Source organism: Vibrio splendidus 12E03 (genome assembly GCF_000272105.2).
Lineage (GTDB): Bacteria > Pseudomonadota > Gammaproteobacteria > Enterobacterales > Vibrionaceae > Vibrio > Vibrio splendidus_I.
In genome coordinates this window covers 1-57671 of the sequence record NZ_AJZD02000343.1, presented here as the reverse complement: position 1 = coordinate 57671, position 57671 = coordinate 1, and the positions used below count along the sequence as shown (strand labels likewise).

The 57671-nt window shown below is 45.4% G+C and carries 47 protein-coding genes and 1 pseudogene (1 of these 48 running past the window's edge); 29 read left to right on the top strand and 19 right to left on the bottom strand.

Annotated elements, in window-relative coordinates; all coding sequences use genetic code 11:
- Both A142_RS22400 and A142_RS22395 read right to left on the bottom strand, forming a co-directional pair.
- Nucleotides 1-134, bottom strand: the start of a protein-coding gene (locus tag A142_RS22400) for an START domain-containing protein (protein ID WP_019820192.1). 502 nt of this gene lie to the left of the window's left edge; only the first 134 of its 636 coding nucleotides appear in the window; it begins with the start codon at nucleotides 132-134; the stop codon falls past the left edge of the window.
- A 190-nt stretch (nucleotides 135-324) separates the two neighbouring features.
- Entirely contained in the window at nucleotides 325-801 is a 477-nt protein-coding gene (locus A142_RS22395; protein WP_019820189.1) for a YHS domain-containing (seleno)protein, read from the bottom strand.
- Between the two features lie 110 nt (nucleotides 802-911).
- On the opposite strand from A142_RS22395, the gene A142_RS22390 reads away from it, so the two are divergent.
- Together A142_RS22390 and A142_RS22385 are read left to right on the top strand one after the other, a co-directional pair.
- The gene (locus A142_RS22390; RefSeq protein WP_019820187.1) at nucleotides 912-1736 is read left to right on the top strand and encodes an AraC family transcriptional regulator; all 825 of its coding nucleotides are present in this window, start codon (nucleotides 912-914) and stop codon (nucleotides 1734-1736) included.
- Nucleotides 1737-1966: 230 nt separating this feature from the next.
- A complete protein-coding gene (locus A142_RS22385) occupies nucleotides 1967-2845 on the top strand; it encodes a 6-pyruvoyl trahydropterin synthase family protein (RefSeq protein WP_019820186.1) in 879 nt (292 codons plus the stop codon).
- A gap of 124 nt (nucleotides 2846-2969) precedes the next feature.
- Here the strand turns inward: A142_RS22385 and A142_RS22380 are convergent, their stop codons facing one another.
- Both A142_RS22380 and A142_RS22375 read right to left on the bottom strand, forming a co-directional pair.
- Nucleotides 2970-4010: an acyltransferase gene (locus A142_RS22380; RefSeq protein WP_019820184.1), complete on the bottom strand. Its 1041-nt coding sequence runs from the start codon at nucleotides 4008-4010 to the stop codon at nucleotides 2970-2972.
- Between the two features lie 122 nt (nucleotides 4011-4132).
- On the bottom strand, nucleotides 4133-5089 hold the full coding sequence (locus A142_RS22375; RefSeq protein ID WP_019820182.1) for an AEC family transporter: 957 nt from the start codon (nucleotides 5087-5089) through the stop codon (nucleotides 4133-4135).
- 161 nt (nucleotides 5090-5250) lie between these two features.
- Here A142_RS22375 and A142_RS22370 point away from each other — a divergent pair, with 161 nt between their 5' ends.
- Nucleotides 5251-5844: a TetR/AcrR family transcriptional regulator gene (locus A142_RS22370; protein ID WP_004732750.1), complete on the top strand. Its 594-nt coding sequence runs from the start codon at nucleotides 5251-5253 to the stop codon at nucleotides 5842-5844.
- 193 nt (nucleotides 5845-6037) lie between these two features.
- The gene (locus A142_RS22365) at nucleotides 6038-6886 is read left to right on the top strand and encodes an alpha/beta fold hydrolase (protein ID WP_029405278.1); all 849 of its coding nucleotides are present in this window, start codon (nucleotides 6038-6040) and stop codon (nucleotides 6884-6886) included.
- A gap of 136 nt (nucleotides 6887-7022) precedes the next feature.
- Here A142_RS22365 and A142_RS22360 read toward each other — a convergent pair whose 3' ends face one another.
- Both A142_RS22360 and A142_RS22355 read right to left on the bottom strand, forming a co-directional pair.
- Nucleotides 7023-9557: a glycosyl hydrolase family 18 protein gene (locus A142_RS22360; protein ID WP_019820178.1), complete on the bottom strand. Its 2535-nt coding sequence runs from the start codon at nucleotides 9555-9557 to the stop codon at nucleotides 7023-7025.
- A gap of 400 nt (nucleotides 9558-9957) precedes the next feature.
- Nucleotides 9958-10422 (bottom strand): DUF2850 domain-containing protein, encoded by a 465-nt coding sequence (locus A142_RS22355; RefSeq protein ID WP_019820176.1) that lies wholly within the window; start codon nucleotides 10420-10422, stop codon nucleotides 9958-9960.
- 307 nt (nucleotides 10423-10729) lie between these two features.
- On the opposite strand from A142_RS22355, the gene A142_RS22350 reads away from it, so the two are divergent.
- Nucleotides 10730-11011, top strand: coding sequence for a pyrimidine/purine nucleoside phosphorylase (locus A142_RS22350; RefSeq protein WP_019820174.1), 282 nt, complete (start codon nucleotides 10730-10732; stop codon nucleotides 11009-11011).
- Nucleotides 11012-11242: 231 nt separating this feature from the next.
- Here A142_RS22350 and A142_RS22345 read toward each other — a convergent pair whose 3' ends face one another.
- Nucleotides 11243-12115 (bottom strand): pirin family protein, encoded by an 873-nt coding sequence (locus tag A142_RS22345; protein WP_019820172.1) that lies wholly within the window; start codon nucleotides 12113-12115, stop codon nucleotides 11243-11245.
- Between the two features lie 157 nt (nucleotides 12116-12272).
- Between A142_RS22345 and A142_RS22340 the strand changes: the two genes are divergently transcribed.
- On the top strand, nucleotides 12273-12557 hold the full coding sequence (locus A142_RS22340) for a hypothetical protein (protein WP_019820171.1): 285 nt from the start codon (nucleotides 12273-12275) through the stop codon (nucleotides 12555-12557).
- A 25-nt stretch (nucleotides 12558-12582) separates the two neighbouring features.
- On the opposite strand, the gene A142_RS22335 is transcribed toward A142_RS22340, so the two are convergent.
- Nucleotides 12583-13773 carry a GGDEF domain-containing protein gene (locus tag A142_RS22335; RefSeq protein ID WP_050546510.1) on the bottom strand — a complete coding sequence of 397 codons (1191 nt, stop codon included), beginning with the start codon at nucleotides 13771-13773 and terminating at the stop codon, nucleotides 12583-12585.
- Nucleotides 13774-14075: 302 nt separating this feature from the next.
- On the opposite strand from A142_RS22335, the gene A142_RS22330 reads away from it, so the two are divergent.
- The 6 genes and pseudogenes from A142_RS22330 to manA all read left to right on the top strand — a co-directional run bounded on the left by A142_RS22330 (nucleotide 14076) and on the right by manA (nucleotide 21282).
- Nucleotides 14076-14414 carry a DUF1840 domain-containing protein gene (locus tag A142_RS22330; protein ID WP_019820169.1) on the top strand — a complete coding sequence of 113 codons (339 nt, stop codon included), beginning with the start codon at nucleotides 14076-14078 and terminating at the stop codon, nucleotides 14412-14414.
- 400 nt (nucleotides 14415-14814) lie between these two features.
- Complete coding sequence (uhpT, locus tag A142_RS22325; protein ID WP_017061544.1) at nucleotides 14815-16209, top strand: hexose-6-phosphate:phosphate antiporter; 1395 nt, start codon at nucleotides 14815-14817, stop codon at nucleotides 16207-16209.
- Nucleotides 16210-16356: 147 nt separating this feature from the next.
- Complete coding sequence (uhpA, locus tag A142_RS22320) at nucleotides 16357-16965, top strand: transcriptional regulator UhpA (RefSeq protein ID WP_017061545.1); 609 nt, start codon at nucleotides 16357-16359, stop codon at nucleotides 16963-16965.
- Entirely contained in the window at nucleotides 16965-18461 is a 1497-nt protein-coding gene (gene uhpB, locus A142_RS22315) for a signal transduction histidine-protein kinase/phosphatase UhpB (protein ID WP_032545281.1), read from the top strand. Before uhpA ends, uhpB begins: the two co-directional genes overlap by 1 nt.
- 8 nt (nucleotides 18462-18469) lie before the next feature.
- Nucleotides 18470-19809: pseudogene (locus tag A142_RS22310) on the top strand (MFS transporter).
- Between the two features lie 267 nt (nucleotides 19810-20076).
- Nucleotides 20077-21282, top strand: a complete 1206-nt coding sequence (gene manA / locus A142_RS22305; protein WP_019820167.1) for a mannose-6-phosphate isomerase, class I — start codon at nucleotides 20077-20079, stop codon at nucleotides 21280-21282.
- Nucleotides 21283-21397: 115 nt separating this feature from the next.
- On the opposite strand, the gene A142_RS22300 is transcribed toward manA, so the two are convergent.
- The 3 genes from A142_RS22300 to A142_RS22290 form a co-directional block, all read right to left on the bottom strand.
- Nucleotides 21398-24085, bottom strand: a complete 2688-nt coding sequence (locus tag A142_RS22300) for a hypothetical protein (RefSeq protein WP_019820165.1) — start codon at nucleotides 24083-24085, stop codon at nucleotides 21398-21400.
- Nucleotides 24086-24332: 247 nt separating this feature from the next.
- Nucleotides 24333-24812, bottom strand: a complete 480-nt coding sequence (locus tag A142_RS22295) for a GNAT family N-acetyltransferase (protein ID WP_019820162.1) — start codon at nucleotides 24810-24812, stop codon at nucleotides 24333-24335.
- 150 nt (nucleotides 24813-24962) lie between these two features.
- Complete coding sequence (locus A142_RS22290) at nucleotides 24963-26135, bottom strand: DUF5666 domain-containing protein (RefSeq protein ID WP_019820160.1); 1173 nt, start codon at nucleotides 26133-26135, stop codon at nucleotides 24963-24965.
- Between the two features lie 84 nt (nucleotides 26136-26219).
- On the opposite strand from A142_RS22290, the gene A142_RS22285 reads away from it, so the two are divergent.
- Together A142_RS22285 and A142_RS22280 are read left to right on the top strand one after the other, a co-directional pair.
- Complete coding sequence (locus A142_RS22285) at nucleotides 26220-26888, top strand: response regulator transcription factor (RefSeq protein ID WP_019820159.1); 669 nt, start codon at nucleotides 26220-26222, stop codon at nucleotides 26886-26888.
- Nucleotides 26860-28137: a sensor histidine kinase gene (locus A142_RS22280; protein ID WP_019820156.1), complete on the top strand. Its 1278-nt coding sequence runs from the start codon at nucleotides 26860-26862 to the stop codon at nucleotides 28135-28137. Before A142_RS22285 ends, A142_RS22280 begins: the two co-directional genes overlap by 29 nt.
- A gap of 70 nt (nucleotides 28138-28207) precedes the next feature.
- Here A142_RS22280 and A142_RS22275 read toward each other — a convergent pair whose 3' ends face one another.
- The 5 genes from A142_RS22275 to A142_RS22250 form a co-directional block, all read right to left on the bottom strand.
- Nucleotides 28208-28465: a YdcH family protein gene (locus A142_RS22275; RefSeq protein ID WP_009846137.1), complete on the bottom strand. Its 258-nt coding sequence runs from the start codon at nucleotides 28463-28465 to the stop codon at nucleotides 28208-28210.
- Between the two features lie 156 nt (nucleotides 28466-28621).
- On the bottom strand, nucleotides 28622-29611 hold the full coding sequence (locus A142_RS22270; protein WP_019820152.1) for a rhodanese-related sulfurtransferase: 990 nt from the start codon (nucleotides 29609-29611) through the stop codon (nucleotides 28622-28624).
- Nucleotides 29612-29876: 265 nt separating this feature from the next.
- The gene (locus tag A142_RS22260; RefSeq protein ID WP_019820149.1) at nucleotides 29877-30308 is read right to left on the bottom strand and encodes a GNAT family N-acetyltransferase; all 432 of its coding nucleotides are present in this window, start codon (nucleotides 30306-30308) and stop codon (nucleotides 29877-29879) included.
- Nucleotides 30309-30383: 75 nt separating this feature from the next.
- Entirely contained in the window at nucleotides 30384-30719 is a 336-nt protein-coding gene (locus A142_RS22255) for a 5-carboxymethyl-2-hydroxymuconate Delta-isomerase (protein ID WP_019820148.1), read from the bottom strand.
- A gap of 154 nt (nucleotides 30720-30873) precedes the next feature.
- Complete coding sequence (locus A142_RS22250) at nucleotides 30874-32022, bottom strand: PLP-dependent aminotransferase family protein (protein ID WP_019820147.1); 1149 nt, start codon at nucleotides 32020-32022, stop codon at nucleotides 30874-30876.
- A gap of 115 nt (nucleotides 32023-32137) precedes the next feature.
- On the opposite strand from A142_RS22250, the gene A142_RS22245 reads away from it, so the two are divergent.
- The 7 genes from A142_RS22245 to A142_RS22215 all read left to right on the top strand — a co-directional run bounded on the left by A142_RS22245 (nucleotide 32138) and on the right by A142_RS22215 (nucleotide 40083).
- Entirely contained in the window at nucleotides 32138-33007 is an 870-nt protein-coding gene (locus A142_RS22245) for an AraC family transcriptional regulator (protein WP_019820145.1), read from the top strand.
- 208 nt (nucleotides 33008-33215) lie between these two features.
- Nucleotides 33216-34550: an MATE family efflux transporter gene (locus A142_RS22240; RefSeq protein WP_019820144.1), complete on the top strand. Its 1335-nt coding sequence runs from the start codon at nucleotides 33216-33218 to the stop codon at nucleotides 34548-34550.
- Nucleotides 34551-34763: 213 nt separating this feature from the next.
- Entirely contained in the window at nucleotides 34764-35522 is a 759-nt protein-coding gene (locus tag A142_RS22235; RefSeq protein WP_019820142.1) for an ATP-binding cassette domain-containing protein, read from the top strand.
- A complete protein-coding gene (locus A142_RS22230) occupies nucleotides 35519-36370 on the top strand; it encodes an ABC transporter ATP-binding protein (protein ID WP_019820140.1) in 852 nt (283 codons plus the stop codon). Before A142_RS22235 ends, A142_RS22230 begins: the two co-directional genes overlap by 4 nt.
- Nucleotides 36371-36434: 64 nt before the next feature.
- Nucleotides 36435-37946, top strand: a complete 1512-nt coding sequence (locus A142_RS22225; RefSeq protein ID WP_019820139.1) for an ABC transporter substrate-binding protein — start codon at nucleotides 36435-36437, stop codon at nucleotides 37944-37946.
- A 4-nt stretch (nucleotides 37947-37950) separates the two neighbouring features.
- On the top strand, nucleotides 37951-39687 hold the full coding sequence (locus tag A142_RS22220; RefSeq protein ID WP_019820138.1) for an ABC transporter permease subunit: 1737 nt from the start codon (nucleotides 37951-37953) through the stop codon (nucleotides 39685-39687).
- 153 nt (nucleotides 39688-39840) lie between these two features.
- A complete protein-coding gene (locus A142_RS22215) occupies nucleotides 39841-40083 on the top strand; it encodes a hypothetical protein (RefSeq protein WP_019820137.1) in 243 nt (80 codons plus the stop codon).
- A gap of 130 nt (nucleotides 40084-40213) precedes the next feature.
- On the opposite strand, the gene A142_RS22210 is transcribed toward A142_RS22215, so the two are convergent.
- The 3 genes from A142_RS22210 to A142_RS22200 all read right to left on the bottom strand — a co-directional run bounded on the left by A142_RS22210 (nucleotide 40214) and on the right by A142_RS22200 (nucleotide 46267).
- Nucleotides 40214-43069, bottom strand: coding sequence for an FAD-binding and (Fe-S)-binding domain-containing protein (locus A142_RS22210; RefSeq protein ID WP_019820133.1), 2856 nt, complete (start codon nucleotides 43067-43069; stop codon nucleotides 40214-40216).
- Nucleotides 43070-43230: 161 nt separating this feature from the next.
- On the bottom strand, nucleotides 43231-44370 hold the full coding sequence (lldD, locus tag A142_RS22205) for an FMN-dependent L-lactate dehydrogenase LldD (protein WP_017083007.1): 1140 nt from the start codon (nucleotides 44368-44370) through the stop codon (nucleotides 43231-43233).
- A 202-nt stretch (nucleotides 44371-44572) separates the two neighbouring features.
- Complete coding sequence (locus tag A142_RS22200; protein WP_019820131.1) at nucleotides 44573-46267, bottom strand: L-lactate permease; 1695 nt, start codon at nucleotides 46265-46267, stop codon at nucleotides 44573-44575.
- Between the two features lie 247 nt (nucleotides 46268-46514).
- Here A142_RS22200 and A142_RS22195 point away from each other — a divergent pair, with 247 nt between their 5' ends.
- The 8 genes from A142_RS22195 to A142_RS22150 form a co-directional block, all read left to right on the top strand.
- Nucleotides 46515-47432: a LysR family transcriptional regulator gene (locus tag A142_RS22195; protein WP_019820129.1), complete on the top strand. Its 918-nt coding sequence runs from the start codon at nucleotides 46515-46517 to the stop codon at nucleotides 47430-47432.
- Between the two features lie 11 nt (nucleotides 47433-47443).
- Nucleotides 47444-49504 carry a prolyl oligopeptidase family serine peptidase gene (locus A142_RS22190; protein ID WP_019820126.1) on the top strand — a complete coding sequence of 687 codons (2061 nt, stop codon included), beginning with the start codon at nucleotides 47444-47446 and terminating at the stop codon, nucleotides 49502-49504.
- A 373-nt stretch (nucleotides 49505-49877) separates the two neighbouring features.
- Nucleotides 49878-51167 (top strand): carbohydrate porin, encoded by a 1290-nt coding sequence (locus A142_RS22180; RefSeq protein ID WP_019820123.1) that lies wholly within the window; start codon nucleotides 49878-49880, stop codon nucleotides 51165-51167.
- 200 nt (nucleotides 51168-51367) lie between these two features.
- Complete coding sequence (locus A142_RS22175; RefSeq protein WP_019820121.1) at nucleotides 51368-53386, top strand: methyl-accepting chemotaxis protein; 2019 nt, start codon at nucleotides 51368-51370, stop codon at nucleotides 53384-53386.
- Between the two features lie 446 nt (nucleotides 53387-53832).
- Nucleotides 53833-54840 (top strand): LacI family DNA-binding transcriptional regulator, encoded by a 1008-nt coding sequence (locus tag A142_RS22165; RefSeq protein WP_019820117.1) that lies wholly within the window; start codon nucleotides 53833-53835, stop codon nucleotides 54838-54840.
- An 18-nt stretch (nucleotides 54841-54858) separates the two neighbouring features.
- The gene (locus tag A142_RS22160; protein ID WP_019820115.1) at nucleotides 54859-56106 is read left to right on the top strand and encodes an ABC transporter substrate-binding protein; all 1248 of its coding nucleotides are present in this window, start codon (nucleotides 54859-54861) and stop codon (nucleotides 56104-56106) included.
- Nucleotides 56107-56173: 67 nt separating this feature from the next.
- Entirely contained in the window at nucleotides 56174-57160 is a 987-nt protein-coding gene (locus A142_RS22155) for a carbohydrate ABC transporter permease (RefSeq protein WP_017068577.1), read from the top strand.
- 46 nt (nucleotides 57161-57206) lie between these two features.
- On the top strand, nucleotides 57207-57671 hold a 465-nt coding region (locus A142_RS22150), incomplete at its 3' end, for a sugar ABC transporter permease (RefSeq protein WP_019820114.1).

Genomic DNA, 57671 nt, shown 5'->3' with positions numbered 1-57671 from the left:
TCGACCAAGCCTTCGCTGTGTGGCCTTTTATCAATCATGATGCCATCTTCACTTTTGACGAACTGCCATGGGTTGGCATAAGTCAGTGTCGGTAGGGCGCAGAGGCCAAGTACCAAAATCCTAGGTAATGTCATTATTCTTCCATAAAAAGAAAAGCTTATCTGCTAAGAGTATAGAATAGAAATGGACTTAGTAGGTGTTGCCAATCGCTTTGGGTTGACCTCTTTGGGGAAAATCCCAATGAAAACGGAAGCGTTCGGTCGCTTCCGTTTTTATTAATGGGCAATGGATAAAAGTTAAAGTTACTAGGCTAAAATTTGTAGACTAAAGCTTATAGGCTTCTACGGTTTTGATCGTCGTCCAGTTACTGTTGGCGTCTTGGATGAACTCTTGCGTATCTTCCAACCAACGTTTTTGAACCGATTTGTCTAAGTTCAGATACAGCTTTCCATCTTCGACTTTCCATGCGTTAGGGTCGGTCTCAAATTTCTTACCCATAGCCACACCAAAGGCACAATAGCCACCGTATTGAGGCGCATAAGCTTCAGGATTGGCGCGGAACTGATCTCGGTTGTCACTGTTTGCGAACTGATAAATAGCGTTCTTATAAGTAGCCGTGAATTCTGATGAACCTTGAACGGCACCAGCATCAGTAAAGTAAGCGACAGGGTCATAGCCTTTGATCGCGAGGTCATTGCTGTCGACACTCATATCAAGGTCGGCTGCCATGATGGAAAAGCTCGCACCGAGTAACGCGGCCATTAGAGTGATTTTTTGACTGGTGGATTTCAAATGTGACATATCAAGTTCCTTGTCAGTATTAGTTAACTTGTATGAAATAAATTAGCCGACTGCTCCGGTCTATAGAGGGACAAAAGAACTAAAAAGTAAGCGAATCGTTCGGAGGATGCATGGATCTGCTGTCACAACTAATGGAACATTTCTCGATACGTACTGGTGTTTTCTATTCTGGGAACTTGTGTGGGGTATCGTCATTTAATGCGCAACAAGGCAAAGAAGGGCATCTTCATGTATTGAGTGCCGGTGAGTTGACTCTGTCGAGTTCTAATACGGGGCACAGGAAGCTATCCCAACCTTGTATCGTCTACTTACCTAATAGCACACCACATGCGATTGAAGGGGTTGGAGACGGTGCAGAAGTTGTGTGTGCGAGCGTGGAATATCGCTCAGGGCAAATGAATCCGTTGTTGTCTGCACTTCCTGACGTGATTGTGATTCCGTTTGAAGACGCACCTAACCTAATGCCGGTGATTGAGGTGCTGTTTCGAGAATCGAACCAAGAGTCATCAGGTCAGCAGTACTTAATGGATAAGTTGAGTGACGCGCTAATGGCTTTGATTTTCCGCCATCTCATTGAACAACAGCAAATCGATAAAGGTGTATTTTCTGCGCTTGCTCATCCGCGGCTTGCTCCGGTCGTTACTGCGATTCATCTAATGCCTGCTCGCCACTTTTCGATTGAGCAAATGGCTTCATTGGCAGCGATGTCTCGAACTCAGTTTATAGAAGCGTTCAAGCGTGAAGTCGGTGAAACCCCAGGTGATTATGTACAAAAGTGGCGGGTGTCTGTTGCTCAGTCGTTGCTGCTACAAAATAAGCCGATCAATTGGGTGGCGGATGAAGTGGGGTACAACAGCTATTCTGGCTTCTCTCGCGCTTTTCAGCATGTTACGGGAATGTCGCCGCGTTTGTGGCTAAAGCAAAATGTGTCGTGAATCGCTGGGCAACCCTAGCTGAAATGTGGCTATTAGCATCAGGCTGGTCTATGTTTTAGCGGAAATTGAGCGTAGTTTGTTCAATTCTCAACTGACGGTGTAAAAAGGTGGACTTTATAAGCGCGTTGTAACATCCTGCCCGTCCTATTTTATCAGACATCAATGAGACGAAGTGCCTGCTGAACATTATTCAGCCTCCCGTATCTCATTAAAGCATTAAGGAGTTCCACTTGAACCTATTTGTAAGAGACCTTACCGTTATCGATTCTTCATACATCTGTGAACACAGAGGGGTCGTAGGAGATAGTTGGATTTTAGATGTCACCATGTCTGGTGAACTGAATGAAATGAGCATGGTGCTGGATTTTAGCAAGGTCAAAAAGCAGATCAAACAGCTTGTCGATCAGCACGTTGACCACCGCCTACTGCTGCCAATGCAAAACGCTGCAATTGTGCATCAAGCAAGCAAAGCCGGTTACTCTAAGGTTGATGTATTGCGTGGTGACAAGAGCCTACACCTGCACTGCCCTGATGAAGCATATTGCTTGATTGATGCAGAAGCGATCACCATCGAGAGTGTGACCGCACACGTTTATCATATTCTTCGCGATAACCTCCCAAGTAACGTCACAGGGTTAGAGATCACTCTTCGTCATGAGAACATTAATGGCGCGTTCTACCACTACACCCATGGTTTAAAAAAGCATGATGGCAACTGTCAACGCATCGCGCATGGTCACCGTTCTCCAGTAGAAATCGTGGTCGATGGTCAGCGTGACGAGCAACGCGAACAAGCATTTGCTCAGCGTTGGGAAGACATTTACTTAGGTTCTAAAGAAGACCAAGTTTCTGTTTCATCACTTAACCTGAGTGAACACGCGCAAAGTGTTAATGATGAAAGTCACTATGGTTTTTGCTACACCGCGCCACAAGGCGAATTTGAACTAGCGATTGCTAAGAGTGAGACGGAAATTTTGCCGACCGATACCACGGTGGAATTACTTGCGGGATATATTGCGGATCAAGTTGAACCGAGCCTAGCAGAGAACCAATCACTACAAATCGTCGCTTATGAAGGTGTTGGCAAGGGCGCAATGGCGTTCCGATAACACCTCACGAGTGAGATAATCTCAGCTCCAACATGATGAAATAAAGGCAAGATATTAAGTTATCTTGCCTTTATTTTTTGTTGCTTTTTAAAACTGATTTAGCGGATGGTTTTAGGTACAAACACTAACGCAGTAGCACGCGTCGTAATGGTGTTTTTTCGATCCCAACAACCAACCCGAAGCTCAATAATACGGTGCCAAAAAATACCGTAACGTCTTTTGCCAATTCCGTAATGCCCAAGACTCCGCAAACATTGAACAGCACGATAATGATCAGCAGATGGCAAACGTAGATACCTAGCATGCGATTCGAAATAGCACGAACCCACGCGTAATCACCGATGTTTGGATTAGCTAGAAGCCACATAAACACGCCCATTCCCCATAACGCTGTACCAAATAAGAAATCATTCATGTTGAATGCGATGTCAAAGGTGGTGAGCCATGCCGCCTCAGCAAAGTGAATCAACATGCCTAACGCTAATAGCCCCAACGCTTTAGTTGATGACACTTTCCATTGATTCTGACGAATAAGGAAACCTAAGGTCACCATTAACGTGCTAAAGAACGGGCCGTTACGAGTAAAGAAAGGCGCGCTCAGATCGGTCAAGCTCGCGTAGCTGCCCGCTAAAACACCATAAACGTAAAGTACAATCGCCGTTGGTAATAGCAGTTTGTCGAGTTTCATTTCGACCATTAGAGCGATGATCAAAACGGCACATACCAGAGCAGGAATAAACCATAAATGAACCAATCCACCCTCTAAGAAAGAGTTAAGCGGCGTGTTCATTAAGAAACCCCAATAGCCTTGGCGCTCACCTAGGTAGCCAAACTCTTCTACCTTCGCGAGGTCGAATGGCATCACTAAGCAAATGATGCTCCAAACCAACCAAACCTTGAGGAGTGGTTTAGAGTAGTTGACCACGGTTGCCCAAAGCGATGCCGTGAGCTTAGGTTGAATCAGATACCCTGAGATAAGGAAGAAAAGAGGTACGGCGAAGCGAGCGGTTTGGTTAAGCACATAACCAATCCAAGGCACTTCATCGATTTGCCAGTAAGTAAGTGCCATTTGGCCATGTAAGCCAATGATCGCCAAGATAGCAATCACTCGACCCAACTCAATACTGGCGATGCGTTGTGAAGGCGTATGTTGAACGGAAGACATATCAGATCTCTAAGAAAATTTTCGTAGAATCTAACAGACTTTTTATTGAACCAGTTAGCGCTAAATCAAGGGTTGCGAGCTTTGTTTTAAGGCTTGTATTGATTCTTTGAAGCCTGTCGCAGCTATATTAAATCCATTGCAGTAAGTACGAAAATGCCAAGCGTGCAAGTGATAAGTGAAACGACGGTGGTGAGTGCGATAATGTTGGCTGCCAATGTTGAATTCCCGCCCATTGCACGTGCCATAACATAGCTCGCAGCAGCTGTGGGCGCGGCGCTCATCAAGAAGATAAGACCAAGATCTAATCCTCCAAAACCGAAGAACAGAGCAGCTAGCGTGATCAGCAGCGGAGCCAAAACCAGTTTGTATCCGGTAGAGAACCAAGTCGGGCCCTTATCTTTTTTCAGAGAGCGTATATCAAGCGACCCTCCCGTGCACAAAAGGGCTAACGGTAAGGTCATGTTAGCGAAATATTGCCCTGCATCAGTCACCATTTTCGGTACAGGAATCGACAGTAAGTAGAACAATACACCTAAGCCGATCGAGATAATAAGAGGGTTTTTGGTGAGTGTTTTAACGATGACTTGAATGGCTTTGTCACCCGACTCTTGGCCCTTTGGAGTGAGCGCGATAACAGCCTGAATATTATAGAGAACCGTCAAGGAGGCGACATACAGAGCAGCGAGTGCGACACCATCGTTGCCGTATATATTGGCAACATAAGCAAGCCCGATAATAGCAGTGTTGGCACGAAAGCCACCTTGCACTATCACACCTTGGTCTTGAGGCTTTTTAAAAGCCATTTTAGTGCTGACAGTGGTGAACACGAAGAAGGCAAGGTTGGCTAATAAGCCAAAGATGACGAGCTTTCCACTGGCGGCAAAATCGTGGTTAGACTGAACAATGCTGAGAAATAGCATTGCGGGTAGAGTGACTTGAAACACCACCTTGGATGCGACATCAATGAAGTTGTCATTGATTAAGCCAATTCGCTTGAGCATCACACCAAGAAACAGCATTAAACAGATAGGGCCTGTTACTGACGCCGAAAACGCAAACTGTTCCCAAAGTGAGTTCATTCTTTTTCCTTTGTTAGTCGATTTCAATTTCCTTTGAATACTGTCGCATTTTTCCACAGTTCTTTGATAAGACAAAATGAATACCAAGGGTTAAGTAAAAAATCTTGAAAAAAAGAACGAACGTGCTAAAAATAACGTATCAGATTTATTATTGGTGAATAATGAGCAAGGGAAAGATAACCAAAGAGTATATTTTGAGCCATGCATTCGCACTTGCGAGTGAGAACGGGCTTGAGAGTTTGACCATTGGCGAGTTAGCCAAGCAGTGTGGCATGTCCAAAAGTGGCTTGTTTGCACACTTCAACTCTAAAGAGAACCTCCAGCTCTCTGTACTCGAATATTCCAACGCCATATTCACTGAAAGAGTCATCATTCCCGCAAGAGAACTGGGAGATGGTGATATTGAAGCGAAATTGAAACAGCTGCTCGACAATTGGCTGGGCTGGAACCATTCATTCCAAGGCAGTTGCATGTTTATTGATGCATGGAAAGATGCGGGCAGTGAAACGTCTGTGATTCAGAAAGCACTGCAGAAAACCATTTCAGTGTGGATTGATTACTTGACGATTCAGGTAGCAAAAGCGGTTGAAAGCAAACAATTCAGAGCCGATTTAGACCCGAAACAGGCAACCTTCGAGTTGTACGGTCTTTATTTAAGTGCGAACTTGTTCTACTCATTACGAGGCCAACAAGCCAGCCACACGCATTTTTGGAGTGGTGTCGAGCGCTTGGTAGCCAGTTGGAAAGCGGTTTAATACATACAGCAGGTTAACTCGCAAATCATGTGAGTCTTGTTGAAGTAAGGTTTACAACAAAATTTTAGAGAAGTGGTGTTAAGCGATGATAAATCGCAGTAGCGCCATTTTTTATATCAACAAATAGCACGGTCGTTCGATTTTTAGGGCCGAGCTCGATCCGCCAATGATGATGGCGATACAAGGAACGGTCATGAGTGACAAAATCTACTTTAATACATCGAACAAATTCAGCTTCAAGCGCAGCTTAATTGGCGCAACAACCAATCTGCATTATATCTTAGCGCCGAGCCATGCGAAGAAAACGGCACGTAAGCTGCTGCTCACTCCAATGCGTACCGAGCAAAAAAATGCTGATCCCCAAGGGCTGATCAAGAGTGAAATTGAAGGTCGTGATGGCGTTTTAAAAACCTATTCTTTAGGTACCGGGCCTGTTTGGGTGCTGACTCATGGTTGGTCTGGCACCGCGAGTCAGTTCTTCCCGTTGATGGAACACATCGCCACCAAAGGTTTTACAGCTCTGGCTTATGATCACCCTGCTCATGGTGGCAGTGATGGTGTACATGGTCATATTCCTGCGTTTGTGAACGGCCTTGAAGCGATTCTCGATTCGGTGGGTGAGGTAGCAGGTTTGGTCGGTCACAGTATGGGCACGGCTTCTGCGTTGGAATGTAAGCACGTTAAATTGGAAAGCAAGCCATTATTGCTGATTGCACCTGTACTGGATTATCTAGAAAACCTATTTGGCAGCGTCGCGCGTTCTGGTTACTCAATGAAACTGTTTGAGGCGGTAGTCGGAGAAGTCGAAGAGCAGTTTAACTACCCAATTCAGTCTGTTGATCCCTATGGAAAGCTAGCGCTTCGAGAGTCTCAGACGATCATCGTTCATGATGAGCAAGACAAGTTTACTAAGTTTGATGTGTCTCAGCGTGCTGCTAATGAAATGGGTCGCGTTACTTTAATTGCGACTCAAGGACAGGGCCACGGGCGAGTAATGAAGTGCCCACAAGTATTTGAGAGCTTTGATAACTTGATTGGTTAACTTTAACTAATCAAGCCAGTAGAACGCAGGTTAAGAAAACAAACACTAAAAAGGCCAACCAGACATTATCTGGTTGGCCTTTGTTTTAGGGATTTAGTTAATGCTTAGTTGGTGTTTAGCTCAACCCTATTTTTAGTTAACAGCTTGCAGGACCAATCTCTTTCCACACGCCCCATTGGCCTGTCGTTGTTGGATCTTCACCGGTTGTCCACCATTTCGCTTCCCAAATCTTACCGCCTTGAGTTACTTGGTCGCCGCCAGTGTAGACCGCACTTGAATCCCAAGCGTTAGTACATGTACCGCCGCCAGTGGTTTTCTTAAGAACGTTCACTGAAGTAGCCGCGACTGATGTATCTGTACCATCACTCACTGTCACAGAGAAGTTTAGTACCGTGTCTTGCGTGTATTCCGCCGCGACAAAGCTCACTGAAGAACCTTGAACCGTAGCATTAATACCAGCAGGCACATCCCACGTGAAGGTCAATGTATCTTGGTCAGCATCGCTCGAAGCCGAAGCATCAACCACGACTACGTCACCCGCATTGACTTCAGCTGGAGCTGAAACAATTGCAACTGGTGCTGTGTTGACTGGGCCTGTGTCTTTAGGGTTTACCGTTACAACAACCGTATCTGTTGACGTTGCACCTTCGTTGTCTGTTACGATTAGGCTGAATGTTAGAGTCTCTTGTTGTGCGACTTCAACCACATCGAAACTCGCAACAGCCGCATTCGCGTTGGCCAAAGTTACGGCTGTTCCGCTTACTTGTGACCAAGCGTAGCTAGCAATCGTGCCGTCGCTGTCTTTTGAAGCACTGCCATCCAGAGAAACAGAAGCTGGGCCTTCAACCGATTGGTCTGCACCTGCAGCTGCCGTAGGTTTGCGGTTGACAGGATCTGTCGTACCGCCCGCAAGACCTTCATGCATAGCATTCAGGATGTCGCCGTTGTCAGCATCAATTTCCCAAGAGAATAGACCCGCAAGGCCAAGACTACGAACGTACGCACCTTTTGCTTTCACTGAGCGGTCATCGTCAAATGTAATCAACTTTCCTGAAGTTCGGTTCCAAACGTAAGGTGCTTCTGCCATTTCGTCGTAACCATATTCAAAGCCGTTGATTCCTTGGTTGTTTGCACCAAGCATGTTCGCTTTAATGCCTTTGTAATCGATAACGCCATCTTCCCATACACCCTGAGCAGAGCTTCCGGTCAGTTTGCCATTACCCACGCCTGTCATTGGATCGCTTGGATCTGAAAGTGATGATGGTAATACGCCTTCCCAACCACGACCATACATCGCTGTACCAACCACAAGTTTGTTCGCTGGAACACCTTGCTCAAGCAGCAATTGGATGCCGTTGTCTGTGGTGTAAGCAGGGCCAGTGTACTGTTCGCCATTTTCATCAAGGCCTGTGCCATCACATTGACCAGGGCGCATGAAGTTACCGCAGTTTAGTGCTGTTTGGTGACCTAACACGTTGTTCCAACCGCCGTAGAAGTCGTAAGTCATTGCGAAGATGTAATCCATGTATTGGATAGCATCGCCGTAGTCCACGTCTTCAATCTTATCGTGACCAACACCGATCGCTGATGTTAGCTCGTAAGTACGGCCGTTCTCGGCTTCTAGCTCATCTAACATCACGCGCAGCTCTGCCATCAATGCAATGTAAGCTGGGCCATCATTTACAGGGTCGCCAAGGTCTGGCGCCGCACCGCCTCCACCAGGGAATTCCCAATCGATATCTACACCGTCGTAGAATTTCCATGTGTTGAGGAATTTCTTAACCGATGCAACGAAGGTGTCACGGTTGGCTTTGGTTGTGAAATCAAAGAACGGGTCAGACAGCGTCCAGCCACCAATCGATGGGATGATCTTTAAATCAGGATTACGCTGTTTGAGCGCCATCATCATTGCGTAGTTACCCTTGATCGGTGAGCTGTATTCGTGTCCTGCTTGAGGGAAACTCTTTTGGAATGCCGCCCACGGATCATGAATCACCACTTCGTAATCGTTAACACCCTGACAAGCTGTCATGAGTGCGTTGTAGCTGTTACCGCCTACTGATTTAACTGATTCGTTCGGACCACAAATTGGGATGAAGCCATAAAGGATATGGGTCAAGTTGTCAGCGGGTAGGTTATCAACGGTGTAATCACGACCGTAAATACCCCACTCAACAAAGTAAGTACCGACTACCGTGTTTGGATCTGTGTTGTATGACTTGTTGTTCGGATCCACATTCATCGCAAGTGGCGCTAAGTGTGAGCCATCGGTATCAGCGATCGTGATTTGAGCAGGTGCGCTCTTGCTACAACCTGTTTCATCACACGCTTCGATTTCCATCTCAAATAAGCCGCCTTGGCCGTATTCGAAAGAAGCTGTAGTTTGGCTGCCAGTGATTGGGCCGGTGGCCACTTTAACGCCATCAAAGTAGATGTTGTACGTGTTTCCTGACGTTCCGCTCCATTGGTTGAACTTAACGTCGACCTTTGCTTTATCGTGATATTTCACCATCTGGTTGTAGCCAGAGGTGGTTTCCATCGCGAGTTCAATTTTAGAAAATTGCAGGTTGTTGGAACCGTACATGTCGATGCTAGGTGCTGTTGGAGCAGCTAATGCTGTACCAGATAGCGCTAGAGCAATGCTTGCAGCACAGGTATTTATACGAATCATACTATTTCTCTCATTCCTTGAAGATTACGAGAACCAATTGGCCCCATAAACGGCTCCAATCAGTTTTGAAGGAGCTTCCCAGTCAGTATTCGAGAGAGTTTTAATTTCATAACTGAAAATAAATCCGTTTTCGATGGACAACTAAAAAATTGTATCTTGTTACAATTCTGTTGCTTAATGAATGAGAGGCTGAGTCCATGTTTTATAAAATAAAACATCCTTCAGTAGGAAAATCTCACAAGTGAAAATTCACGACATGAAGTTATGAAAAGGTGCGACAAACTATAAGAAAATACTGTGAATTGAAGCGAAATCACAAAGTGAAGTATGTTGAGCGGGCGTGTTCGATCGACGAGTAAACTTGAGGGCGAATGCTGTTCTGAGTATGGAGAAGCGAGGGTTATCTTTTGAATTGCTCAGCTAAGGAAGCGCGTCGTTGTTGCATGACACTATGGGTATCACCAGTCGCAGTATCTTCGTAGCCTTCTTTAATAAATTGCTGAGATGGTACGCTTGGCTCTAATCGCTTTAAGCGAGGCGAATCGTAAGTACCACTGATGGTGTAAACGGTGGTTCCAGAGCCAGTGTTGATCGTGACGATCTTCCCGTCAAAATCGAATGAGGTAGTGATAAGACGATGATTCATCATCACACCGTTTTCTGAAAGTGTCAGGATGTCGGTGTTGTAAGGTGGCGCCGCAATCTCTATCCATGTGCCATAGACGTTGCTTGGGCTGACAGATTGCTGGTGGGCTTGGTAAGCAAAATAGCCGGCGGTGAGGGCAACCATAAAGCCAGCTAATAGGAAGCCGTAGAGTAACGATTTGGCAAATAGATCTCTGCTTTTAGTCGGCTTTTTTGCCATTATCTCTTCATTTTTCGACTGATATTGTTTTAGATTCTATTAACTAAAATCTTAGTTTGCAAAAATTGTTCTAAGAGTTAGAAGCAGGATCGAATGTTCAAATAAATTTGGTTGCGTTAGTGGTTTTTAGCCTTGCTCCTCAGTATTTACGTTATCAATGAAAGCGAATTCCAGAAATGCTTAAGCTATGCGTATTTATTTCTTGTAGGAAAGTCTCGAATTGGTTAAAACAATTATCACCTAAATTTACGCATAGGCTTACTCAGTGAGCTCAATAATTGCAATTTGAAGATAACAAGGAAGTACAATGATTAAAGAAAACACATACTTTGAAGGTGGCGTTAAGTCGTTAGCGTTTAACCAGTCTGGTGCTGATGTGAGTGTTGGTGTAATGGCAACTGGTGAGTACACGTTTGGTACTGCGGCTCCAGAAAAGATGACCGTTGTTAAAGGTGCTTTGATTGTAAAGCGTGTTGGCGATGATGATTGGACGACATACCAATCTGGTGAGTCTTTTGACGTTGCGGGTGATTCATCATTCGACCTACAGGTAAAAGAAGCGACGGCTTACCTGTGTGAGTACTTGTAATCAGATCTAAATTTGTTCAACCAGGGCATCGTTTGTCTCTGATTGAATAGAAAAAACCACGCTCTAGGAGCGTGGTTAAATAAGTGATAGTAACCGGCAGTGGATAGTGTCACTTGTTTTTGTAGTCATCAAATGGATGACCAAATCGTTGTTCGTTACAAAATCTCTTCAATCTTCAATCTTCAAAGCTCAAAGCTCAAAGCTCAAAGCTCAAAGCTCAAAGCCAAGATATCAGTAAGTATCAAACACACCGTTGTTGTAGTCTTGAATTGTCTGTTCAATCTCTTCCATCGAGTTCATGACAAACGGACCATAGTGCACAACGGGTTCATTAATCGGTTCACCAGAAAAAATCAGTACCCCTGAATCTTCTAAGCTACCCAAAGACAGCAAGTCAGCTTTGGTGAGCAGGGCAAGTTGACCTTGGTTGATCACTTTGTCGCTGATCTTAATACTGCCTCGATACACGTAAGTCATGGCATTGTGATTAACATTAGTCCCTAACGTGATTTTTTGCCCATAATAAGAGCGCCAATCCGCAACGCTTAACGGCACACCTGTTTTCTGTAATGGGCCTTGCGCTCGTAAAGCTTCTGAATCCTTGTCAGTTTGGTTGTGCAGTTCAAACCCTCCGGCAATCACTCTTAACAAACCACTTTTTTCACTTTGATGCTCCGCGATGCTTTCACTTTGGAAATCGTGATACTGCGCTGGCTGCATTTTGTGTGTCGCAGGTTGGTTTATCCAAATCTGAAAACCATGCAGCGCACCTTCTTCTATCATTGGCATTTCACTGTGAATGACACCACGACCTGCGGCCATCCATTGAGCGCCACCGCTGCGCAGCTCTCCAACATTTCCCATGTGGTCTTTGTGTTGGAAGTGACCTTGGAGCATGTAAGTGAGAGTTTCTATCCCACGGTGAGGATGTGGAGGAAAGCCGCCAACATAGTCTTTGCTTTCATCCGATTTTAGTTCATCAATCATCAAAAATGGAGAGAAGCGCGCGTTATTAAAACCCGCGAGTCGTTGGATTTTGACGCCGTCACCATCTGAGGTGGCATGTGCTGCAATCACATGATCTACTGCTCTTACATTCGTCATTTTGAAAACCTCATAAACTTGAATGGCTGTAGTTTATGTAATTTGAATTAAAAAGAAGATGGCACAGCGTTGAGTGACTTATTCGAAAATCTTGAACAGGTAACAATATGAAATTATGTCTATACTCAATAGAGAGTATATTGCCAAGGAGGCCGCTATGGCAGTTCAGCAAAAACATGGCGAAAGGCATAGTCGGATGGGTTTTGATAACGACTTTACAACGGAGCAAAGTCAGCGCTTTACAGAGGTTGCAAACAGCGCAGTTAAACGCCGCGTGAAAAAACGTGAGATAGAAGCGCCGTTTATTAAGTCAGCTAAGCAAGCCGCTTTTAAAACCGTGGTGAGGCGACCTAAAGGGAATAACCCAAACCGAACACGTCAAGTCATATGGATTATTATGATCGGGTTAGTGAGCCTTTGGCTTATGTACTTTGCAGGTTAGCAGCGCCGCTCCGTTATAGGAATAGCTAGCGTTGACGCGCTTTTAATAGCGTAACATTGTTCCCTTCGCTCTTCGCTTCAAAGCAATCTTCAAGTTCAGATGAATCCGGTGCTGAGCTAACAAGGCTCGTTGGTAGTTCTTCTATCAAAGTCGATACTGGGTTGTCGTGGTAATAAGCGTAGCGGTTTTTTCCTGAATGCTTAGCAACATACATCGCTTTATCAGCACATCTCGTCAGCTCATGTAATTCTTGGGCATCTTGCGGGTATAAAGCAACCCCAACACTTAATGTCAATTCCTTGATTCTCTCGTTTGTTTGGCAGCCGCTTTCGAACAGCCCGCAAATCCTATCTAGAATGCCGTCTAGATCTTTACGTGTAGGGATATCGTAGAGCATCAGAACAAACTCGTCTCCAGCAAAGCGCGCGATGGAATAATCGTATTCATGGCTTTTTCTGTCTCTGGTTCGAATGTTGTTGCTCAAGCGATTGGCAAAATGCTGTAAGACACTGTCTCCCACATCGTGCCCGTAGCTGTCGTTAATGCCTTTAAAGTCATCTATATCCAAAAAGACCAGTGCCGTAAGTGACCGCTCACTATCCACTGTTGCTAGTTTTTCTGTCGCCCAACGTTCAAAGCTCCAACGGTTTGCCAAGCCAGTTAGCTGATCTCTGTAGGCGAGATCTTCAATGCCTTCTTTATACAGGCGTTGGATATAACTGACGGCTTTTGTGTAGTAATAAGCGGATGTGTGGCACACCAAGCTCATGGTAAATAAGCTAAGGACAAATCTGTGTGTGCTGTTAAATGGCAAAGAAAAGTTGCCAGGCATTGCTGTGATCAAGGTGCTGATGAACAGGCAAAACGAGGTGCTGAAGATAATGCCAATTCGGAAATCATTAATGAAAATGACCGCGGCCAGAATTGGGTAGAGCCAAAGTATGCGATCGGGGATGGCGTGACTGTACAAGAATAGGATGACGCCCTGCACTAGAAGAACACCACTCAGAATCAATTCGGAATACTCAGGATTGATGACTTTTCTTACATATAAAGCGTTAGAGATGGCAATGATCGCGAAGCACAATTCGAATATTGACAGCGTGTAATGTTGGCCTTGGAAGTAGGTCCAAGTATAGAAAATGAATAACGCAGCGGCAGTCAGTGAAAATGAGTGGACAATTTTTTGCTTGCGGGTGGATCGTATGTCCGCCATTTCTTCTAGGTGTCTGCCGACGAGCCTTTTCATGTGATTTGTGCCAAAGTTTTTGATAATGGTGTTAATAGTAGATTAAATAATAGTCATTGCGGAGTGTTAGTCGTCTTTTTAGTGTGACTACTATCAAGGTTTCATATTAAATCGATATGACTCATAACAATTGTTGATGAGTATCACTAAAGGCGCAGGGTTTTCTGATAACGAGCGAGGTTCTTGGAGCGATTTGAATATTATCTACTTGCTTTCCAGTAAGTTACTCCACATAGTTTGTAAACCACCAAAATTAAGAAAGGCTCACTATGTTAATTACCTTTAGTTGTAAAGCTCATGCTAGCGTCACGATGTTTGGTGAAGTTGGCCTTCAGTTCATCAAGATGCTTGGACATAGTGGCGCGATCCCAGGAGCGATTGATGCTTCAGAGGTTCCTCAAGCTCTGGATAATCTACGTGCTGCTATTGCAGCAGAGCAGAGCAAGCCCGTAGAGCAAGAAAATACTGATGACGACAATGAAGAAGAGGTGGTTGAAGCGCCTGTTAATATCGGTAGCCGAGCGTTCCCACTGGTTGAATTATTAAAGGCCGCCATCAAGGATGAATGCGAAGTGATGTGGGAAGACGGCAGCGGTAAACGACTGTAGTTCGATTCGCACGAAACGTAACAAGCCTATTGAATCTATTTTAATAAGAATGGATGTTGAACCAGTATCGGACACACCATGGAGTTTGATGGTGATGAACCGATACTGGTGTTTTTTTAGTGAAGTAATCCACTTGTTTCTGTTTGTTTGCAAGGTTCGTCCGCCTTGAAATGAGTGACTTTTGTTATCGTAATATCAATCCATAACAGACCGTAAACAAAGTGATGCTGTTCACGCTTTCTTGATTCCCAATTCTGAACTAAGAATTTTTCCTAGTTATTCTAAGACCCTCTCTCATGCGGTCGATTTTTAGACTCCTTATTATTTCCCTATCAAATAACAAACAATGCATGGTCGCAATTATGCCGTGCAGACCTCATAAATAATAAGAGAGTTCACAATGTTAAAGTTCCTAGATCAGGTTCGAAAACCGACGCTGGATCTTCCGGTCGAAACTAGAAGAAAAATGTGGTTTAAACCATTCCTACAATCTTACCTCGTCGTGTTCATTGGTTATCTAACCATGTATTTGATCCGTAAGAACTTCAATGTCGCGCAAAACGACATGATTTCTACTTATGGATTATCGATGACGGATCTAGGTCTTATCGGTCTGGGTTTCTCTATCACTTACGGTATCGGTAAAACTGTCGTTTCCTATTATGCCGATGGTAAAAACACCAAGCAGTTCCTGCCATTTATGCTTGTCCTTTCTGGTATCGCTATGTTGGGCTTCAGCTTCAGTATGGGCGGTGGCAGTGCTAGCTTATTCTTGATGGTTGCCTTCTATGCGTTGAGTGGTTTCTTCCAAAGTACGGGCGGTCCTTCAAGCTACTCGACCATCACTAAATGGACGCCTCGTAACAAGCGTGGTTCTTACTTAGGCCTTTGGAATATGTCGCATAACGTGGGTGGCGCAGGTGCGGCTGGTGTTGCTCTGTTCGGCGCTAACTACCTATTTGATGGCAACGTGATCGGTATGTTTGTGTTCCCATCAATCATTGCGATTGTGGTTGGCTTTATTGGTATGCGCTTTGGTAATGACTCTCCAGAAGCCTATGGTCTAGGTACGGTTGAAGAGTTGTTTGATGAAGAAGTCAGCGAAGAAGATACGGCTGCTGAAGAAAATCAAATGACTAAGAAAGAGATCTTTGTTGAATACATCCTGAAAAACAAAGTGATCTGGTTGCTCTGCTTCGCGAATATCTTCTTATACATTGTTCGTATCGGTATCGATCAATGGTCTACCGTTTATGCGTATCAAGAGCTAGGTCTATCAAAAGAAACCGCGATTTCAGGCTTCACTCTGTTTGAGGTTGGTGCACTGGTCGGTACGTTAATGTGGGGTTATCTGTCAGACCTTGCGAACGGACGTCGTGCTTTGGTTGCTTGTGTGTCACTTGGCCTGATCATCGTTTCTCTAGAGTTCTACCAGCATGCGACCAGTGAGTTCATGTACCTAGCATCACTGTTTGTACTTGGTTTCCTTGTGTTTGGTCCTCAGTTGCTGATTGGTGTTGCTGCAGTAGGTTTCGTACCTAAGAAAGCAATCAGCGTTGCGGATGGCGTTAAAGGTACATTTGCTTACTTAATTGGTGACAGCTTTGCCAAACTTGGCCTAGGTATGATTGCAGACGGCACACCTATTTTTGGCTTAACGGGTTGGAAAGGCACGTTCGCAGCGCTTGATACGTCAGCTGCTATTTGTATCGTACTGCTGCTATTCGTTGCGGTTGCGGAAGAGAAGAAGATTCGCCACGCTAAGAAAATACACTTAGCGTCTCAAAACGCGTAGCGAGTCTCACGTGCTTTATTGGTTTAAAGCACGTGAGATGATACCAATCGTTAGTTCGATTCAGTATCATCTCTATTAATAAACTTAATTTTAGATAGCTCCTTTTGGGGCTATTTTTCTTTCTTACTCTTAATTTTGGTTAATATCATGATTAATGTTGCGCTTGTTGATGACCACGTCATTGTTCGTTCGGGCTTTGCTCAATTACTCAGTCTTGAAGCTGATATTACGGTCGTGGGGGAATTCAACTCTGCGGCAGAAGCGCGCCTCGGATTGCCAAGTTGTCACCCTGATGTCGTGATCTTAGATATATCAATGCAAGACGAAAGTGGCCTGAGCTTATTGGAAGAGATTCCTTCTGGCATTGCCAGCATCATGTTGAGCGTTCATGACTCTCCGGCGATGGTTGAGAAGTCATTAGAGTTAGGAGCCAAAGGTTATCTCAGCAAGCGCTGTAGCCCTGATGAGTTAATCCAAGCCGTACACACGAGCGCAAATGGTGGCTGTTATCTCACGCCCGATATCGCTATAAAGCTTGCGACGCCCATGAAGAATAAAGCCTCTTTAAATCAACTCACCCGCAGAGAAAGCGAAGTGTGCCAGTTATTGGCAACAGGGCTCGATGTGAAATCTATCGCTGTTGAGCTCGGGGTTAGCCATAAAACGGTGCATGTACATCGAGCCAATGCGATGGACAAACTCAATGTTAAGAACAACGTCGAGTTAGCTAAATTGTTCACACAAGACCAGTACTAATGCGTTCCTATCTAGCCACCTCCCTGTGTGGGCTTTTTATGGCTGGCTGTGCATGGTTCTGTTTATGGGTTATCGCCTTCTATTTCATTAATGACCCTGAGTTAGCCATTCTGCTTTTCCCATTCTCACTTCGATTGGGAATGACGCTGCACACTCGCACCCACTATTGGCCCGCTATCTATATTGCAGAGTGGGGGCTTGCGATTGCTTTAGCTCTGCTACTTGATGAACCTCAATGGCTGACGATACTCATCGCCAGTGGGTTGAGTATTCCTGCCACTCTAATTGCCAAGCGTTATTATTCTGGTGACCAAAATCGTCACTTGTTAGTGATGGCGAGCTTAATCATGGTCACAGCATTTATTAATGTTGCCGTGGTGGGCTCTCATGTACCAGCCGTTTACATGGTGTGGTTAGCGAGTATCACGGGTGGATTGATGCTGGTGCCTATGTGTTATCTGGTCTGGAACTATCTATTCCAAAATAAGTGGGCGCCGCTGAGCTCTTACTTAATCCATAATGTTGTAGAGTTCAAAATCCGCCACATCGCTTTATACAGCGTCTTGTTGGTCGCCAGTATTTTGATACAAACCAGTTTGCCTGATGAACTAAGGCGCTTCGCCCCGTTCTGTATGGCCATCCCTATTATCTTGCTCGCCGTTCGTTACGGATGGCAAGGCGCTCTGCTTGCAACAATGCTAAATAGTGTCGCGTTGATTGCAGCCCACAGCGGAACATCCAAACTCGAAATTACCGATTTGCTTTTGTCTCTATCTGCTCAAACCATCACCGGTATACTGCTTGGTTTAGCGGTTCAAAAGCAGAAAGACCTCAACTCGAAATTGCGAAGTGAACTTTCCAGAAATCAAAACCTTTCACGACAGCTAGTAACAGCGGAAGAGTCGGTTCGTCGTGATATTGCGCGTGAGTTGCATGATGAAATCGGCCAAAACATCACGGCAATTCGTACTCAGGCAAGCCTTATTAAACGCGTCGATGCCGCTGAAATGAGCGTTCGCTGTGCGGGTACCATTGAGTCATTGTCTTTGAATGTTTATGACACCACCAAACGTCTACTTACAAAATTAAGACCTAAGATGCTGGACGATCTTGACCTAAAAGATTCCGTGGAACAGCTTATTCGAGAGATGGAGTTTTCGGATCACGGCGTTGATATCCAGTTAAATTGGCAAGGTGATTACTCGTGTTTGAGTGACACGCTTAAGGTCACTATCTTCAGGCTGTGCCAAGAATCTCTAAACAACGCCTCTAAATACGCCAAGGCGAGCGAGATTAAAATTGAACTGATTTTAGGTGACCAGGCTTACCTTCAGATATCAGATAATGGCGTTGGTTTTACAGCGCAAGATCTTCTCAAGGGAATGGGTGTTCGTGGTATGCAAGAGCGTGTTCAGGCGCTCGGCGGCAAGATGACAATCAACGCTAATGGCTCATCTTCGGGTACCAATATCAGCGTTACATTACCTAAAGTGTGAGAACGAATATGTTTGGATTTCTGCGCTCAACAACGTCAAAGAGTCATGCTCTAACAGATGATGAAGTCAATCAGAGTTATCGCTACTGGCGTCTTCACATCATGATAGGTATGTATGTCGGCTATGCTGGTTTTTACTTCACTCGTAAAACCTTTAATTACGCCGCGCCTGCCATGATCACCGACCTTGGTTTGGACAAAGGCGATATTGGCTTAATTGGCACGCTCTTTTATCTTTCTTATGGCTTGTCGAAATTTATCTCAGGCACGATATCGGATCGTTCAAACCCGCGCTACTTTATGGGTCTTGGCCTAATCGCGACTGGTCTGATAAACATCGCGTTTGGCTTTTCGAGTTCGTTAGCGGCTTTTATCTCGCTATGGGTACTGAATGCATGGTTCCAAGGTTGGGGCTGGCCATCGTGTTCCAAGTTATTGACGACTTGGTATTCTCGCTCCGAAAGAGGTTTTCGCTGGGCAATCTGGAATACAGCACACAACGTTGGCGGGGCGCTAATTCCTATTCTTGTGGGTTATCTGACGCTGCAGTTCAGTTGGCGAGCTGGGTTTATCTGGCCGGGTGTGATTGGCGTTTTTATTGGACTTATTGTCTGCTGGCGTTTACGTGACAAGCCGACCCCATGGGATTGCCGACGGTAGGGAAGTGGCGCAATGATCACCTGGAATTGGCGCAAGAGAGCCATGGGCAAGGGTTAAGCTATCGAGAAATATTGAAAACCTATGTGTTCAGCAATAAGTACATTTGGTTGCTCGCCTTTAGCTATGTGCTGGTTTACATCGTAAGAACGGCGGTCAACGACTGGGGTAACTTATACCTAACCGAAGAACACAATTACAGTTTGATAAACGCTAACGCTGCGTTGTCTCTGTTTGAGATTGGCGGTTTCGTTGGTTCACTTGTTGCTGGGTGGGGCTCGGATAGGCTGTTTGGTGGCAACCGCGGTCCAATGAACATCTTGTTTGCCATCGGCATATTTCTTTCAGTTTCTGCATTGTGGTTGATGCCTTTAACCAACTTTGTGTTTCAAGCGGCTGGGCTGTTTTGTGTCGGCTTTTTTGTTTTTGGTCCTCAAATGCTTATTGGCATGGCGGCGGCAGAATGCTCGCACAAAGGCTCTGCTGGGGCCGCGACAGGCTTTGTGGGCTTGTTTGCTTACATGGGTGCAGCACTCTCTGGTTACCCATTAGCGCTCGTTCTAGAAACTTATGGTTGGAGTGGGTTCTTCATTACCATCTCTACTTGTGCTGCGGTCATCGGGTTGCTGCTACTGCCTTTCCTACAAGCTCAATCACCTCAGAAAAGTGCAGAGGTTCGCTCTGGCTTTTAAGGAGCCTTCTCGATAACAAGATAGCTGTTAATGGTCCTCTGGTTATTGTGCAGCTATCCTATCTTCAGCATTTTTTATACGTAGCATTCAAATGTGACTCTTTTCACGCTTTTCATCGTTCTCACCCGTTTCTAAGAATTTTTCCTATTGCGTCTAAGACCTCATCTCATGTGGGTTCTAGCTGCTCTCTGTAGTCTTTCTAATTATTTACCTTATTAGAAATCAGCTCTCTGAATTGTGTTCAAAGGGCTCACTACGGAAAACGCCATGTCACTCAGCCACTTCTCAGAACACTCATTTTTCCCAATGGAAAACACCATCCAGAATTATGCATGGGGGAGCATCTCTTCGATACGTGAACTGTTTGGTTTTAAGAATGAGTCACAAGAGCCACAAGCGGAAGTTTGGATGGGAGCGCATCCGAAAGGTTGCTCAATGGTCAAACTGGACCAACATTTGGTGCCTCTCTCTGAGCTGATTAACAAGAATAAACCGGCCTATTTATCAAACGATATTGCGCAGGAGTTTGGTGAACTGCCGTTCTTGTTTAAGATCTTAGCGGCAGAAAAGGCACTATCGGTTCAGGTCCATCCAAATAAGCACCAAGCTGAGGTTGGCTTTGCGAGAGAAGAGCAAGCAAGAATCCCCCTAAACGCAGGGAACCGTAATTACAAGGATTCGAACCATAAGCCTGAATTGGTTTACGCGATCACTGAATATCAAGCGATGAATGGCTTTCGAGAGTTCGATGAAATATTAGGTTTGTTCAAAAAGTTAGATTCGAGCGAGCTGGCTGGTTTGGTCGATGAGTTTGGTAACAATCTTGATTCTCTAGGTTTAGAAACGTTTTTCCGTGACCTTTTAACTCTAGATTACCAACATAAACACCGAGCATTAGAGCAACTTCTGACTTATGCAGTCGCTCACCAAGATCAATCTGAGTTTGCTTTGGTTGTTGAGCTTAGCCATCAGTACCCGAACGACATCGGTCTGTTTTGTGTTCTGTTGCTGAACTTGATTACATTGAAGCCGGGTGAAGCGATGTATTTGAATGCGAACACTCCGCATGCTTACATTAAGGGAACCGGGCTCGAGATCATGGCAAATTCAGACAACGTGCTAAGAGCTGGTTTAACGCCAAAACACATTGATGTCCCTGAATTGGTCGCCTGCACAGAGTTTACGCCAATTCCGTTTAAACACTTGTTATTGGCGCCCTCCAAGCTGGGTCAATGTGATAGCTATGATATCCCGGTCAGTGACTTTAATTTCAATATCTTTCATAGCCCCAAGCAAGAAGAAGTCATCACAAGCGGCGCTGAAATCTTAATGGCGATAGACGATGATTTAACGTTAATGAGTCAGAAAGGCGAGCACTTAACACTCACCAAAGGGCAATCGGTGTTTGTTCCTGCTTATATTGGTCACTACGAATTGAGCAGCAAAGGACGAGTGGCAAGAGCGTTTAATTAAGGGAGTAGTCAGCTGGAAATGCTATCAAGTTTTGTGAATGGATAGTTTGGCTTAAAGAGCTAATACGAAAAAGAACAAGCCAAATTCATATTGGCTTGTTCTTATTATCTATCGATTATTGAATAGAAGGTAAGCTAGCTGCTTCCATATTAATCGACATGCTCCAAGATTGTTCCTCTCGAATGGACTTAATTGACCCTCGGTTTGTAAGCCAAGTGGTTTGAGTATCAATAGGTCCGTAGTCTGCGAACTGTGTCTCACTTGTTACTTTACATGCTGCAAAAGTACCTGCAGGTACAGTGATTTCCTCTTTACCTAGGTAGGTTTCTTGGTAGTCGAAGGTAGATAGATAGTAAGGTCGTCCGTTGATGATTTCATCTAATGATGTTTCTACGGAAACTGTTCTTAATCCGGGAGACTCAATCTCAGTGAATTCACCACTGACTTCGTCATACTCATCGTCATATTGTGATGTTAGCGGTGCATTGGTTGAGGTACCGAAATCTACCACTTGATTGATAATCTTTTGATTATCAGCAATTGCTAGTGGCAACACAGCCTTAGCCGAACCCCATCCCAAGGACTCATCAGAGTTAAAGCCCTCTTGACCTAGATAGTGATCTTCAGAGCTATATGAATACTCATACCCCATTAAAGCACCTTCCGAATCTTTGATATCGATACGCGTTTTTTCTAGGCTACCCGCTAAGTCAGAAATCCAATTTGGGAGTCCGGTGACTAACGTAACGTCATTCAACCAAGAGAAAGTGTCACCCAAGTAGGTAAATTTATAGGTCAAGTTAACGGTTTCGGAGTCTTCCGGCCAAGTTGGCGTACGTTGCACATCGTAAACAGTGACGTCATTAGCTGTAGCAATGAACTCAGCATCCGGTAGCGAGTCAAGGCAAGCCTGCAGGTTCAGAGGGTGTAGAGGCTGTGGCGTTAACGCGTTATCCAAAATGAACTGTTTAGTCGCTTCATCAAAGATATAAGCTTCACTGCCATCTTCTGTAATTTCGTTGTAGGTAATACGCACAAAGCCTTCGACTACAGACAAGTAAGTGGAATTATCTTCTTTTTGGTAGTTTGACCAAGTGGTTTGAGCGTGGATAGATTCCGGAATTGTAACTTGGCGTAATACCTCACCGTTCAATGATATATCTTTCCATGAACCGAGGTCTGCTAATCTTAAGAACTGAGTGTTTCCTTCCCACGATCTTGAATAATAAACAACCGTACCGTTAGACAGAAGCTGTGCAAATACTTCAGCATTTTCTAAGCCTGCCATTGGGATTAAATCATCATGATTGTCAGACGCTGTTTCATGACGATCTGACTCATCGTCAGCAATGGTCGATGCCAAAGTGGCAAGCCATGTATCTGTAACGCTGCCATTTTTAAAGGCGCTTATTCCGTTACAGGAGTCATTAAGTGCCTCATAGCGGTCAGGGTTATGCTCAGCACACCAATCACCTTTGTAAAAGGTATAAATGTTGTCGTTGATGTCTTCTACAGACAACTTGTATGCCGTGGTGTTGTCGGGGAACTTTAAGCCTCTTGGCATAAGGTTAGACCAAACGTTCTCATCATCTGTTTGATCCATGATGGAACGAACATTGAGCCCACTGATATCTAATTGCTTAGCGCTAGCAACTTCACTAAAAATCGAGCTTCTAGATTCTAGAGTTAAGCTGCCGTCTTTGTTCGGCTTAATGCTGGTTAAGGTATCATCGCTCGCTTCCCAACCGTTTTGTCCTAACACCATGCTATTTGTGTCAGGGGTATATTCAAACTCAACAAATTGCTCAGCAAAGTAATCATAAATATAACTGGTATCGGTAACTGAGTTATCTGCATCAGACTTCAATGTTCCATAGGCAACTACTAAATCTTTGCCAGTGTCATTATCGCCGCCAAACCAATTGATACCGTCTGTTTTGATAAGCTTCGCGAGGTCGGCTTGCTTAGAGCCTTTATTTGCCTCATTTTCTTTAATTTTATCTTCGAGATTAGAGTCATCAATGGCGATGTGATCGCGATTAATACTGCCAGCAATATCGCTTGGGTTGAAGTTATCTCCAGCTGCTTCAATATTTTTTACGACTTCCTCGAGGACTCGAGTGACTTCTTCATTAATTAATGCGGTGAGTGCTTCGACAGAAATACCGGCGCCCGCTGCTGTTTCTGATAACGCATCCGTGTTCTCTGCCATGACTGAAGCGGTAACTTGAGCAACGCGGTGTAGGTTTTCAAAAGCCGCTTTTTGTGCATCGGCTAAGTCGTTATTGTTTTTGGCTTCGATATAATCTTGCGTTAAATCGAGAGTTGTCCCCAACTTCTCTTGAATAGCTGTTTTAGCTTCTTCTAACGAAGAACCACTCTCTATTTCATTTTGAATCAGAGTCGTTAATGGGCTAATAAATGCGGATTTTGGTGGCGCAGTTAAGCGATAGCTCTTGCTTAGAACTACACCTGGGTTATCGGTATCGATGGTTTGTCCGGCAACCACTTCGATCAACAGAGTACCTTGTTCAAGTTGTTCTTGAGTTAGATTATCAATTGTAAACGAACCATCGTCACCCGTTACGGCACTTGGCTCATCCTTATCACAAACTTTATTACTGTTTAGATCCAAACACGCATTGGCTCCTACCAAATAGCCATCAGCGGCCTTTGCTGTTAAAGACGCTGAAGTTGCTGTTGAACCGCCAGTATCAGTTGTGGGGCTATTTGAACTGTCGCTACCACATCCTGCTATCCCTAGGGCTATTGCCACTGCTAACAGTGAACGTTGACCATTCATGTTAGTTCTCCTATTAAGTTATTGATAAAAATTTACTACTCTGGAATCAATTGGCAGAATGTCATTGATAAATATGACTATTTATAAATTGAATGCCATTGATGAGAAATGTATCAAAGCGGAATGTGGTGGAAATAGCCGGAGTATTTATTCTAGAGACATATCTAACTAGTGGAGTTATATATGCGAGTGATATCTATGGTGAATGTTTGGTGCTTGTAATTTACATACTTATCAATTGTAATTATTATATATCTAGTTGTATTTTATAAACTTTTGTAGCTAAGGTGATAAAGTGAGCATCACTGTCATCAACAATTTGATAGCCAAGTGCCTGATAAAAACTGATGGCGCTGGTGTTACTTCTAAAGCTCGACAGAGTGACTTGGTTTCGTTGTTCTTGATGGGCTTTGTTGTGGATGAGTAACATGGCTTTTTTACCAAGAGACTGACCTTGGTATTGAGGGGAAATGATCAGCAGATGAATATGGTATGTGTTTCCATAAGGCTTAAAGCAGACGAGTCCGACTCTTTCGTTTTTATGGTATATCCAATGAAACCAAGAGGGATGGTAATCGTTTAAAAGTCGCTTACATTGGAAGTCGTCCTCCCAGCCGAAAACGTTATCTACGTGTATGAAAAGCCCCTGCTTAACAAACGCAAACAGTTCTTCGAATTCGGAACTTGGAACGAGTCGGAGTTGTATATTCTCTTCTTTTATTACCACTCTGCTTGCTTCCTTATCAAACGCCTTTTAATAAGCAAACAGTAACATAATTAAAAAGGTAGTTTTCATCTGTCGTTTGGAATATTTTGATGCAAAAAAGCCATGCGTAGAGCATGGCTTCTGAATTAAATAACGAGGATGTTCTATGCGTTAGTCGTTGTCTTCTGCTTCGATTTCGCTTGCTATGTACTGGTTGTTAACCTTGTAAGCTTCAGCCTCAATACGTTGACCATGTAAAGTATGGAAACTTAGACCATCTTCATAGCGAGTGTTTTGGTTTACGTAGACAGTTTGATTGCCAGATTGCGTTTGAATGACAAAGCTCAATGCATCGTCATTTGTGCTCTGAACTTCACCTTCAAAATCAACGTCATTATCATTCCAATCTTGTGAATCATCGTCGTGTTCAAATTCTATTTCGGTAGCAACATTTTCGCCGTTGGCTTGTTTCGTTGTTACTTCAACTTCTGTACCTACGGTCAAGTTTGATTGGTTACCATCTTCGTAACGAGTATTATCATTGACAAGAAAGCGACCTTTGTAGCTTAAATCAAATGATGATTTGTCGTTAGCTACCCAAGTAATAATGCCTTCGATTTCAGTGTCATTATCGATTTCGTCAAAATCTTCGACTTCCACTTCATCTGCTTTCAATACAGAGCCTACCATTGAGCCTGTCACTTCAACCCAAAGACCGTTAGATAATCTATTGCTGCTTCCACCGTTGTCGATGTGGGCAATTGAATAATCAACACTTAGATTAGCACCAAGTTTGAAAGTCGATTCATTTAAATCGCTTATTAGCCCTTCAACTTCAACGGATTCTGTCAAGTTAGAGTGCTCAAACTTAACAACAGAAAGTACTTTGTAACCTGCATTCGCTGTTGGTAAAGAAGAGACCATCACCCAATCGCCATTTTCAATTTCACGTGACAGATCTGTAAAGGTCAATGCGATGCCATTGACTTTAAATGTGCCATTATTGTGGTTGGTGTCTGAAATAAGACCAACGATGGTCGGTTCAAGACCAACTTGAGCCCCGCCAGTGTGAGCTGAAGCGCTACGAGCATTAGATGAAATAGAGACCATCATGTTCTTTTCTAAGTCTGCAATAGCCACGTCCTCACCCGCGTAAGTGGCGCTGTCTACTTGATAGCTATAGCCATTCACAACAATGGTGTTGCCAGAAACAGAGTCAATGGTACCTTGAATTGCTGATGGAGCTTGCGTGTTGTTATCGTTGCTTCCATTGCTATTGCTGTCACTACCGCCACAGCCAGTTAGAATTAAACCGACAACCGAAATCAGCGCTAACTTTTTCATCTATATACTCTTTATTTAGTTTATTGAGGGTGTATCTTATAAACTCAAACGTGAAGCACTCGTGAAGAAAGGTGAAATAAATCGATGAAAGTTTTGATCGTTGATGACAGCCACAATGTTGCAGAAACCATTGCCGATTACCTAGAGTTGGAAGGGATGGTGATCGATTGTGCTTATCATGGTGAAGCGGCATTGAAGTTAGCGTCTGAGAATCATTATGACGTGATTATCATGGACATCATGATGCCTAAATTGGACGGCATCTCAGCTGTTAGAAAGTTAAGAGAAGAGGTGCAGTGCCCTACGCCAATTCTATTTTTAACCGCTAAAGATAGGTTGGACGACAAAATCGCTGCCTTTCAAGCGGGCGGAGATGATTACTTAGTTAAGCCTTTCGCCATGCAAGAGCTCAGTTTAAGGCTCAACGCATTGGCAAGCCGAGGACCACGTCAAGGTATTGGAAAGCAGGTTTTTGCCGATATTACTCTCAACTCGCAGACAGACGAGGTATGCCGAGAAGGTAGGCTTATTAAGTTGAGTCGTATTCAGCTTAAGATACTAAAAGTCCTTATGCGCCATGCGCCAGCAATTGTTTCAAGAACTGAAGTGATTGATTCTGTTTGGGGTGATGAGTCGCCAAGCAGTGATGCACTGCGAAGTCATATTTATGGCCTGCGTAACGCGCTCGATAAAGGGTTTGAACATTCACGATTAGAGACTATCCATGGACAAGGTTACCGACTCAAAGCATAACGCCTCAAGACACGGCGATTACCCGAGCATTTACCGAAAAATCCGTCGCAGCTTTGGTTTGATGACCTTGGTCATGTTTGGCCTTTTCTGGACAGTGATTTATATCGCTGAAAACCAGATGGAAGTGATCAGCCTGCACCACTGGCTAGACACTGAAGCTAATCGTTATACGTCTGAATATCAGTTGCTTGGCGAAGAAGCGTTGTTGCCGAATAAAAATGAGTTTTCAACCTATTGGAGTGAAAGAGAAGTGCCCAATTGGTTAGCTCGGTACAAAGAGCCCGGCTTCTATGAACATCTGTTGGGTACGGAAGATAAACATTTTTACGTATTCGAACACCCGTCAGGCAAAGGGCTGATGTATATCTTGTTTCAAGATGACGCCGACGACTACCTCGACGATTATGAATGGAGCCTCCACAACTACACCCTCATACTTGGTGGTTTAACGTCCATTTTTATGGTTTTGTATGGAATCTATGTTGTACGCTCGCTGTCGAGGCCACTCAATCAGATAGAAAAGAAAATAGGGCAAATGCACCCTGAGCAGCCAAGTTTTGAAGTCGAGACGTCTTACGCTGAAACACGACATATTGAGCAAACACTTTTAGATTCAAAGAATCACATTTCAGGATTTTTTCAGCGGGAAGAGGAGTTCAATCGATTTGCCTCTCATGAACTTAGAACCCCGATTATGGTGATTAAAGGGTCGGCTGATCTGCTAACTAAAGTACCCAATCAACCTCCTGTTGCGTTAAAAGCGATTAATCGCTTGCAAGAAGCGAGTGAACAGATGCGAGTGCTGACTGAAATGTTTTTGTTGCTTGGTAAAGAGAGTATCGATGAGCACCATTTCGGTCACTATGACCTGGAAGTCGAAGTTCAGAATCAGTTGCTTGAAATGGCGCCTTTGTTTGCCAAGCAGGATGCGAGTTATAACCTAGACGTAAAAGGGACTGTCACTGTGTATGCGCCAGAGAGCTTTATTACTATTGTATTGAATAACTTAATTAAAAATGCGTTTAGCTACAGTGTTGGCGATGTTGGAATTGTGGTGACAGGTTCTCAATTAGTGATCACTAACCGTCATGAGGGCAATGATACTTACAATGCAGGCTATGGTTGTGGTTTAGTGATTGTGCAACGAATCTGTGAGCGAATGGGTTGGAGTTTTGAAACTCAAGATGATGGACTTCAGTTCAGTACTTACTTAGATTTCTCAGCGGATAAGCAAGCAGGTAACCGGTAGCTTCATTATACAAGAGACCTATCAGAAGGTGAGTAGTGTGGCTAAGTTAGCCACACTAGCATATGAGTCGTTATACGATCTTAAGCGCGTGATGGCGTGTGAGCTGTTTGTGTAGCGAGTCTTTTAGCTCCATGCGTTCTACTTTGAGGTTGTGCATGCTGTCGTCATCGATAGGGCTGCCAGAGATTTCTAGCTGACGGATGTCGTAGTCGAGTTGGTGGTACTTCTGCATGTCTGCTTTGAATTTTTCGTCGTCGTGGTTGAGCTGAACAATGTCTAATTTAAGATCTGGGAAATCTAAGATAAAGGCATGGTTTTCATTGAGCATTGGCACTTCCTCACTTGTCTAATTAACTTCAGTATAGAGCCTATTTTTGAAGATAAATGTGTTCCTAAACACAAAGCGAGAGCAGGATCAAAAAAGGGCATTAGCGTTCCATTGTGGATGCGCTAATGCCCTTCGTTATTTTAGTAGGAGCAAATACTACTTCGCTTTCTTGCTAGAGCGTTGTTGCTCTTTGTGTGCAAGCTTCTCTTTTTTGCGTTGCTCGATAAGATGAGCAGCTTCGCCACCTACGTGGGTTTCACCACGCGCATTTGATAGCTGAACTTGCTTTTCACGTTCACGGAAACGCGCTTTTTGCTCGTCGCTGTGCTTATCAACACATTTAGGGCAGCTTACGCCTTTCTCGAAGTGCTCAGAGGCTTTGTCTTCGTCAGTGATTGGCAAGCGACAAGCGTTACACACATCGTAGCCGCTCTTTTCTAGCTGGTGGTTTACCGCAACACGACCGTCAAATACGTAGCAGTCGCCTTCCCACATGCTCTCTTCTTCTGGTACTTCTTCTAAGTACTTAAGAATGCCGCCTTCAAGGTGGTAAACCTCATCAAAGCCTTGTTCTTTCATGTAGGCCGTTGACTTTTCGCAACGAATACCGCCAGTACAGAACATCGCGACTTTCTTGTGCTTCTTAGGATCAAGGTTGTCTTCAACGTATTGAGGGAATTCACGGAAGGTTTCCGTATTTGGGTTTACGGCATTTTTGAATGTGCCGATGTCCACTTCGTAGTCGTTACGAGTATCAACCAGAATCACATCAGGATCAGAGATCAATGCGTTCCATTCGTTTGGTTTCACGTAAGTGCCGACAACATGGCGTGGGTCGATGCCCTCAACACCCATGGTTACGATCTCTTTCTTAAGCTTAACCTTGGTGCGGTTGAATGGTTGTTCTTCGTTGAACGATTCTTTGTAAACAACATCAGCTAAGCGAGAGTCTTGTTTGAACCATCGAAGAAGAGCGTCGATAGATTCACGCTTACCCGCAACGGTGCCGTTGATGCCTTCACTCGCAAGTAGCAAAGTACCGCGAATTTTGTGGGCTTCTAGAAGCTCTGTCAGTGGTTGGCGAATTTCTTGGTAATCATCAAGTGCTACGAATTTATACAGAGCACATACAACATATTGAGACATGGTTTTTCCTTTCTGCGAGCTGGAACGTAAATCCAGAGCGTTGCCTGTTATGAGTAAAACTGAGTATTTCAACTCGGTTCTGTCTTGTTGGCTTATTAAAATCAGGCGCAGTATAACCAAGGCGGTGCGGGACAAAAACCAACCAAACGTAGGGCTATATAACACTATTTTCATTATGGTTTTAGGTGTGGTGAAAAGACCGTTATTTGATAAGTGATTTTAGCTCAGATAAGTAGAGGTGCTTTGCTGTCTATTGAATACTTGGCTAAGAACTTATGTTGTATCTCATCTCAATGAGTTGGTGTTCTCCGACGATTTCTACTTCACGAATGAACTCAAAGCCGAACTTTTCATAGTAATTCTTTAGGTATTGATGGGCGTGGATTTCAATGACTTTAGCACCATGTTCAGGGGCGTGTTTTAGAAGTGCACCAACAATTTTAGACGCGATACCAGATCCTCGATAAGGCTGCAGAACCGCAACACGTGCCATGGTTGAGTGTCCTGATTCATCAATGTGCAAGCGTGCCGTCGCGACTAAATTATCTTCATCGGTGATGAGAGCATGATGTGAGACAGGATCGAGCCCATCAAGATCCAATATGTGCGGTATGCCTTGTTCAACAACGAATACTTGATGACGAATGGACTGTGCTTTCGTTATCAATTCTGGGTTGTTACCAATCACCAATTCCATTTCATTGCTCCATGCTGCTAACGAATGTTGTGAAAATACCCTATTTGTGAGGGGCTGTACGTTTGTAACTTGTCCTTAAACTAAGGCTTTTGAATAGCCGCTTGTCTCTATGTCGATGATCTCTACGGTCAGTGAAGCATTGGATAGTGGAAGAGCAAGTAATTGATCCAAAATGGACCTAGAGAGCATCGCTTTGACGCTTTCGTTACGCCCAGACAAAATACGCACAGAGACATGCACGAAGTCTTCTTTTACTTCACCTGTTTGGTAATGCTGGTAGGCAAGGCTGCGTACTTTGATGTCTTCTCCTGTTGGTGAGAACAACTGAGATTCCATCGCGCCGAGAAACACTTTCTGATTGAGTTGCTGACCATCAATAGTGGATGAGTGTTCGATAATACAATGAGGCAAAGTGATGTCCTTTCTGTGTTTTATAGCGACCTAAAATTAAGGCCAATGTGACTCTCTTGTTGAGAATGACATTGGCCCTTAATGCTGATTCGTTGCGGCTTTATCGGCAATAAGCCGATCAGGCTATCACCAAAGCGGTCAGTATCGTCAGCGATTACGCTTGGTTAAGTACTTCCGCTAAGCGTTTCACCGCTTCTGTTAATTCTTCTGGGTTGGCGTTGGTGAAGTTTAAGCGCAGTGCAGCTTTTGCTTCATCGGCCTTTGGGTAGAAGACTGGGCTTGGTACAACCGCCACACCATTAGAAAGCAGAGTTTTAGCCAGTTCAAAGGTGTCACACTCTGGGATTTCAACCCAAATGAACATCCCGCCGTCTACGGCTTTTAACACGCAATCTGCAGGCAGTTGTTTTTCTAGCTCTGAAAACAGCACTTCATAGCGAGACTTGTACAGTGAACGAATGCTTTCCATGTGTACATTAAAGTCTTGGTGTTTTAGAAGGCCAAGCAGTAAGGCCTGCATCGGCACGCTTGAGTGTAAATCTGCGCCTTGCTTCACTTTAATCAGTGGCTCAAGGTAGCTGCGTTTACCTGTCACTGCACCAATACGTAAGCCTGGCGATGCAATTTTAGAGAATGAACGAAGAACGATAGAGTTGTCTGGGCAGAAAGATGAAACCAACGGTAACTCTGTGCCTGTGAAACGCAGCTCGCGGTATGGCGCATCTTCAATGAATGCCACGTTGTATTTGATACACAGCTCAGCCACTTTTTGACGAGTTTCTGTTGTCCAGCAAACGCCAGTAGGGTTATGGAAATCAGGTACGGCATAGAACATCTTTGGCGATTGCTGTTCAAAGCACGTTTCTAGTTCGTCTAGGTTCGGGCCAAATTCAGTTTGAGACACGGTCGCAATGTTTGCTTGAACTAGGCCAAACACCTGCATCGCGCCTAAGTAGCTTGGCGCTTCCATCACAACTACATCATTGGGATCAACATATGCACGAGCAATCAAATCTAGACCTTGCTGAGAGCCTGTACAGATCATCGCTGTGTGAGTGTCAGGCAATTGGTAGCTTTGCGTTAGATGGTCAAGCAATGGGCCGTAACCAGCCGTAGAGCCGTATTGGAAAACTTCAGGCATGTTCGCTAGGTTTTCTAGCGTTGGCTTCATCAAGTCGATAGGAAATGTTTTCTCATCCGGTAAACCACCGGCTAATGAAATGACATTTGGATCGCTTGCGGCTGCGAGGATCTCTCGAATGTATGAAGATTGCATCTGTTGTAATGACTGTGCGATTTCCATGTGTTGTGTCTCGTCGTTTTTCGTTTTTATTCTATCGCTTGATATTACACGGCAATTGTAAAAATAAGCGTGTCCGTTTATGCTCTTAAACATGTCCATTTATGCTATTTAAACGATGTCGCGTCAACATATATCTCGAATCAATGATGTTCTGTTCCATATTCACCAAGACATTAGCCAGCCTTTGTCGGCAAAAGCGCTCTCGGAGATTGCAGCTTATTCCGAGCAGCACTTTCATCGCACCTTCAAAAGCGTGGTTGGAGAGTCGTTACATCAATACATTCGACGCACCCGAATGGAGTATGCTGCCAACCAGTTGATGTTCGATACCACGTCCTCGGTGGTGGAAATTGCCAGCAAGTGTGGCTTTAGTTCGGTGTCTTCGTTTAGCCGCGCGTTTAAAGCAACCTTTAACATGTCGCCAGGTGAGTGGCGTAAACACGATTTACAGATCGCCGAAAAGCCCTACTTGAAAGATCCTGAAGTCGCGGCGGGCTATTTGAATGTCGCGCAGCGAGTGCTACCTGAACCTAAGATCATTGAAGTGCCTGAGCGCATGGCAGCTTATGTGCGACACACTGGCTATAACCGTTCTATTCGTAATGCGTGGCTGATATTGAAAGCATGGGCGAACTCCGAACAACGCGATTTCTCGAGCCAGTTTGGTTTGCACCATTCGAATCCAGCTTGGGTTGAGATGGATCAGTGCCGCTACGTAGCGTGTATCGCGATCAATGAACCGATTAAGTATCGTAGTGTGGTTAATCAGATGGTGATTCCGGGCGGCTTACATGCTGTGTTTAGGCTGAATGGTCGTTATGGAGAACTGCTACCACAGATCAGTATGGTACTTGAGAAGTGGCTACCGACGTCTGGCTTCAAGCAACGTTCGACCCCGGCTTATGTGCACTATCATCAGAATCATTTTCTCAACACCGATGAAGTGTTTGAGCTCGATTTCTACCTTCCCGTGAGTTTTTACTAATCGATGGTTGTGCTGTTTTGTTGAACCAGACTTTGATCTTTTGTTGAGACAAATTAGCACAACCAATGGCAGCCAACGATTCTATGCAGGTGGGCTAAGATAAAGATGCTTTGTTGATAATTTGCCCCAGTAAATGATGACAACGTACGGATTAAACGATAGCATCCATTTCTAATTGCAAATAGTTCTTAATATCACTCGCTAGAATATGACCATTACCCACAAAGATTATCTAAAAATCGCTTTCCCTTTCATCATCTCAACGGTGACTCAACCTCTGCTTGGTGCGGTGGATACTGCCGTCATCGGGCAACTTGGCATCGCTGAACTGATCGGTGGTGTAGCGATCGGCACCATCATCATGAACACCATGTATTGGTTGTTTGGCTTTTTCCGTGTCAGCACGACAGGGCAAAGTGCGATGGCATTGGGGAAAGGGAATCGCTCTGAGCTAGCGGGCAGCTTGATGCGCCCATTCGTGTTGTCTGGTTTGGTGGGTTTGATCTTTATCTTGATACAACCCCTCATCTGGCAAGGTGCGATGTGGGTGATAGAGCCTGAAGCGAACGTGGCTGAACAAGCGCATATCTACTTCAGTATTTTGATTTATGGTGCGCCTTTTGTGCTGCTCAACTACACCATTATCGGTTGGTTAATGGGGCAGGCGAAAGCCAAAGAAGTCCTTTACACACAAGTGTTTGGCAACGTGTTGAACATTGTCTTGGATGCGGTGTTCGTACTCTATTTCGACTTAGGTGTTGCGGGAGTGGCATACGCAAGTTTGATTGCACAAATCACCACCTTTGCGATTGGTATGACGCTGGTGATGAAGACGAGCAACATCTCGGTTTCTGAGTTCCTGCAAGGCTCGAAGATGACTAAGAAAGACCTGTCGACAATCATCTCTTCGAATACTGACCTACTGTTACGTACAATTTGTATCTTGGTGTTCTTCAACATGATGGCACGTACTGGTTCTAAACTGGGTACTGATGTTCTGGCCGCTAACGCGATTCTGATGCAGGTGACCTTTATCGTCAGTTACATGTTTGATGGTATTGCTAACGCATCGAGTGTATTTGCGGGTAAAGCGGTCGGTCAGAAAAATGCGTCGATGTTGGATCGTGTATTAAGACTCAATTTTCAATGGACGGCAGGTTTCATTGCTGCGCTGACGCTTTTAACCTTGATATTCAAAGACATGATTGTTTTCTTGTTTACCGATATTCCAGCGCTGGTTGCCTTGTATCAAGAGATGGCTCCGTGGCTGATTGTGTTCCCGCTGGTGGCAGGCTTTGGCTTAACGGTTTACGGCATCTTTACCGGAACAGGTACCACGCGTCCGGTTCGAGATTCTAGTATTGCTACTTTGTTGGTGTTCTTGGCTGTTCAAGCGTTTGCGGTCGGAGCGTGGGGCAATCATGGTTTGTGGTTAGCGTTTACTCTGTTCTATCTTGGGCGTATCGCATTCCTGTACCCGTTTATCTCTCAGGTTAAACAGAAGTGTTTCCCAGCAGAAGATACCTCAGCGGCGTGTCATTAATGTAGAACGACCACCGCCATTTCTAAGACTTTATGAAAGCGCTTTACTATTTATGAACAATAAATTTAGTGGGCGCTTTTTTGTTCTTAATGAATTATTCAAAAAGGTTAATTAAACGGCAAATAAAATGCGATACGGTTCAATGTTCTCTTTTCATCACTCCAGCTAAATGATAAAGTTGTTATGTTATAACATCTGTCTATGAGTATCTGCGTGAACGCCCCACTATTGTCTGTTGACCGACTAACGATCAAAACCTCTTCAAGAACACTTTTCCAAGATATCCACTTCGATGTGTATCGAGGAGAACTGTTGGCGATCATGGGTCCTTCAGGCATTGGTAAGTCGATGCTTTCACGTGCGATCGCGGGCTTTATGCCAGAAACGGTTGAGGCTGAAGGTCATATCTCTTTATCTGGCGAAGCTGTGTGTGGTTTGCCGATGTTGCAACGAACGGCAGCACAAAGGCCAGCGGTTATTTTCCAAGATGCACTTCAAGCGTTAAACCCTCTTGTTTCTATTGAAGGCCAACTCAGTTTGGCATTGACGGGGACTCGCACTAAGCTTAAATCACAAGACAAAACCAAGCTCACTGAACTGTTGGTGCAGTTAGGATTCCCAAATCCAGAAACCATCTTGCCGTTGTATCCGAGCCAAATCTCTGGGGGACAACGTCAACGAGTGTGTATTGCGATTGGCTTGTTGAGTAACGCCGATATCATCATTGCAGATGAACCGACTAGCGCGTTAGATCCGGTGACAGAGCAAGAGATACTTAAGCTGATTCGAGACAATGTAAAGCAACGCCAAATTGGTGGTTTGCTTATTACCCATGACCTGCACAGCGCCTTAGCCTGTGACAAGTTATTGGTGATCGATGATGGCGGTGTGGTGGCTTATGGTGCACCTAAACACGCGCTTGAATCGAGCTCTCACGCTTTCTGCTGTTCATTGAGAGACCTAATCGAATGAGCTCGACCTTATCACTCAATTCAGAAGTCTCACCGTCAATGCCTGTGATTGATTCAGAAACACAAACACTGATTGAGATTAAGTTCGAGAATGTCGGGGTTCATTATTACTCAGTGCCGAGTTGGTTGGGTGGTAAGGCGTTCAAAGCGCTACAGAACATCGACCTCAATGTTGAAGACAAAAGCCTGGCTATTGTTGGGCGCTCTGGTGCCGGTAAATCTACGCTGATTGAACTACTGTTTGGTTTGAAAGCGCCAACTCTCGGTAGCATCAGCTTGTTTGGTCATTCGCTGCCTATTCGCAATAGTAAAGCGCAAGCCATTGTGTGCCGCCTGATCCAATTAGTGCCACAAGAACCACACACCAGTCTTAACCCTTACTACACCGTTCGACAGATCTTAGCCGAGCCGCTAAGCAACCTAGATGTTTCTGGCAATCATGAAAGCATCATTGAAGAGACGCTGTTGGACGTTGGCTTACCTGCCACCTTGCTATCACTGAAACCTAATCAGCTTTCTACAGGCCAAGCTCAACGTGTGGCTATCGCTCGGGCTCTTGTCGTTAGACCCGCAGTGTTGGTGGCCGATGAGCCGACTGCCAGCCTTGATCCTGTGAACCGTCAAAGGTTGCTGGATTTACTTAACTCACTGAAAAATAAGCGCGACATGCTAATCGTTTTGGTGACGCATGATCTCGGTGCGGCAAAGGCGCTTTGTGAAGAAATTCTGGTTCTTGACCATGGCGAGATGGTGGAGCATGGACCGACACCTCAAGTGATGAGCACACCTGCTCACCCTGCGACTCAGTTGCTGATCGAATCTCAGCCACTTTCGAAATCTACTTGTTAACACAACCTTATTTATTACGAAATACTGCTTATTAACGAAATACAGCTTACAGAGAAAAATAACTATGCGTTTTAATTCAATCAAACTGGCTTGCGCGCTTGCGTTGGCTCTGCCTTTGACTGGCTGTTTTGACTCTCAACCAGAGTCGAGCGATGCCGCCGTCAAATCTGAAATCCGAGTTGCGATGATGCAACCGCCAAGAACGGGCTTGTCACCACTTTCTGATGACGCTTTTAAGTTATCTCGTTGGAGCACGGCTGAAACACTGGTTAATTTGAGTCCTACTTCAGTAGCACAGCCGATGCTGGCAACGGACTGGAAACAGGTTGATCCATTAACTTGGCAATTTACGGTTCGTAAAGGCGTTAAATTCCACGATGGTTCGACGTTAACGGCAAACTCTGTGGTGAACTCTCTACAAAAAGCGCTTGAAGCAGCACCTAAGCCGCGCATTCTAGATGGTGTAGACCTAGAAGTGAAAGCGATGGACAACTACCGCGTAGAGATCAAAACCAGCTTTGATGACCCTCTTCTACCAAGTCGTTTATCAAGCCCTCAATTAGCGATTCTTGCAGCAAGTGCGTACCAAGAAGATGGTCGTGTGATCCCAACGGGCGCTGGCACTGGTCCATTTGAATTGACTGAAATTAACGGTACAACAAGCGCGAAACTGAAACGTTTTGATGGCTACTGGGGTCAAAAAGCACAGGTTGAGTCTGTGATTGCAGAATACGTTCCGAACGGTTTTGCGCGCGCTGCGGCTCTAAGAACCGGTACGGCAGACATCGTAGAAGCGGTACCCGTTTCACAAATCGCGACTATTGATCCTGATCTGCTTTACGAAGTAGCGATGCCTCGTACTAATACGCTTTACCTGAACAACAAGTCAGGCGTGTTCAGCGATATTAATTTGCGTAAAGTCGCGGCTGCTGCGGTAGACAGAGAACAGATCGTTAGCACTGTTTATGAAAACCACGCGGATATCGCACAAGGTCTATTAGGCCCTGCGCTTGCTTGGGCTGAGCCAATTCGACCTGAAGGTCAGGCATTGGACAAGACTCTAAAAGCGAACGGCGAAAGTATCGTTATCGGCACATTTACCGACCGTGCAGAGCTTCCAGAAGTGGCAGCGCTACTGAAGCAACAGCTTGAAGCGGCTGGTTTCAAGGTTGAGCTGGATATCCGTGAATACGCTCAGATAGAAAACGATGCGCTATCAGGAAAGTTTGATGCGTTTATCCTTTCTCGCGCAACGGTTCTAGATTCGGGTGATCCGGTGGCTTACATGATGAGTGACTTTGGCTGTAAGGGTTCATTCAACCTTGGTCAATTCTGTTCTCAAGAGGTAGATAAAGCACTGGCTCACGCTGACCTACAACCGCTAGGTGCACAGCGCCAGCAAGCGATCATCGAAGCTGAGCAAAAAATCTTGAACGACTTTGCTGCGATTCCACTGCTTCACGAACGTGTGATTCAAGGTGAAAGCAAGCGCGTAAGCAATGTGGTTCGTGACCCAAGTGAGCGCCGTTTAGTTGACCAAACTACACAGATCAAACAAGTGAAACAGGCTAACTAAATAGATGCTATCTGCTGAGACTCTGCGTCGAACCTTATTTCTCTTGACGCCTTGGTTATCAAGAATCGCCTCACTGATTGTGGTGGTGATTCTTGTTGGCTTGATGCCTGACATTTCGGGTATCGATCCAAGCCAATCTATTTTGCGAGCTAGGGCGGGGCAACAACATTTGCTTACGCCTGAAGCTCTAGCAGCGGTACGAGCTGATCTTCAGCTTGACCGTTCGGCAAGCGAACGCCTGATCGACTGGGTAGGAAGTGCCTTTTCGGGTGATCTAGGGAAATCATGGATTGATGGTTCTTCGGTTGCACTAGGCATTCAAAAGACAGCGTCGACGTCTCTGTTTCTGATGTCGAGTGCACTTGTGATGACTTTTGTGCTGTGCGGTGCAGGCTTGCTTGCCACCTTGCGTAGCTGGAAGAAAGGCAAACTGGGGCAGAGTTACAGCAGTTTAAGCACCGTATTAATATCCTTGCCAGAGTACGTGGTGGCCTCGGTATTAATACTGGTGTTCTCTATCTGGTTAGGTTGGCTGCCGCCGTATGGTTGGCAAGGTTGGCAAGACATCTGGCTACCGAGTTTAGCGCTCGCATTGCCCGCCAGTGGCCTATTTAGTCGCCTACTCAGAGACAGCTTACAACGCGTTTTAAATGAACCTTGGGTGATCACTTGGCTCAGTGCCAACATTCACTCCAACCAAATTATTCGTTTTGCGCTAAAAAGAGCGTTGAGCAGCCTGATCCCACAAATCGCAATGATCGTTATTGGTTTAACGGGTGGTGCGGTCGCGGTTGAGCTTATCTTCTCGATTCCGGGTATCGGGCGCATGATTCTTGGTGCTGCGAAGGCGCAAGATCTGCCTATGCTGCAAGGCGGCTTGCTGGTGTTACTGTTGTTTTCGATTGCAGTAAGCAGCATCAGCTTGTTTGTTCAGCAGTTGATTCTGGGTCACAGCCTGAAAAGCGGCAAGCTCATCAGTAGCCACTCTTCTTTTCGTTTTACCCAGAGTCGCGCGAAGCGTGTCACTGCTTTTGCAATCTTCTCATTCCTAATTGCTATTGTGGTATGGGCTGCATTCCGAGACCCATATACCAGCCAATTCTCACGTCTGGCATCACCGAGTTGGCAAGCGCCTTTGGGGGCAGATGGCATTGGCCGAGACCTACTGGCGAGAATTGGTTCTGGTATGGTCGCGACCTTCCAAGCGGGTATTTTGGCAACCTTCCTGAGCTTGGTGACGGGCATTATCATGGGCTTCAATACGCGTTTTAGCCAAGGCCTTATCGAGATCACTAAAGGCATCCCTTACATCATTGCTGGCCTTTTGGTTGCGGGTTTAACAGGGATGAATCCGAACAGCGCATTAATCGCGATTGTATTGGTATCTTGGGCGCCATTGGCGGCGCACTGTTCAAGTCTGATTGTAGAAGCAAAGGCTCAGCCTTATACACACCTCGCGCCACTGTGGGGCACCAGTAAGCTGAGAATTTTCCGCTTCTACTTGCTTCCTTATGTGTTACCACCGTTGCTAAGACACGCATTGTTAAGGCTTCCTGTAATTACTTTAAGCCTGACTTCGTTGAGTTTCATCGGATTAGGGGCAAAACCACCAACACCGGAATGGGGTTTGATGATTGCAGAGAACTTGCCATACATTGAACGCGCACCACTGGCGGTAATGGGGCCTATTATTGGGCTGATTCTATTGGGTGCTGCCATCAATATGATGTTTGATGGTTAACCAAAAGAGTCGGTTGCTGAGGTTTCTAAATTGACGATTCGATTGGGTATTCGATTTAGCATTTATGTTGTAACCTTGAGCCCTGCTTTGTAGAGAAGCTTTTTGATCGGCTCAAAAGCTAAACCGACCCTAGTTAAGTGTTAAGGATTCAACATGTATCTTGTTTTGTATTGCCACAATATTGGTATGACCGACTTTTCCTTCTTTGAAACGGAAGATTTCGACAAAGAAGAGGGCTATATCGTAAGAGGTAAATGGCCGAGCGAGAAAGCGTTTCGTGATTACTTAACCAAAGAGTTTGGTGACATGAGCGAATTCAAAGTGATCGACTTAATCGCCAAAGGTGCAGAAGCAGAACACTACTCACCAGAAGAGTTGATGAGCTTATCTCTCTAACTGTCAGCTCTTAACAACTAGCTAAATAATGTTTTATCAAACGAACAAACAAATGGCAGCCTGATTGGGCTGCCATTTTTCGTTTTAGGTTTAAGCTATTTGCTCGAAACCTTAAGTAGTGAAATTGGGGCTACTGTGCCACTTCGTCAACCAAGTACAAGATTGACTGATACGGAATGCCACTGTGATGGGATAAACCGATCTCACAGGTTCGGCTGTTGCTGAATCCGCGAGTGCAGTTGCTCGGTACTTGTTCTTTGAGTGGGTGTACTGCCGCCTCGTTCAGCTCTGGGGTGGTAAAACCTTTGTCACCCGCCCAGCCACAACATTGGATATGCTCAGGAACAATCACCTTTTCAGTACAGGCTTTAGCAAGGCTCAACATCGCGCCTTCTAAGCCCATTCGACGAGAACTACACGTCACATGCAGCATCACGGTTTCTTGCAGCGGCTTAAGTGTCAGGTGCTCAAGCAGGTATTGATTCACAAACCCTGTCGGCTCTAATACCTCTAACGGTTTGGTGAACTGTTCAATACTGCGTTTAGCACATGGACTGGTGTCCATTAATACTGGGTATTCACCCTGACGACTGGCTTGCCACAACACTTCTTCGAGTTGTTGTGCTTTAGATTGGGCTAAATCGGTCATCCCTTTGCTGTCGTAAGGCATACCACAACATTGGTCATCTAGCTTTTTCGGAAGAATAACCTCAAATCCGGCTTTGTTAAGCAAAGACATGGTCACTTCAGTTAGGGGACGTTGATCGCCCGCATCGCCTTGTTGTCCCATAGTTCGACTGGCACACGAAGGGAGATAAACCACCTTCTTATGATTGCTTGAGGATTCTGCCGTCACTGGTGATGAGACTAGCGAGTGACTATTGGATTGCGGCATCTCAGGCATCCAAACCGGTGTCGCGCCTTTAGTCATTGAGCGCAGGCCGTTGGTTAGCTTGCCGACGGTATTTGCGCCTAATACTTTACTCGCCACTTGGTTGGTTTTGAGCCCAGCTTTGGTCAGCTTTGTGGTGGTCGAGAAATGATCCGCTGTCCACTTAGCGATTGGCGTAAATTTTTCGTACTTGGCAATACGAAGCTTCTTAATTAAATCTCCGGTGTTGATTCCCACTGGGCAACGCTCGGCACACAGGCCAGTTGCGGCGCAGGTATCGATACCTTGGTATTCGAAGGTTTTCTCTAGCTCACTTGCTTCTACTTCCTTACCTGCAGCACGGCGGCGTTGTAACTCACGGTACAGCACGATACGTTGGCGTGGCGATAGGGTTAAGGTACGAGACGGACAAACAGGCTCGCAGAAGCCACATTCAATACAGCGGTCGACAAGGTCGTCAGCAGCAGGCATTGGCTTCAAATTGGTGATGTGTGAATTTGGATTGTCGTTAATAATAACGCCGGGGTTGAGCAGTCTTTCTGGATCAAACAAGGCTTTGATTTGTTGCATCAAGGCGTAGCCATCTTTGCCCCATTCCAATTCGACATAGGGCGCCATATTACGGCCAGTGCCATGTTCTGCTTTCAGTGAACCTTGGTATTTCACCGCGACTAGTTCGGCCACGTCATCCATGAAACCGCCGTAGCGATCGATTTCTGTTTGGCTATCAAAGCCTTGCGTAAACACAAAATGCAGGTTGCCTTCGAGGGCATGGCCGAAAATGATCGCTTCGCTGTAGTCGTATTTGTCGAACAGCTCTTGCAGCTCTCGAATACCATTAGCAAGGTTTTCTACAGGGAAAGCCACGTCTTCAATGATAACGGTCGTACCGACTTCACGCACTGCGCCAACTGCTGGGAACATGCCTTTTCGGATGCCCCAAAGAGTCGCGACTGTCTTTGGATCGGAAGTGAAAGGCACTGATTCAACAATCGTGTAATCAGCCAATGCGTCCAAAATTGATTTACATTGTAAATCTAAGTCCTGCTGGGAGCTGGCGTGTGATTCAACCAAAATCGCTGCCGCTTCTAAATCTAAGCTCGGCATAAACGCAGGCATACCCGGTTTATCAGCCACTGAACGCAGCGCTCTGCCGTCCATTAACTCAACAGCAGCAACCGGAGTTTTTGACAGCGTAGTAACGGCTTTACTGGCTTGTTCGATGTCGGCAAACACCAACAGAGCCGAGGCTTTGTTTGGGTGTTCGATAACCGTGTTGTAGGTAATCTCAGCAATGAAGCCGAGCGTGCCTTCTGAGCCAATCATCAAGTGTTTGATGATCTCAATTGGATCGTGGTAATCAACCAAAGCATTCAGAGCGTAGCCAGTGGTGTTTTTGAGGCGGTATTTGTGGCGGATTCTGTCTGCAAGTTCTTGGTTTGACGCTGTCTGTTGATGTAATTCAACAATGCCTTCAAACAGTTCTTTGTGCGATTGCTTGAATGCCTCAACACTTGCGTTGTCAGCCGTATCAAGCAGGGAGCCATCACTCAATACTATTTTCATGCTCTCAACGGTGCGATACGAGTTTTGCGCAGTACCACAACACATGCCACTGGCGTTGTTCGCCGCAATACCACCGATTTTACAGGTATTGATGGAGGCTGGGTCTGGGCCGATTTTACGTTGGAAAGGGGCAAGATATTTGTTGGCATCAGCGCCAATCACACCCGGTTGAAGGATGATCTGATTGCCGTTATCTACGATTTCGTGGCCACGCCAGTCATCGGTCAGTGTGATGAGTACCGAGTCTGAAACGGCTTGTCCTGAAAGGCTGGTGCCCGCAGCGCGAAAGGTAAAATGAATGCCGAGTTCGCGACAGCTTTGAATGGTGAACATCACTTCGTCTAAGTTTTTAAGCCTTAGAACTATTTTCGGCACCAAGCGATAAAAACTCGCATCGGTGCCGTAAGCCAAGCGCTTTGCCTCTTGAGTGACAATGCGTTCCGTTTCTATTTTTTGAGCCAGTATCGCTTCAAGCTGCTGATAAGCTTGTGCGTCTATTACTCGCTCATGGGATGTGTTTGTCTCCATCTTTGCTTCCTTGTGCTTCTTATTTGGCACTGATTTGTTTTTATTTGTTTTCCAGTGCTTAAACGGTGTCACAACGGCAGTGGAATTGCTGTGACACCGATTGAACTTCAGTCTAAGTAGACCAAAGCATTAGTCCGAACCTGAACCTAAATCGTTGAGGTTTAATCTAGCCCCACCAGAGAGTCACGAGTTAAGTCTTTGATTGTCTTGGCGCCAGTTAATGTCATGGCAACGCGCATCTCTTTGTCGTACAGGTCGAGTAGGTTTTCAACGCCTGCTTGTCCTTGTGCTGCTAACGCGTAGACGAAAGAGCGGCCAAGCAAGGTGCAGTCTGCGCCCATCGCCATCATACGAACTACATCTAAGCCAGTACGAATACCAGAGTCGACCAGAATCTTAGTATCGCCTTTTACTGCGTCTGCAATTGCAGGCAGTGCTTTGGCACTTGATAGAACACCATCAAGCTGACGACCACCGTGGTTTGAAACTACGATACCGTCTGCGCCAAATCTCACAGCGTCTTTTGCATCTTCTTCATCAAGAATACCTTTGATGACCATCGGGCCGTCCCAGAAGTCACGGATCCACTCTAGATCTTTCCATGAAATCGACGGGTCGAAGTTGTCACCCAACCAACCGATGTAGTCTTCCAGTTTGGTTGGAGAACCTCGGTAAGTAGAGATATTGCCAAGATCGTGTGGTTTACCCAAAAGGCCAACATCAACGGCCCAGCTAGGATGACGCATCGATTGAAATACGCGGCGTATTGCTGCATTTGGGCCACTCATTCCTGAGTGCATGTCACGGTAGCGAGCGCCGGGTACAGGCATGTCTACCGTAAAGACCAGTGTTGTCACGCCAGCCGCTTTTGCACGTTCCAATACGTTCTTCATGAAGCCGCGATCTTTTAACACGTAAAGCTGGAACCACATTGGGCGTTCAATCTTAGGTGCGACTTCTTCAATCGGGCACACCGACACGGTCGACATGGTAAACGGAATGCCTTTGTTGTCTGCAGCTTTGGCGGCTTGTACTTCACCGCGTCTTGCGTACATACCCGTTAAACCAACAGGCGCCAGTGCAATTGGCATCGCTAGCTTCTCGCCGAACAGCTCGGTTTCTAAGTTTAGGTCCGACATATCATTGAGGACACGCTGCTTTAGCGCAATCTCAGCAAGGTCAGCCGTGTTACGGCGTAGGGTGTGTTCTCCGTAAGAGCCACCATCAATGTAGTGGAAAAGAAACGGTGGTAATTTCGCTTTTGCTGCGGCGCGGTAATCAGTCGATGCGGATATGATCATAATTTCAGTCCTAAATTCTTGGGATGTTGCTCTTTTTTGAGAGCTTGGTTTGGGCTGCTTTAATTCGGGAAAATGGCGTTAATACCCGTGGGTGTTGATGTGTTCTAGTATCCATCCCGGAACTCATCAACTGTCTTATTAGACGGTGTCGCTGTCGGGGAATTGAGTATTAACGCCAAGTGCTTTTGTAACGACTTATGGTCTACATAAGTGCGTCTGTCATATTGAAGCCGTAGATAACCACTAGGCCGATGATGCCCGTCATCACCAAGTAATAGAACGTAGGGATAACGGTTTTACGTAGTGTTGCACCTTCACGTCCTAACAAGCCTACGGTCGCCGAAGCGGCTACCACGTTGTGAATCGCAATCATGTTACCGGCTGCTGCACCAACGGCTTGTAGGGCAACAACGACTGCACTCGAGATAGTCAGGGTCTGCGCTACTTCGAATTGGAACTGGCTGAACATCATGTTTGAAACGGTGTTCGAACCTGCAATGAAGGCACCTAACGCACCAACAGTGGCACTCAATGCTGGGAATGCGCTGCCAACTAAGTCCGCGGCGAAGTTGGCTGTTGTTACAGGCATACTCGCTAGGTCAGCTGCGTTCACACCAGAGTTGATGAAGATACGAACCATAGGGATGGTGAACACCAGTACGAAACCTGCACCAATCAGTGTTTTACTTGATTCACCGAATGCTTTCGCTAGTGGCGCAGCGCTGCGGCCTTGAATCAGAACAGCAACCAGCGCAACAAATACTAGGATACCGCCCGGCAGATAAAGAGGTTGAATCGCTGTGCTTACGCCAGTCTCACCAAGGATGTTGCTGAATGAAAGGCTAACGCTCTTCAGTAGGCCTTTGAACTCTGGGCTCACACGGCTCGCAACCAAAGTCACAGCAAGCAGCACGTAAGGTGCCCATGCCATCGCCATGCTCATTTTCTTATGGTTTTGACTGTTGTCATCAAGGTCAATTTTCAAAGAACCTAGCCATTCAGCTGGCCACTTGTCTTCGCTTTCAAAGTCCCATTTTGATTTAGGTACTAGGAAGCCGCGTTTTGCTGCTGTTACAACAATCGCAAGGCCAACCAAACCACCAATCAGTGATGGGAACTCAGCACCGAGGAAAACCCCCGTTAGTGCGTAAGGAATAGTGAAAGCGGCACCTGCGAACAGTGCGAATGGCAGGATATCAAGGCCTTCAGTCCAGCTTTTGTTCTTACCAAAGAAACGAGTCAGCATCATCGCCATCAATACAGGAATCATCACACCAACGCAGGCGTGGATGATTGCAACACTTGATGTGATCTGTTGTAGGTAAGCATCCCATGTTGAACCATTGGCAATCAGGCTTTCACCGATGTTGTGCGTATCCAAACCTTTGTTTACGCCAACGATGATAGGTGTACCAACCGCGCCGAACGATACCGGCGTAGATTGAATCATCATGCCCATCAATACCGCAGCCAGCGCTGGGAAGCCGATAGCAACCAATAGTGGTGCAGCGATGGCAGCCGGTGTGCCGAAGCCAGATGCACCTTCAATGAATGAACCAAAACACCAAGCAATGATGATCGCTTGTACACGACGGTCTGCTGATATGTCAGTAAATCCGTTGCGGATGGTGGTGATAGCTCCGGTGTGTTTCAAAGTGTTTAATAAGAAGATGGCGCCAAACACAATCCAGAGAACCGACACGGTAATGCCGAAGCCTTGGAATACTGAAGCCAGCACGCGAGTGCTAGACATATCCCATGCGAATAGGGCGATAGCAACGGTTAACGCAAATGCCACGGGCATCGCTTTTTTTGCAGGCCAGTTAAGGCCAACCAGCAGAATGGCTGCAACAACTATTGGCGAAAAGGCCAATAATGCTAGTAGAGTTTCACTCATGGGTACTTCCTCGTACTTGTTTTCAAACGTTCATGTTTGAAGTGAATAACACGTCATTAGTTTTGTAGGTGTAATCTGAATCTCGAGGATTCAATTGTTGTAATTAGAGTCGCTTTATTTGTAACCGATGTGATTGCAAAAGCTGTTTTTGTAATTGTTTTGTTAATTTGGCGTGAATTTACCCCTTTATTTTTTATTGATATAGGGAAATAATGAAAATAATTAATTCCAAAATTGGCATAATCAAATGCGAGCAGACGATTTGATCCTGTTTTCACAGGTAGTAGAGCTGGGCAGTTTTAGTAAGGTGGCAGAACAAAATAACCTTACAAATTCGGTAGTTAGTAAGAGAATTGCGCGTTTGGAAGAAGAGATTGGCGTGCAGCTATTGTATCGAACCACGCGTAAATTGACGCTGACTGAGGCAGGTAAGGCAATGTTACACAGCGCCAAAAATGTGAAGCAGGCGGCTCAAGAGGCTATGGACGCAGTTTCAGGCTTTGGTGAAAATGTTAGTGGTCATATCAAAATGTCAGTACCTACTATCTCCGGAGATTTGATTCTCGCAGACGCTGTTGCCGAGTTTTGTAATATGCACCCAGGTTTAACGGTCGATATGTCTCTAAACAATCGCTTTGTCGATCTGGTTGAGGATGGTCTCGACTTGGTGATTAGAACCGGATACCTAGAAGACTCCAGCTTGATTGCGCGACACATATTGGATTCTCAATGGGTGGTGTGTGCCTCGCCGTCTTATATCGCTAAGAACGGTAAGCCGATGCAGCCCAAGGATTTGGTTGAGCATAATTGTTTGCAATATGCGTATCAAACAACGGGTGCTAGCGAATGGCAGTTCCTGCACAGTAAAGATGGTTGTACCGACAACGATAAGTACATTGTGCGTGTCTCGGGCTCTTTCTCGACTGACAACGCGACGGCATTAAGAAAAGCAGCGCTGGGTGGACATGGCGTTGCGTACGTGCCGCGCTGTCTGGTTTATCACGATATTCGCAATGGTCAGCTGGTGGATATCTTCCCTGACTTGGTGGGCAAGAAGTTGGGTATTTATGCGGTGTACCCCTTTACGCGCCAGCCTCCCAATAAGATTAAGTTATTGATTGAACACATCAGAACTCGTTATCTGACGATTTCACACTATTTTTAATAAGGATCACGATGGGCTATTTAAAAGAGTATCAATATCCAATCACCAATAAACAGATCGTCAGCGATGACTATTTTGGTCAGATAATCGAAGACCCATATCGCTGGTTAGAAGATGATAGAAGTGACGAAACCGCGCAGTGGGTGGCAAGTCAAAATGAAGTCACGTTTGATTACCTTGCTCAAATCCCGTATCGCGCAGAACTGCGAGAACGATTAGCGAAAGCGCAAGACTACAAAAAGAGCTCACAGCCGTTTGTGCGAGGGGATTACACCTATTTCTATAAGAATGATGGACTGCAGAATCACAGCATTCTCTATCGTCACAAAGAAGGGCAACAAGAGGAAATTTTCCTAGATCCGAACACTTTCTCGGAAGATGGCACTACATCACTGGGTTCGGTGTCGTTTTCTAAAGATTACAGCCTAGTGGCGTACAGTATTTCAGAGGGTGGTAGCGACTGGCGCAAGATTTTTGTTATCGATACCGAGACTAAACAGCAGCTTGAAGCCGAAATCACCGACGCTAAATTTACCGGCATTTCTTGGTTGGGTAATCGTGGCTTTTATTACTCTAGTTACGATAAGCCAGACGGTAGCCAGCTTTCTGCACGTACCGAACAGCACAAACTTTACTTCCATGAGTTGGGTACAGAGCAAGCTAGCGACAAGGTGGTTTTTGGCGAGAACAACGCTGAGCAGCACCGCTATGTATCAGGCTATACCACCGAAGACGACCGTTACTTGATCATTCTAGGGCGAGAGTCGACATCGGGTAACAGGCTGTTCTATATCGATTTAAACTCACTCGAACAATCGCTGAACACGCTGATTGACCATGTGGATAGCGACACTTATCTCATCGATAACCAAGATGAGACCTTCATTCTATACACCAATCTTGATGCGCCTAATGGCAAGGTGATGAGCTTTGATACTCGCGATGGGAAATGGCTCGATATCATCCCTGAGAAGCCACAGCCATTAGACATCAGCACTGGTGGTGGTTACTTGTTTGCGCACTACATGGTGGATGTGGTGTCTAAAATCGATCAGTTGGATTACCAAGGTAACTTAGTTCGAGAACTTCACATGCCTGGGATGGGGACGGCCAGTGGCTTAGGTGGTAAAAAAGAGCAAACCCAGCTTTATTACACCTTTACCAACTATGTCACGCCGCCAACGATTTTCTCATTCGATGTCGAAACTGGTAGTTCAGAAATCTATCAGCGATCTGAGTCACCGTTTGAATCTGACAAGTTCGAGTCTAAACAGGTCTTCTATACCTCAAAAGATGGTACACAGGTTCCGATGTTTCTCTCTTATAAGAAGGGACTAAAACTGGACGGTAATAACCCAACCATGTTGTACGCCTATGGTGGCTTTAACGTTAGCCTAACGCCTTCTTTCTCGGGCACTGTTGGTAGTTGGCTAGAACTGGGTGGCGTATATGTGGTGCCAAACCTGCGTGGCGGTGGTGAGTATGGTAAGGCGTGGCACAAAGCTGGCACTCAGCAGAAAAAGCAGAATGTCTTTGACGACTTCATTGCTGCTGCCGAGTTCTTAATTGAAGAAAACTACACCTGTAGCGATAAGTTGGCGATTCGCGGCGGTTCTAACGGAGGCTTGCTGGTAGGCGCTTGTATGACTCAAAGGCCAGAGCTGTTCCAAGTGGCTTTACCTGCGGTTGGTGTGTTGGACATGTTGCGTTACCACACATTCACGTCTGGCGAAGGTTGGGCGTACGACTATGGCACATCCGCGCAAAATAAAGAGATGTTCGAATATCTGCTTGGCTATTCTCCCGTTCATAATGTGGTTCGCGGCACGGATTATCCAGCAACTCTGGTGACGACTGCCGATCACGATGACCGCGTAGTACCGGCTCACTCTTATAAGTTCATCTCAGAGCTGCAAGATAAGCATGAAGGCGGTGCGCCCGTGATGATTCGTATCGATGTTAATGCGGGCCATGGTGCTGGAATGCCGCTGAGTAAAGCTATCGATCTCACTGCTGATATCTACGCATTTACCCTGTTCAATATGGGAATAGAGTCCCTAGATTCAATCTAGAAAATACTTAATTTTAGATAACTGGGTATTTGACTCAGTCTAAAAAGCCTCAAAATCTGCCTTAGATTTTGAGGCTTTTCATATATATGAAAATCAATCAAATTCACATCCAATTCTATTTGTTTTTCTACACCCTTTTCCGTGATAGCCGCCACCATTACTGATGAAATGAAAGCGATTTCAAGCTGAAATATTACGCATGTTTGTTTATAACTTATTGATCTAAATGCAGTAGTTTCCCCCGTGAATTTTCTAAAAGTTTCATGACATTTAAGCTGGTTTATCAGTGTGAACAGCGACCAACTTTTCAACTCTTTCATTGCTTAATATTTCCCTGTTCGATGAAAACTCAAAAAAATAATAGGGAATTACAATGCAAAAATTTAAGCTTTTGCCAATAACGGTCGCAGTGGCGGCTTCGCTTGCTTCACTCTCTTCTTTTGCTGCAGAGACGGATCTTGCTGCTCTAGAACAACGAATCCAAGAGTTGGAATCACAGGTTGGAGACATCAAGTACACTGATGACCAACAACAAGCGGTTCTAACTTCAGAAACGAATGTACCAGATGGCATTGTCTTCTCTGGTTATGCTCGTTACGGAGCTCACTACAAGAGCGGTGATGAACGTTACGTAGACATCGGTACAACAGGTCGTTCTGTCGGCCGTTTAGGTAACGAAGCTAATGGTGGTGAGGTTCAGTTAGCTAAGCTTTTCGAAGCTGACAATGGCGCTATCTGGGACATCGTATTCATGGCTGACCACTGGGAAGCTGACGCTTGGGCTGACGACGGCGGCTTGAGCATGAAAAAAATGTACGCTGGTGTAACCAATGTATTTGAAAGCCAACCAGAACTTTACATGTGGGCTGGTCGAGACTTCCATCAACGTCCGCAACAAGGTTTGAACGATTACTTCTGGATGACACACGATGGTCAAGGCGCTGGTTTTAACAATTTAGATTTCGGCGGCGCGAAGCTAGATATGGGCTTTGTAGGCCAAGTGAAAGGCGGCCTCGTAAATGACAATGGTCGATACGCAATTACTTCTAAACTTCACTCAATTAACGCGGGTATCGGTCAACTAGATCTCTATGCAAACTATGGTTTTGCTTCAGATGAAGCAGACTCAGACGTAGCGGGTGATCCAAAAGTCAGTGATGAAACGGCATACCTAGTAGGTGCAACATTAGGTTTGGGTGAGTCTAACAAGTTGGTTGTTAAGTACGGTGACGGTGCCGATTCATCGGTATATGACCTTAAAGGTGATTACCAGACTTTGTATGCAAGTGTTGAGGGTAGCTACGCGGCATCTGAACAGTTCATCATCGATTACTTAGTGTCTTACAAAGACAATTCTGGCTCAGACTTAGATCGTGAGAATACTGAATACGCGGGTATCGTTCGTCCACAATACCAATGGGATGATGTTCACTCTACATGGTTAGAAGCTGGCTACGGCATGGTTGATTACGATGACGACGGTGAAGAGAAAGCGTGGAAAGTAACTCTGTCTCAAAACGTTTCTCTAGGTGGCTTACCTTGGAGCCGTCCAATGCTTCGCTTCTACACAACCGTGGGTGATGTAGAAACGAAAGGCAACACAGTGAAGACAACCAATGTTGATACATTGTCGTTCGGCGCAATGTTTGAAGCTTGGTGGTAATCAACAGATAGAAAGAGCAACGCTTTGAATTAGGCATATTTTCAAAGCGTTCATGTTGAAATAGCCATACGTTACAAATAGTAAGTACATACTGTCCATTTTAGTCCTAAAGGCAGATTGATTAGGGCACGTTTCAATTAACTCCATTCTTGGGCACATTTTATGTGCCCTTTTTTTCGCCACTAGATCAGGGATTTACTATGAGACTTTCTTCCATCGTGTCTCGAGTTTATTTTGGTTTCTTCGTACTGATTGTGATCATGCTGGGTTCTGCATGGTTAAGCATCAGTAGCAATAAAGACATCACCACTCGAATCGAAAACATCACCCAGCAAGCTACGCCATTAATGCTTCAATCCTCCACGTTAACCATCCGATTTCTGGATATTAATCGCAGCACCACACCCTACTTATCCGCTAACTATATTGATGAACTTGAGCCACTGAAACAAACCGTCTTAAACAACATCGAGCTATATCAGCAGCAATTGAACTGGTTCGAAGGTAAGGGCGTAGCTGGTTCACAAATGGAAGCCATGCTTAATAACATCACTCAAATAAGTTTGTTGACTATCGAAAAGATAGAGCAGGTATTAGAGCTTTATGTTAAGTATTTGGATAGCAAAGATCTCGGTTCGATGGGACAAGCGCAATTTCAATCTGTGGTGGGACAGCTCAATAATACTTTGGTGAATCAACTCGCGAGTGCAGATTCAGAGCAGACACAAAAGGCAGTCGAAGCTTTGTTGGTGCAATTGAGTTTGATTGCCGCGGAAGCCAACGAAGCGTTTTCACTGCAAACATCTTCGGAGGTTCGTGGGGTAGAGCGTCGCCTACAAAGTCGCAAAGAGCGATTCGAACAAGCGGTCGCAGATTTAGATAATCTGGATTCATCTTTGCTGCGCCGCAGTAAACAGTCTTTATCACTGCTCGCTTCACACGCGTTTTCAGCCAGTGGCTCAGTCGCTATCCATAAAGAAACCGTCAAACTCGATGAGTCTATCTCCCTTCAAAAGCAGGAAATTGAACAGCTAATCGATCAACAGTTAAGTCACTTTGATGAGCTTTCAATGTACGCTGAAGACACCGCGACACGCCTGTATCACGAATCGATGGACTCTTCACAGCAAGCCCTTTGGATGCAGAGCGTAATGGCAGCCATTTCCGTGCTTCTTGCTTCGATGATTGGGTTGAACATTGCCAAAGGAATTCGTAAACCAAGTAAGCTGCTGCAAAGTGCACTGGACCATGTCGCCAACAAGGATTTGAGCGCTATGGTGCAGTATCAAGCGAATAATGAGTTTGGCTTAGTTAGCAATAAAGTGAACTTGGTGATCAGCCACCTGACACAAATGATAGAGAACATGCGTCAATCGTCGACACGCTTAAAAGAGGCGTCTTTGGAAAACCAAAGCACTAGCCGTTCATTGAGTGAGGCGATGCAAGACCAAACCAATCAAACCGTTATGGTAGCAACGGCCATGGAGCAGATTGAGTGCTCGGTGACGGAAATAACTCAAGCCGCTAATCAAACACTAACGCTTGTAACCGAAGCGGTGTCGAGTTCCTGTGCTGGTCAGAAGACCATGGATAAAAGCGTCGAGTTGATGGGCAGTTTAGAGCGTAAGTTAGCAGAATCAACAGCGACCATCGGCCAGCTTGAAAGCGAAAGCGCTAGCATTGGCTCTATTTTGGATGTGATATCTGGGATCTCCGAACAAACCAATTTGTTGGCATTGAATGCAGCCATTGAAGCGGCGCGAGCGGGCGAACAAGGGCGTGGTTTCTCTGTGGTGGCCGATGAAGTTCGCGTGTTAGCGGCCAAAACCAATGCCTCGACGCAAGAGATACACAACAAGATAGAACAGCTGCAAACCAGTTCTAAATTGGCGGTGGAGCAAATCAATCAATGTGTGGTGGGGATGGTTCAATGTGTTGAGCAAACGGGCGAAGTGAATCACTCAATATCGACGGTCTCTGATCTGCTCAATGAGGTAGAGCAAAGGAGCCATCAAATCGCGACCGCAACCACCGAACATCAAGTGGTTGCTTCTCAAGTCACACAAAACATCAGTCAGATACACACCTTGGCAGAGGACAACTCTCAACGATCTCAAGTTTTGTGTTCTCATGGTCAACAGCTTGAAACCATGTCGCAGCAGCAGTTCTCACTAACTCGAGAGTTTAAGCTTGCGGAGCAGTCCGAAAACAAAGTGTAGACACTACTTGAGATTACTCCGTTATTTCACGCCCAGCCTTTGCTGGGTGTTGTTGTTTCATGTTTTTGACAACGGAAAGTGAATTCAAAGTGCCTTGAAATGTTCCCATACAATTTTGTATGACCATTGAAGCAGTAGGGTCAATTTTATCCAGTATATTACCGCCTGCTGGGTAGGCATCCCCGAACAACGCTAGAGATAAATGGAATTTAAGCATGTTTGCACATGTTTTGGGAATCAGTAACCAGACGCTGTCTTTATTAGGTGTGCGGTAATCTCATGAAACAGTTTCATGGCATGAAGTGAATCTGTAAGCGCTTTCATGGTTTCCACAACTGGTCTTTTTAGCCCCAAGTTTAGTGTGATGACACTCACTTCAACTAAAACGTAATTCTTTAATAATCGTTTTGTAAGCGGTTACAAGCTAATGAAGTATTGAGGTTCGAGTGGCGACAATTAAACACGTATCAGAACATGCAGGAGTGTCTCAAGCGACAGTGTCTAGAGTGATCAATGGCACCAGTAGAGTGAGTCATGACAAGAAATTAAAGGTTGAGAAAGCGATTAAAGAGTTGGGTTATCGCCCGAACTCTATCGCACAGGCTTTGGCTTCAAGTCGCACCGGTAGTGTTGGTGTTGTTGTACCAGAACTTGGCGGTTCTTTCTATTCAGGTATCTTGCATTGCATAGAGGAAAACCTACGCCGCTTCGGTTACCACGCTGTGGTTACAGCGGGTTCGAACACCGAACAAGGGCAGCGCGAGTCTGTGGAGTTTCTGTTGGGGCGTCGTGTTGATGCTTTGATTCTTCATACTCAAATGCTCAGTGATGACTATTTAATTGAATTGGAAGAACAGGGGACCCCTGTGGTTTTGATTAACCGCTTCATCCCAGAAATGGCGATGAGTTGCATTGATATTGATAACGAAGTCGGGGGGCTACTCGCTACTCAATATCTTTTGCAAAAGGGACATACAGATATCGCGTGTATTACCGGGCCTTTAGATAAAGCAGACGCTAGGGGGCGTTTGCAGGGGTATCGTAAGGCCTTGGAACAAGCGGGTGTGCCATATGATGAAGCCTTGGTCTCTGAGGCGGGATTTACTGAAGAGACAGGCATCAGCGCTATGAAGAAATTGATCAACCGTAAGTGTCACTTTACGGCGGTATTTGCTTCAAACGATCACATGGCATTTGGCGCCTTCGAAGTTTTGCATAAAGAGGGATTGTCTGTTCCGAAAGATGTTTCTCTTGTGGGCTTCGATAACACCATCTTCGCGCGCTATCTGACCCCTAGTTTGACCACCATTAATTTCCCAATTGAAGAGATGAGCATTGAAGCTGTGCAGCTCACTCTGCAAAAGCTAAAGAAAATAAAACATGACGTGAACTTTAAATTGCTGCCGACGTTGGTCACTAGAAACTCGGTATCGGATTTACCAGTTACCCTATAAAAATATTAAGGATAGAACATGAAATTTAAGACCTTAGCGCTTTCATGCGCGGTTGCTTTAGGATTAGGTACAACAGCTGCAAATGCAGCAGACAAAGAAATTCGTTTCGACGGTTTCCCTGATTTCGATAGCAGCCTGAAGGTATTACTGCCTGATTTCGAAAAGGAAACGGGTATCAAAGTTGATTACCTTATGAACAACCACGGTGACCACCACACGAAACTGACAACGAACCTTGCAACGGGTTCTGGTGCGGGTGATGTGATTGTTGTGGACGTTGAGAAAATTGGCCCATTCGTGGGTTCTGGCGGCCTAGTTAACTTGTCTGAAAACTACGGTGCAGATAAGTACGAAGAACGATTCGCACCTTACGCATGGGCACAGGGCAAAGGCGCTGATGGCGATATGTACGGCATCCCTGTCGACCTTGGTCCTGGCGTTATGTACTACCGCACTGACGTGTTCGAAAAAGCCGGCATTAATGTAGAAGACGCAATCAAAGATTGGGATTCATACATCGCTGCTGGTGAAAAACTGAAAGAGCAAAACGTACAACTTATCGCTTCGGCAGCCGACGTGGCACAAGCGATTATCTTCACGACGGTTCCTGAAGGTGAAGGTCTTTACTTCGATAAAGATGGCAACCCAGTGGTGACATCTGAGCGTTTTGTTCACGCTTTTGAAGTGGCAAAAGAGATTCGCGACAAAGGCTTAGATGGCCGCATTCTGGCTTGGTCTAACGAATGGTACGAAGGCTTCCGCAACGGCACATTTGCAACTCAACTTTCTGGCGCTTGGCTACTTGGTCACCTAAACAACTGGATTGCACCTGAAACCAAAGGTAAGTGGGCAGTAGAGAACCTTCCTGATGGCATCTACGGCAGCTGGGGTGGTTCATTCCTATCTATCCCAACTCAGTCAGACAACCCAGATGAAGCTTGGGCACTTATTGAATACATGACGACTGACCGTGAAGTTCAACTTAAGCACTTCGAAACGATTGCGGCTTTTCCTGCGAACGTAACGACGTATGACGATGAGTTGTTCCAAGAAGAGATGGAGTTCTTAGGTGGCCAGAAAGCACGTCTTCTATTTGCTGAAGTGGCACAAAACATCAAACCAGTATCTCCAGCTCAAGGCGACCACGTAGCACGTTCTATAATTTTAGAGAACGCATTGATGGAAGTGCTTGATGAAGGTAAGGACATCGAGACTGCATTGAAAGAGGCAGAGCGCCTAATCAAGCGTCGTACGCGTAATCTTTAATTTGTTTTTATTTTGAGTAAGTGAGGAAGCGTGGGTAACGCGCTTCCTTTTTTAAGAGGTCGTTACTATGAATCATACAGCGAGCACAACGATAGAACCTGCGGACAAAAGCCTTTTTTCTCGTCTGAATTTGAAAGCGCTTACACCGTATGGATTCCTTCTGCCGTTTCTGATCATTTTTTCTGTATTTGGGATCTTCCCGCTGTTGTTCTCTGTTTACCTGTCGTTCCACGAATGGAACCCAGTACAGGGCATGGACGCAATGCAGTTCGTTGGTTTTGAGAACTATCACATTGCATTGACTGACCCGTGGCTATGGCGTTCGTTAAAGAACACATTGTGGCTAGCAATCACTTCGGGTGTGGCTCAGCACTTAGTCGCTATTCCAGTGGCTTACATGTTGGTTTCAATGGGTGACCGTATGCGTCACTGGCTAACATCGGCGTACTTTCTACCGTTCATCACATCAACGGTCGCAGCGTCACTGATTTTCTTCAATATGTACTCTCCTAACTCAGGAATTATTAACCAAACGCTAATGGCTCTGGCCGATAGCACGCTGTTTGGTTGGGCATTTGCTTGGGTTAACGATTTTCAACCAATCCGCTGGTTAGACGATGCCACTATGGTGAAGCCGTCTATCGCGATCATGGTTTTTTGGAAATACACCGGTTTTAACATCGTCCTTTACACCACTGGTTTAATGACGATCCCTAAAGATATTCTAGAAGCTGCTCGTATGGACGGTGCGAATGCCTTCCGCCGCTTTTGGAACATTTCACTACCAATGATTCGCCCATTCATCTTCTTTGCTATCACGATGACCATCATCGGCAACCTGCAAATGTTTGAAGAACCGTTCGTCCTAACGCGTGGTACAGGTGGTACGGGGCAATCAGGTCTAACTATCTCTATGTACCTCTACAAAGTGGGTTGGGAATGGTTAGAAATGGGCACAGCGTCAGCGATTTCATGGCTTCTATTTGCACTTATCGCAACGTGCACCTTGGTTCAATTTTTATTCTTCGGTAAGAAAGGCTTAGGGGAACATTAAGATGTCGACATCAATTAAGACAAATACTTCACCACTAAGTGGCCTAATGCCAAGCGAACGCACCATGTACATCATGACTAAGATCTTGATGGTTATGCTCGGCATATTACTGGTTGTTTCTGCAATCATTACGGTGTTCCCGTTTGTGTGGTCAGCTCTGCTTTCAACACGTGATCGCTCGGAAATCTTCGGCTCAGGTATCAGCTTTGCGATTGGCGATAGCCTAATGGTGAACTACGCAAAACTGCTGGAAATCATGCCGTTTTGGAAAGCGATGTTTAACTCGATTTACGTAGCTTTCTTAGGCACAACTATCTCATTACTGTTCTGTAGCATGGGTGGTTACGCGTTTGCTGTGTTTAAGTTCCGCGGCAAGAACGTGTTGTTCGGCATGCTAGTTGGCTCAATGGCGATTCCGCCTGTGCTTAGCTTGATCCCTTACTTCATGATCGTGAAATTCTTAGGCTTGTTGGATAACCACATGGCGGTATGGCTACCGTTTACCACCACA

Excerpts from the sequence above, each read along its gene's own strand:
- A142_RS22395 (WP_019820189.1), bottom strand. The coding sequence starts at position 801 with ATGTCACATTTGAAATCCACCAGTCAAAAAATCACTCTAATGGCCGCG.
- A142_RS22390 (WP_019820187.1), top strand. The coding sequence starts at position 912 with ATGGATCTGCTGTCACAACTAATGGAACATTTCTCGATACGTACTGGT.
- A142_RS22380 (WP_019820184.1), bottom strand. The coding sequence starts at position 4,010 with ATGTCTTCCGTTCAACATACGCCTTCACAACGCATCGCCAGTATTGAG.
- A142_RS22375 (WP_019820182.1), bottom strand. The coding sequence starts at position 5,089 with ATGAACTCACTTTGGGAACAGTTTGCGTTTTCGGCGTCAGTAACAGGC.
- A142_RS22370 (WP_004732750.1), top strand. The coding sequence starts at position 5,251 with ATGAGCAAGGGAAAGATAACCAAAGAGTATATTTTGAGCCATGCATTC.
- A142_RS22365 (WP_029405278.1), top strand. The coding sequence starts at position 6,038 with ATGAGTGACAAAATCTACTTTAATACATCGAACAAATTCAGCTTCAAG.
- A142_RS22360 (WP_019820178.1), bottom strand. The coding sequence starts at position 9,557 with ATGATTCGTATAAATACCTGTGCTGCAAGCATTGCTCTAGCGCTATCT.
- A142_RS22355 (WP_019820176.1), bottom strand. The coding sequence starts at position 10,422 with ATGGCAAAAAAGCCGACTAAAAGCAGAGATCTATTTGCCAAATCGTTA.
- A142_RS22350 (WP_019820174.1), top strand. The coding sequence starts at position 10,730 with ATGATTAAAGAAAACACATACTTTGAAGGTGGCGTTAAGTCGTTAGCG.
- A142_RS22345 (WP_019820172.1), bottom strand. The coding sequence starts at position 12,115 with ATGACGAATGTAAGAGCAGTAGATCATGTGATTGCAGCACATGCCACC.
- A142_RS22340 (WP_019820171.1), top strand. The coding sequence starts at position 12,273 with ATGGCAGTTCAGCAAAAACATGGCGAAAGGCATAGTCGGATGGGTTTT.
- A142_RS22335 (WP_050546510.1), bottom strand. The coding sequence starts at position 13,773 with ATGGCGGACATACGATCCACCCGCAAGCAAAAAATTGTCCACTCATTT.
- A142_RS22330 (WP_019820169.1), top strand. The coding sequence starts at position 14,076 with ATGTTAATTACCTTTAGTTGTAAAGCTCATGCTAGCGTCACGATGTTT.
- uhpT (WP_017061544.1), top strand. The coding sequence starts at position 14,815 with ATGTTAAAGTTCCTAGATCAGGTTCGAAAACCGACGCTGGATCTTCCG.
- uhpA (WP_017061545.1), top strand. The coding sequence starts at position 16,357 with ATGATTAATGTTGCGCTTGTTGATGACCACGTCATTGTTCGTTCGGGC.
- uhpB (WP_032545281.1), top strand. The coding sequence starts at position 16,965 with ATGCGTTCCTATCTAGCCACCTCCCTGTGTGGGCTTTTTATGGCTGGC.
- manA (WP_019820167.1), top strand. The coding sequence starts at position 20,077 with ATGTCACTCAGCCACTTCTCAGAACACTCATTTTTCCCAATGGAAAAC.
- A142_RS22300 (WP_019820165.1), bottom strand. The coding sequence starts at position 24,085 with ATGAATGGTCAACGTTCACTGTTAGCAGTGGCAATAGCCCTAGGGATA.
- A142_RS22290 (WP_019820160.1), bottom strand. The coding sequence starts at position 26,135 with ATGAAAAAGTTAGCGCTGATTTCGGTTGTCGGTTTAATTCTAACTGGC.
- A142_RS22285 (WP_019820159.1), top strand. The coding sequence starts at position 26,220 with ATGAAAGTTTTGATCGTTGATGACAGCCACAATGTTGCAGAAACCATT.
- A142_RS22280 (WP_019820156.1), top strand. The coding sequence starts at position 26,860 with ATGGACAAGGTTACCGACTCAAAGCATAACGCCTCAAGACACGGCGAT.
- A142_RS22275 (WP_009846137.1), bottom strand. The coding sequence starts at position 28,465 with ATGCTCAATGAAAACCATGCCTTTATCTTAGATTTCCCAGATCTTAAA.
- A142_RS22270 (WP_019820152.1), bottom strand. The coding sequence starts at position 29,611 with ATGTCTCAATATGTTGTATGTGCTCTGTATAAATTCGTAGCACTTGAT.
- A142_RS22260 (WP_019820149.1), bottom strand. The coding sequence starts at position 30,308 with ATGGAATTGGTGATTGGTAACAACCCAGAATTGATAACGAAAGCACAG.
- A142_RS22250 (WP_019820147.1), bottom strand. The coding sequence starts at position 32,022 with ATGGAAATCGCACAGTCATTACAACAGATGCAATCTTCATACATTCGA.
- A142_RS22245 (WP_019820145.1), top strand. The coding sequence starts at position 32,138 with ATGTCGCGTCAACATATATCTCGAATCAATGATGTTCTGTTCCATATT.
- A142_RS22240 (WP_019820144.1), top strand. The coding sequence starts at position 33,216 with ATGACCATTACCCACAAAGATTATCTAAAAATCGCTTTCCCTTTCATC.
- A142_RS22230 (WP_019820140.1), top strand. The coding sequence starts at position 35,519 with ATGAGCTCGACCTTATCACTCAATTCAGAAGTCTCACCGTCAATGCCT.
- A142_RS22225 (WP_019820139.1), top strand. The coding sequence starts at position 36,435 with ATGCGTTTTAATTCAATCAAACTGGCTTGCGCGCTTGCGTTGGCTCTG.
- A142_RS22220 (WP_019820138.1), top strand. The coding sequence starts at position 37,951 with ATGCTATCTGCTGAGACTCTGCGTCGAACCTTATTTCTCTTGACGCCT.
- A142_RS22215 (WP_019820137.1), top strand. The coding sequence starts at position 39,841 with ATGTATCTTGTTTTGTATTGCCACAATATTGGTATGACCGACTTTTCC.
- A142_RS22210 (WP_019820133.1), bottom strand. The coding sequence starts at position 43,069 with ATGGAGACAAACACATCCCATGAGCGAGTAATAGACGCACAAGCTTAT.
- lldD (WP_017083007.1), bottom strand. The coding sequence starts at position 44,370 with ATGATCATATCCGCATCGACTGATTACCGCGCCGCAGCAAAAGCGAAA.
- A142_RS22200 (WP_019820131.1), bottom strand. The coding sequence starts at position 46,267 with ATGAGTGAAACTCTACTAGCATTATTGGCCTTTTCGCCAATAGTTGTT.
- A142_RS22195 (WP_019820129.1), top strand. The coding sequence starts at position 46,515 with ATGCGAGCAGACGATTTGATCCTGTTTTCACAGGTAGTAGAGCTGGGC.
- A142_RS22190 (WP_019820126.1), top strand. The coding sequence starts at position 47,444 with ATGGGCTATTTAAAAGAGTATCAATATCCAATCACCAATAAACAGATC.
- A142_RS22180 (WP_019820123.1), top strand. The coding sequence starts at position 49,878 with ATGCAAAAATTTAAGCTTTTGCCAATAACGGTCGCAGTGGCGGCTTCG.
- A142_RS22175 (WP_019820121.1), top strand. The coding sequence starts at position 51,368 with ATGAGACTTTCTTCCATCGTGTCTCGAGTTTATTTTGGTTTCTTCGTA.
- A142_RS22160 (WP_019820115.1), top strand. The coding sequence starts at position 54,859 with ATGAAATTTAAGACCTTAGCGCTTTCATGCGCGGTTGCTTTAGGATTA.
- A142_RS22155 (WP_017068577.1), top strand. The coding sequence starts at position 56,174 with ATGAATCATACAGCGAGCACAACGATAGAACCTGCGGACAAAAGCCTT.